Origin of the sequence: Shewanella sp. W3-18-1 (genome assembly GCF_000015185.1) — a bacterium.
GTDB classification, from domain to species: domain Bacteria; phylum Pseudomonadota; class Gammaproteobacteria; order Enterobacterales; family Shewanellaceae; genus Shewanella; species Shewanella putrefaciens.
The window spans coordinates 461,374-519,044 of the sequence record NC_008750.1 but is presented as its reverse complement, the minus strand read 5'-3'; the positions used below and the strand labels follow the sequence as shown (position 1 = coordinate 519,044).

General features: G+C 46.2%; 57 protein-coding genes and 1 pseudogene (2 of these 58 only partly in view). 33 read left to right on the top strand and 25 right to left on the bottom strand.

Translation table 11 applies throughout. From position 1 onward, the window contains the following. The 7 genes in view from flgH to flgB are tightly spaced (at most 21 nt apart) and all read right to left on the bottom strand, a layout consistent with a single transcriptional unit that may run on beyond the window. Positions 1–439: the 5' portion of a flagellar basal body L-ring protein FlgH gene (gene flgH / locus SPUTW3181_RS02490; protein ID WP_011787865.1), read on the bottom strand. The gene continues 224 nt to the left of window position 1, outside the view; only the first 439 of its 663 coding nucleotides appear in the window; its start codon is at positions 437–439; its stop codon lies off the left edge, out of view. Between the two features lie 10 nt (positions 440–449). Then, a complete protein-coding gene (flgG, locus tag SPUTW3181_RS02485) occupies positions 450–1,235 on the bottom strand; it encodes a flagellar basal-body rod protein FlgG (protein WP_011787864.1) in 786 nt (261 codons plus the stop codon). 11 nt (positions 1,236–1,246) lie between these two features. Next, positions 1,247–1,981: a flagellar basal body rod protein FlgF gene (locus tag SPUTW3181_RS02480; protein WP_011787863.1), complete on the bottom strand. Its 735-nt coding sequence runs from the start codon at positions 1,979–1,981 to the stop codon at positions 1,247–1,249. Positions 1,982–1,995: 14 nt separating this feature from the next. Continuing rightward, entirely contained in the window at positions 1,996–3,183 is a 1,188-nt protein-coding gene (flgE, locus tag SPUTW3181_RS02475; RefSeq protein ID WP_011787862.1) for a flagellar hook protein FlgE, read from the bottom strand. 21 nt (positions 3,184–3,204) lie between these two features. Beyond that, on the bottom strand, positions 3,205–3,867 hold the full coding sequence (locus tag SPUTW3181_RS02470; RefSeq protein WP_011787861.1) for a flagellar hook assembly protein FlgD: 663 nt from the start codon (positions 3,865–3,867) through the stop codon (positions 3,205–3,207). 1 nt (position 3,868) lies between these two features. Continuing rightward, on the bottom strand, positions 3,869–4,285 hold the full coding sequence (gene flgC / locus SPUTW3181_RS02465) for a flagellar basal body rod protein FlgC (protein WP_011787860.1): 417 nt from the start codon (positions 4,283–4,285) through the stop codon (positions 3,869–3,871). Positions 4,286–4,293: 8 nt separating this feature from the next. Then, positions 4,294–4,644 carry a flagellar basal body rod protein FlgB gene (gene flgB / locus SPUTW3181_RS02460; RefSeq protein WP_011787859.1) on the bottom strand — a complete coding sequence of 117 codons (351 nt, stop codon included), beginning with the start codon at positions 4,642–4,644 and terminating at the stop codon, positions 4,294–4,296. A 97-nt stretch (positions 4,645–4,741) separates the two neighbouring features. Here flgB and flgA point away from each other — a divergent pair, with 97 nt between their 5' ends. The 3 genes from flgA (at position 4,742) to SPUTW3181_RS02445 (ending at position 6,308) form a co-directional block, all read left to right on the top strand. Next, positions 4,742–5,479 (top strand): flagellar basal body P-ring formation chaperone FlgA, encoded by a 738-nt coding sequence (flgA, locus tag SPUTW3181_RS02455; protein ID WP_011787858.1) that lies wholly within the window; start codon positions 4,742–4,744, stop codon positions 5,477–5,479. Positions 5,480–5,578: 99 nt separating this feature from the next. Further along, entirely contained in the window at positions 5,579–5,863 is a 285-nt protein-coding gene (flgM, locus tag SPUTW3181_RS02450; RefSeq protein ID WP_011787857.1) for a flagellar biosynthesis anti-sigma factor FlgM, read from the top strand. Then, positions 5,853–6,308, top strand: coding sequence for a flagellar protein FlgN (locus tag SPUTW3181_RS02445; protein ID WP_011787856.1), 456 nt, complete (start codon positions 5,853–5,855; stop codon positions 6,306–6,308). Before flgM ends, SPUTW3181_RS02445 begins: the two co-directional genes overlap by 11 nt. Before the next feature lie 76 nt (positions 6,309–6,384). Here SPUTW3181_RS02445 and SPUTW3181_RS02440 read toward each other — a convergent pair whose 3' ends face one another. Genes SPUTW3181_RS02440 through SPUTW3181_RS02410 form a run of 7 tightly spaced genes read right to left on the bottom strand, consistent with a single transcriptional unit; the run spans position 6,385 to position 13,186 of the window. Then, a complete protein-coding gene (locus SPUTW3181_RS02440) occupies positions 6,385–6,807 on the bottom strand; it encodes a hypothetical protein (RefSeq protein ID WP_011787855.1) in 423 nt (140 codons plus the stop codon). Then, positions 6,785–8,134, bottom strand: a complete 1,350-nt coding sequence (locus SPUTW3181_RS02435) for a FliI/YscN family ATPase (protein ID WP_011787854.1) — start codon at positions 8,132–8,134, stop codon at positions 6,785–6,787. Before SPUTW3181_RS02435 ends, SPUTW3181_RS02440 begins: the two co-directional genes overlap by 23 nt. Continuing rightward, complete coding sequence (gene fliH / locus SPUTW3181_RS02430; protein WP_011787853.1) at positions 8,112–8,819, bottom strand: flagellar assembly protein FliH; 708 nt, start codon at positions 8,817–8,819, stop codon at positions 8,112–8,114. The genes SPUTW3181_RS02435 and fliH overlap by 23 nt, the downstream gene beginning before the upstream one ends. Continuing rightward, a complete protein-coding gene (locus SPUTW3181_RS02425; RefSeq protein ID WP_011787852.1) occupies positions 8,819–9,805 on the bottom strand; it encodes a flagellar motor switch protein FliG in 987 nt (328 codons plus the stop codon). The genes fliH and SPUTW3181_RS02425 overlap by 1 nt, the downstream gene beginning before the upstream one ends. 16 nt (positions 9,806–9,821) lie before the next feature. Further along, positions 9,822–11,498 (bottom strand): flagellar basal-body MS-ring/collar protein FliF, encoded by a 1,677-nt coding sequence (gene fliF / locus SPUTW3181_RS02420; protein ID WP_011787851.1) that lies wholly within the window; start codon positions 11,496–11,498, stop codon positions 9,822–9,824. Positions 11,499–11,510: 12 nt separating this feature from the next. Next, positions 11,511–11,849, bottom strand: coding sequence for a flagellar hook-basal body complex protein FliE (fliE, locus tag SPUTW3181_RS02415; protein ID WP_011787850.1), 339 nt, complete (start codon positions 11,847–11,849; stop codon positions 11,511–11,513). 26 nt (positions 11,850–11,875) lie between these two features. After that, a complete protein-coding gene (locus tag SPUTW3181_RS02410; protein ID WP_011787849.1) occupies positions 11,876–13,186 on the bottom strand; it encodes a sigma-54 dependent transcriptional regulator in 1,311 nt (436 codons plus the stop codon). Between the two features lie 1,075 nt (positions 13,187–14,261). On the opposite strand from SPUTW3181_RS02410, the gene SPUTW3181_RS02405 reads away from it, so the two are divergent. From SPUTW3181_RS02405 to SPUTW3181_RS02345, 13 genes are all read left to right on the top strand, one after another. Continuing rightward, positions 14,262–15,143: a FliM/FliN family flagellar motor switch protein gene (locus tag SPUTW3181_RS02405; protein ID WP_011787848.1), complete on the top strand. Its 882-nt coding sequence runs from the start codon at positions 14,262–14,264 to the stop codon at positions 15,141–15,143. Continuing rightward, entirely contained in the window at positions 15,136–15,495 is a 360-nt protein-coding gene (locus tag SPUTW3181_RS02400; protein ID WP_025008807.1) for a FliM/FliN family flagellar motor switch protein, read from the top strand. Before SPUTW3181_RS02405 ends, SPUTW3181_RS02400 begins: the two co-directional genes overlap by 8 nt. After that, the gene (gene fliP / locus SPUTW3181_RS02395) at positions 15,492–16,226 is read left to right on the top strand and encodes a flagellar type III secretion system pore protein FliP (RefSeq protein ID WP_011787846.1); all 735 of its coding nucleotides are present in this window, start codon (positions 15,492–15,494) and stop codon (positions 16,224–16,226) included. Before SPUTW3181_RS02400 ends, fliP begins: the two co-directional genes overlap by 4 nt. 4 nt (positions 16,227–16,230) lie before the next feature. Next, positions 16,231–16,500 (top strand): flagellar biosynthetic protein FliQ, encoded by a 270-nt coding sequence (locus SPUTW3181_RS02390; RefSeq protein WP_011787845.1) that lies wholly within the window; start codon positions 16,231–16,233, stop codon positions 16,498–16,500. A 1-nt stretch (position 16,501) separates the two neighbouring features. After that, the gene (gene fliR, locus SPUTW3181_RS02385; protein WP_011920057.1) at positions 16,502–17,281 is read left to right on the top strand and encodes a flagellar biosynthetic protein FliR; all 780 of its coding nucleotides are present in this window, start codon (positions 16,502–16,504) and stop codon (positions 17,279–17,281) included. Continuing rightward, positions 17,278–18,408: a flagellar biosynthesis protein FlhB gene (gene flhB / locus SPUTW3181_RS02380; RefSeq protein WP_011787843.1), complete on the top strand. Its 1,131-nt coding sequence runs from the start codon at positions 17,278–17,280 to the stop codon at positions 18,406–18,408. Before fliR ends, flhB begins: the two co-directional genes overlap by 4 nt. A 15-nt stretch (positions 18,409–18,423) precedes the next feature. Beyond that, on the top strand, positions 18,424–20,505 hold the full coding sequence (flhA, locus tag SPUTW3181_RS02375) for a flagellar biosynthesis protein FlhA (RefSeq protein WP_011787842.1): 2,082 nt from the start codon (positions 18,424–18,426) through the stop codon (positions 20,503–20,505). 387 nt (positions 20,506–20,892) lie between these two features. Beyond that, positions 20,893–21,444 carry an NAD(P)H-dependent oxidoreductase gene (locus SPUTW3181_RS02370; RefSeq protein WP_011787841.1) on the top strand — a complete coding sequence of 184 codons (552 nt, stop codon included), beginning with the start codon at positions 20,893–20,895 and terminating at the stop codon, positions 21,442–21,444. Continuing rightward, a complete protein-coding gene (locus tag SPUTW3181_RS02365) occupies positions 21,441–22,646 on the top strand; it encodes a NupC/NupG family nucleoside CNT transporter (RefSeq protein ID WP_011787840.1) in 1,206 nt (401 codons plus the stop codon). The genes SPUTW3181_RS02370 and SPUTW3181_RS02365 overlap by 4 nt, the downstream gene beginning before the upstream one ends. A gap of 70 nt (positions 22,647–22,716) precedes the next feature. Further along, the gene (locus tag SPUTW3181_RS02360; RefSeq protein WP_011787839.1) at positions 22,717–23,442 is read left to right on the top strand and encodes a nucleoside phosphorylase; all 726 of its coding nucleotides are present in this window, start codon (positions 22,717–22,719) and stop codon (positions 23,440–23,442) included. A gap of 303 nt (positions 23,443–23,745) precedes the next feature. Next, a complete protein-coding gene (locus SPUTW3181_RS02355; protein ID WP_011787838.1) occupies positions 23,746–24,420 on the top strand; it encodes a Crp/Fnr family transcriptional regulator in 675 nt (224 codons plus the stop codon). Positions 24,421–25,897: 1,477 nt separating this feature from the next. After that, positions 25,898–27,229 (top strand): M16 family metallopeptidase, encoded by a 1,332-nt coding sequence (locus SPUTW3181_RS02350; protein WP_011787837.1) that lies wholly within the window; start codon positions 25,898–25,900, stop codon positions 27,227–27,229. After that, entirely contained in the window at positions 27,226–28,659 is a 1,434-nt protein-coding gene (locus SPUTW3181_RS02345) for a M16 family metallopeptidase (protein ID WP_011787836.1), read from the top strand. The genes SPUTW3181_RS02350 and SPUTW3181_RS02345 overlap by 4 nt, the downstream gene beginning before the upstream one ends. An 82-nt stretch (positions 28,660–28,741) precedes the next feature. Here SPUTW3181_RS02345 and SPUTW3181_RS02340 read toward each other — a convergent pair whose 3' ends face one another. Beyond that, positions 28,742–30,769, bottom strand: coding sequence for an alpha/beta hydrolase family protein (locus SPUTW3181_RS02340; RefSeq protein WP_011787835.1), 2,028 nt, complete (start codon positions 30,767–30,769; stop codon positions 28,742–28,744). A 330-nt stretch (positions 30,770–31,099) separates the two neighbouring features. On the opposite strand from SPUTW3181_RS02340, the gene SPUTW3181_RS02330 reads away from it, so the two are divergent. Beyond that, entirely contained in the window at positions 31,100–31,651 is a 552-nt protein-coding gene (locus tag SPUTW3181_RS02330; protein ID WP_011787834.1) for a hypothetical protein, read from the top strand. 713 nt (positions 31,652–32,364) lie between these two features. Here SPUTW3181_RS02330 and SPUTW3181_RS02325 read toward each other — a convergent pair. The 8 genes from SPUTW3181_RS02325 to SPUTW3181_RS02290 form a co-directional block, all read right to left on the bottom strand. Then, positions 32,365–32,796 (bottom strand): hypothetical protein, encoded by a 432-nt coding sequence (locus SPUTW3181_RS02325; RefSeq protein WP_011787833.1) that lies wholly within the window; start codon positions 32,794–32,796, stop codon positions 32,365–32,367. 137 nt (positions 32,797–32,933) lie between these two features. Beyond that, positions 32,934–33,431, bottom strand: coding sequence for an SMI1/KNR4 family protein (locus tag SPUTW3181_RS02320; RefSeq protein ID WP_227498137.1), 498 nt, complete (start codon positions 33,429–33,431; stop codon positions 32,934–32,936). A 710-nt stretch (positions 33,432–34,141) separates the two neighbouring features. Beyond that, positions 34,142–34,606, bottom strand: a complete 465-nt coding sequence (trmL, locus tag SPUTW3181_RS02315) for a tRNA (uridine(34)/cytosine(34)/5-carboxymethylaminomethyluridine(34)-2'-O)-methyltransferase TrmL (protein WP_011787831.1) — start codon at positions 34,604–34,606, stop codon at positions 34,142–34,144. Positions 34,607–34,928: 322 nt separating this feature from the next. Further along, on the bottom strand, positions 34,929–38,009 hold the full coding sequence (locus SPUTW3181_RS02310) for a Tn3 family transposase (RefSeq protein ID WP_011787830.1): 3,081 nt from the start codon (positions 38,007–38,009) through the stop codon (positions 34,929–34,931). Between the two features lie 23 nt (positions 38,010–38,032). Then, positions 38,033–38,260 (bottom strand): type II toxin-antitoxin system RelE/ParE family toxin, encoded by a 228-nt coding sequence (locus SPUTW3181_RS02305; RefSeq protein ID WP_264637405.1) that lies wholly within the window; start codon positions 38,258–38,260, stop codon positions 38,033–38,035. A gap of 41 nt (positions 38,261–38,301) precedes the next feature. Beyond that, entirely contained in the window at positions 38,302–39,591 is a 1,290-nt protein-coding gene (locus tag SPUTW3181_RS02300) for an ISL3-like element ISPpu12 family transposase (RefSeq protein WP_011918377.1), read from the bottom strand. Between the two features lie 21 nt (positions 39,592–39,612). Continuing rightward, entirely contained in the window at positions 39,613–40,125 is a 513-nt protein-coding gene (lspA, locus tag SPUTW3181_RS02295) for a signal peptidase II (RefSeq protein ID WP_011787807.1), read from the bottom strand. A 3-nt stretch (positions 40,126–40,128) separates the two neighbouring features. Then, positions 40,129–41,025: a cation transporter gene (locus SPUTW3181_RS02290; RefSeq protein ID WP_011787806.1), complete on the bottom strand. Its 897-nt coding sequence runs from the start codon at positions 41,023–41,025 to the stop codon at positions 40,129–40,131. A 95-nt stretch (positions 41,026–41,120) separates the two neighbouring features. Here SPUTW3181_RS02290 and cadR point away from each other — a divergent pair, with 95 nt between their 5' ends. Beyond that, positions 41,121–41,528, top strand: a complete 408-nt coding sequence (gene cadR, locus SPUTW3181_RS02285; protein WP_004364961.1) for a Cd(II)/Pb(II)-responsive transcriptional regulator — start codon at positions 41,121–41,123, stop codon at positions 41,526–41,528. Between the two features lie 248 nt (positions 41,529–41,776). After that, positions 41,777–42,658: a PocR ligand-binding domain-containing protein gene (locus SPUTW3181_RS02280; RefSeq protein ID WP_011787829.1), complete on the top strand. Its 882-nt coding sequence runs from the start codon at positions 41,777–41,779 to the stop codon at positions 42,656–42,658. 526 nt (positions 42,659–43,184) lie between these two features. Here the strand turns inward: SPUTW3181_RS02280 and SPUTW3181_RS02275 are convergent. Then, positions 43,185–44,216, bottom strand: a complete 1,032-nt coding sequence (locus tag SPUTW3181_RS02275) for an IS630-like element ISSpu2 family transposase (RefSeq protein ID WP_011787828.1) — start codon at positions 44,214–44,216, stop codon at positions 43,185–43,187. 242 nt (positions 44,217–44,458) lie between these two features. Next, positions 44,459–45,061, bottom strand: a complete 603-nt coding sequence (locus SPUTW3181_RS02270) for a site-specific integrase (RefSeq protein ID WP_011787827.1) — start codon at positions 45,059–45,061, stop codon at positions 44,459–44,461. A 151-nt stretch (positions 45,062–45,212) separates the two neighbouring features. Here SPUTW3181_RS02270 and SPUTW3181_RS21430 point away from each other — a divergent pair. From SPUTW3181_RS21430 to pduM, 14 genes and pseudogenes are all read left to right on the top strand, one after another. Next, positions 45,213–45,733: pseudogene (locus tag SPUTW3181_RS21430) on the top strand (IS1 family transposase); the annotation flags it as partial. Positions 45,734–45,810: 77 nt separating this feature from the next. After that, positions 45,811–46,734 (top strand): IS5-like element IS903B family transposase, encoded by a 924-nt coding sequence (locus SPUTW3181_RS02255; RefSeq protein WP_011787825.1) that lies wholly within the window; start codon positions 45,811–45,813, stop codon positions 46,732–46,734. Further along, positions 46,731–47,114 (top strand): PTS system mannose/fructose/N-acetylgalactosamine-transporter subunit IIB, encoded by a 384-nt coding sequence (locus SPUTW3181_RS02250; protein ID WP_227498154.1) that lies wholly within the window; start codon positions 46,731–46,733, stop codon positions 47,112–47,114. The genes SPUTW3181_RS02255 and SPUTW3181_RS02250 overlap by 4 nt, the downstream gene beginning before the upstream one ends. Before the next feature lie 15 nt (positions 47,115–47,129). After that, positions 47,130–47,927, top strand: coding sequence for a PTS mannose/fructose/sorbose transporter subunit IIC (locus SPUTW3181_RS02245; RefSeq protein WP_011787823.1), 798 nt, complete (start codon positions 47,130–47,132; stop codon positions 47,925–47,927). 10 nt (positions 47,928–47,937) lie between these two features. Next, positions 47,938–48,798: a mannose/fructose/sorbose PTS transporter subunit IID gene (locus tag SPUTW3181_RS02240; RefSeq protein ID WP_011787822.1), complete on the top strand. Its 861-nt coding sequence runs from the start codon at positions 47,938–47,940 to the stop codon at positions 48,796–48,798. A 1,012-nt stretch (positions 48,799–49,810) separates the two neighbouring features. Beyond that, positions 49,811–50,113 carry a propanediol utilization microcompartment protein PduA gene (gene pduA / locus SPUTW3181_RS02235; RefSeq protein ID WP_011787821.1) on the top strand — a complete coding sequence of 101 codons (303 nt, stop codon included), beginning with the start codon at positions 49,811–49,813 and terminating at the stop codon, positions 50,111–50,113. Further along, a complete protein-coding gene (gene pduB / locus SPUTW3181_RS02230) occupies positions 50,110–50,925 on the top strand; it encodes a propanediol utilization microcompartment protein PduB (protein WP_011787820.1) in 816 nt (271 codons plus the stop codon). The genes pduA and pduB overlap by 4 nt, the downstream gene beginning before the upstream one ends. Positions 50,926–50,949: 24 nt before the next feature. Further along, positions 50,950–53,493: a glycyl radical protein gene (locus SPUTW3181_RS02225; RefSeq protein WP_011787819.1), complete on the top strand. Its 2,544-nt coding sequence runs from the start codon at positions 50,950–50,952 to the stop codon at positions 53,491–53,493. A 96-nt stretch (positions 53,494–53,589) separates the two neighbouring features. Further along, positions 53,590–54,552, top strand: a complete 963-nt coding sequence (locus tag SPUTW3181_RS02220; RefSeq protein ID WP_023165776.1) for a glycyl-radical enzyme activating protein — start codon at positions 53,590–53,592, stop codon at positions 54,550–54,552. A gap of 34 nt (positions 54,553–54,586) precedes the next feature. Next, positions 54,587–55,414, top strand: coding sequence for an MIP/aquaporin family protein (locus SPUTW3181_RS02215; RefSeq protein WP_011787817.1), 828 nt, complete (start codon positions 54,587–54,589; stop codon positions 55,412–55,414). A gap of 71 nt (positions 55,415–55,485) precedes the next feature. Then, positions 55,486–55,776 (top strand): BMC domain-containing protein, encoded by a 291-nt coding sequence (locus tag SPUTW3181_RS02210; RefSeq protein ID WP_011787816.1) that lies wholly within the window; start codon positions 55,486–55,488, stop codon positions 55,774–55,776. Positions 55,777–55,803: 27 nt separating this feature from the next. Next, positions 55,804–56,670: a BMC domain-containing protein gene (locus SPUTW3181_RS02205; protein WP_011787815.1), complete on the top strand. Its 867-nt coding sequence runs from the start codon at positions 55,804–55,806 to the stop codon at positions 56,668–56,670. Between the two features lie 4 nt (positions 56,671–56,674). Next, complete coding sequence (locus SPUTW3181_RS02200) at positions 56,675–57,310, top strand: phosphate propanoyltransferase (protein WP_011787814.1); 636 nt, start codon at positions 56,675–56,677, stop codon at positions 57,308–57,310. Between the two features lie 13 nt (positions 57,311–57,323). Next, positions 57,324–57,671: the 5' portion of a microcompartment protein PduM gene (gene pduM, locus SPUTW3181_RS02195; protein WP_011918379.1), read on the top strand. The gene runs 132 nt beyond the window's last position; 348 of the gene's 480 nt are visible here — the first part of the coding sequence; its start codon is at positions 57,324–57,326; its stop codon lies off the right edge, out of view.

The following is a 57,671-nucleotide window of genomic DNA, read 5'->3' as shown; positions in this document are numbered from 1 at the left end:
TGCCATTAGGCAACACCTTAGAGACGGTAACGGTAATCGAACCTGATAATTGGTTTTGCTGTGTACTGGAACCTGCGCCATTAAACCCTCGAGAAAAGGAGGTTTTACCATCTGCATCGGCGGTTTTTTCGCCGATATTTCCCTTAAGTCCCATGCCAATATCTTGTTCTTTATTCGTTTTGGTATCCGCTTTTTTACTCGAATAAGTTTTTTCATCTAACGCAACAGTTAAAATATCGCCCTCACGGAAAGCACGTTTATCCTTAAATAGCGTCAACATGTAGCCGGGACGATAAAGACTGCCATCTTTTGCATCTGGCAAGCTGTAGTCAATTTCTGGTGGAGCCCACTCTTTGGTTCCAGGTTTGGTTTCCTGATCTGGAATATGTGACATACAACCCGACAGCAGTGCAAAACATAAAAGCCATAACCAGTGCATTACCGCCTCCCTAAACCGATTGATTGAGGAATTTGAGCATATCGTCTGAGGCTGAAACGACCTTGGCATTCATCTCATATGCTCTTTGGGTAGAAATCATTTCAACCATTTCTTCCACTACATTGACGTTTGCGCCCTCTAGTGCGCCCTGTCTTAAAGCACCTAAAGCTTGATCACCAGCGACACCTTCAACAGCCACACCCGATGCCGCAGTTTCACGGTAAAGGTTGTCACCACGTGCCTCTAATCCTGCTGGATTGGTAAAATTAACCAGTGTGATTTGACCTAAATCTTGTGGCTCAGCTTCGCCAGCCATTTGTGCAGTAACAACACCATCACTCGCAATAGTGACAGTTAATGCATCTTCAGGGATCACAATATTAGGCACTAAGGGTAGCCCTTGCGACGTGACCATCATGCCTTCACTGCTGCGATAAAACTGACCATCACGGGTATAAGCAAGATCGCCATTAGGTTCTTCAACTTGAAAAAAACCATGGCCTTGAATCGCCAAATCCAGTTGCTGACTGGTATTTTGCATATCCCCTGTCGTGAATATTTTTTGGGTACCCACGACCCTTGTACCAGCTCCGAGTTGTAATCCGGAGGGGAGGTTATTTAATGCATCGACCTGACCGCCCGGCTGACGCTGGACTTGATAAAAAAGATCATTAAAGGCGACACGATCACGCTTAAAGCCTGTGGTATTCACGTTTGCCAAGTTGTTGGCAATGGCGGTCATTTTCGTATCTTGTGCTGTTAGGCCAGTTTTACTTACCCATAACGCTGATTGCATACCACTAATCCTTAAACATTACCCAGCAAACGATTACCAGCCTCAGCTAGTTTTTCGGCACTTTTCATTAACTTAACTTGAATTTCAAACTGACGGCTCAGATCCATCGACGCAATAAGCTCCGACACGGCCTGCACGTTACTCGATTCAAGGAATCCACTATCGACCAGTACGCCATCATCCTGCGCCATCAACTGACCATCTCGGCCGTAAAGCAAACCATCTTGGCCTTTTTGCATTAAAGCTAAATCGGGATTGACTAGTTTTAATCGACCAACTTCTTCAATGATCCCACCTTCTGAAGGCAACACACTGACGGTACCATCTTCACCGATGAACAGATCTTTATGCTCAGGGAGTACGATAGGGCCATCGTTTCCTAATACTGGCCGGCCATCAATGGTTAACTCTCCCTCGGCATTAGCAATCAAAGCCCCTGAACGGGTATAAGCCTCGCCCCCCTCGACGGCAACCGTAAATAATCCACGGTCCCGAATCGCCAAATCCAAGGTTCGACCTGTAGGGTTGATCACCCCACTTTGGTGGCTAAAACCACTGTTTTCGGTCTGCGCCATTACCCGCGTATTTAAGCTATTACCTTGAGCAGCCAAAGCAACCGCATTCACCCGCTCTAGATCGGCTTTAAACCCTGCGGTTTCAGCGTTAGCCAAGTTATTCGCACGAATACTTTGCGCTTCAAGAATACGAACTGCACCGCTCGCCGCGGTATAAAGCATCTTCTCCATGTTAGCGTCTCGTATTAAATGGCATTAAGTAACGCTTGCTGCATTGTCGAGTTAACATCGAGCACTTTAGCGTTGGACTGATAATTACGCTGTGCCGACATAAGGTTAACCATTTCAGCAGTCGTATCGACATTCGAGCCCTCTAAATACCCGCCAGTTACGGTTCCCATAGTGCCCGTTGATGGCGCGCCAGTAATCGCTTGTCCCGCCGTATTAGTCGCGACCCAAGCATTGTTACTCACTGCGGACAAACCATTTGGATTGCTGAAGTTAGCAAGGATGACTTGTCCCTGTAACTGCTCTTGGCCGTTGGTATAAGTGCCATACAGCATACCGTTATCATCTAAGCGCACCCCTTTCAATTCACCCGAGGTATAACCGTCTTGAGATAAGCTGGAGTTGTTGTATTTGGCGGCATACTGAGTGCTTTTATCGAAATTGATTTCAAACTGGAGGTTGGATGCGCCATTAGGTAAGGTAAGATCGAAGGCTTGTTTGGTCGTTGTTGGGTCTAAAACACCTTTAGCGTCAAATGTTAATGTCGTTTGTTCGGTGAGTTGAACGCCATCCAGAGTGTAATTAACAGTCCATTCATTCGGTGCAGTTTTGACATAATACTGAGTCACAACATGCTCTGCACCCAAGGAATCATAAACGCTAGTCGTTCCAATTGAGTGATAGCTATTGATATCTTTAGGATCAAAAGCAACGGCTATAGGGTCTACTCTGGCATCTAAATTGGAAACAAGGCCAACTTGAGTTGTCGCTTTTGCTGCAAGTGATGCGGTTTGTACCTGTAAATCACCCACATTACCTTGCTGGATTTTTCCGGTGGCATTCACAGAATATCCCTGCAAACGACTGCCTACGGGGTCGGTAATGAAGCCTTGGCTATCCTTGTGGAACATCCCCGCTCTAGCATACATAGCGCCGCCATCGGTGCCCTTAAGCACAAAGAAGCCTTCTCCTTGAATGCCCATATCAAGTTGACGGCCTGTGTACGTTAAGCTGCCACCCTTAGAAAAGTTCTGCGTCGTGGACATCACACTAACACCACCCGCTTGGCCACCGTTATAGATAGATGCAAACTCGCTGCGTCCACCACGGAAACCATTGGTTGATGCGTTAGCGATGTTATTACTGATGGTATTGAGGTCTTGGGTCGTCGCCTGTAATCCACTTAAAGCTATGTTAAATGACATCTTAATTTCCTATAAAATGAGTTACGAAACTTCAGAAATATTGAGAACTGAAATCACACCGACACCATGGCCCATTTCAGCCATCATCATGCCCGATGCACTGGAAAAATGGATTCGCTCTATCGGTGCTTTTATATACGTAGGCGCGACTAAACTATTTTCACCCAGTGTCGCCTTCGCTTTGATTTCATATTGGCCTTTTTCTAATCCCAGCTCATCTGGATCGATAGCAAAACGAATATCACCGACAGCTTGCGCACCTAATTGCATAGTGTGGACAACTTGCCCTTCGGAATTCACAATCTCGATATCGAGTGCTTCAACCGCATTCTCCAAATACACTTTTCCCTCAACCGTTTCACCATCTAGCTTAAATTCAGACACAGGCACCATGGCATTCTTGCCGATCAAAGACGCCGATTGCACAATGCCTAAATTTTCCATCATGATCATTTGGTTGGATTGATTCTTCCGCATCCCTTCTAAACTTTCGACCTGCGAAAACTGCGCTAGCTGAGAGATATATTCAGCACTGTTAAGCGGTTTAGTCGGGTCTTGGTTTTTAATCTGCGCAATCATTAATGTCATAAATTCATTTTTTAATGATGCTGCATCATTCCCCGGTGCCGCCAATGCGCCAGCAGGATTCTGGACTGGGTTATTTGTTGCGCTAGCCACTTCCATGCTATTTATTTCCTAGTTGCAATAAGCCCTGCTGCATAGAGCGAGCACGATTCATCACCTCTACACTGGTCTCAAATGAACGGCTCGCTGCCATCATGTCAGCCATTTCTTCAATGGTGTTTACGTTAGAATAAGCGACATAACCTTGTTCATTGGCAAAGGGATGATTCGGCTCATAACGCATATCTAATGGCGCATCGGCCTGCACTATATCGCTCACCTCAATCGACGCTCCGATAGCCCCTTGTTGAGTTGAATCGTAAATAGTGGCAAATACTGGCTTTAAGGCACGATAGGCTGACTCAGGAGTTTCGGCAGCAGCCCCCGCATTAGCGAGGTTACTCGCCACCGTATTTAGACGTATGGTCTGGGCATTCATGCCAGCACCCGCTATCTGATAAATATCACCAAATGACATATAGGCTCCTAACGACCTTCAATGGCAGATTTTAGACCTGCTATTTTCATGTTCAAAAAAGTCAAACTCGTTTGATAATCCATCGCATTCTGTGAATATCTCGCCTGTTCTTTACCGAGTTCCACGGTATTATCATCGGCGGAGTTTTGATAAGGCATGCGATAAGCAAGACTGTACTGTTGATTCATTTGCATGCCAGCTTCAACCTGCTTCATGGCTGCCTTGAAATCTAAATCTCTTGCTTTATACCCTGGAGTTTCGGCATTGATTAAATTGCTCGCTAATACCTTGCTTCTCTCCACTCTAAAATCGAGTGTCTGAGGATGTATTCCTAATGCTTTATCAAGGTTGATAGCCATCTAAACTCCTAGTACTGTATGCCTAAATTAATATCGATGGCCAAGCAGCTTACAATTAGCATGCCAATATACTTATCAATATAAAACAGTTGGTTACATGAACGCGTTACGAATAGACGGAAAGTCTTTTTCCCTCATTTTGTTATTGAGCCTATTACTACTTCCGCTCAATGTGCAGGCGAAAGGGAAGCTTTCTGCAACTGAGCAAATATCTCAGCAAATGACAAATGCCGTGTCAGCCGAAATTGCACGCTGGCAAGAGTCGCAGGAGATCAAAAAGATCAGTAAAAAAATCTCACTACACATTCCATCGAGTACGGCAAAATTAAAAACGTGTAGTACAGCGCTGAATATTGAAGCGGCCAAAGGACTCCCTTTTGGTCGGCTCCAGCGCAAAGTCAGTTGCAGTTCTGAAGGTTGGTCACTGTATGTTCGCGCTAAGGTTGATCTCAGTGCTTACATTCCTGTCACGAGTAAAACCCTCGAACGGGATGAGGTTGTCACGGCAGAAAATTTACAATGGAAAATGCTGCCATTAACGGCATCAGATCAAGATATCATTACCGATGAAAAGCATATTTTAGATCAGGCTGTAGCTAGAAAAATAAGAAAAAACAAACCAATAAGAACGAATAACCTAAGCGCGCCATGGCTTGTGAGCATCGGAGAGGAAGTGATTATCGAGGCAGCCAGTGCCACCTTTTATGCCAATATGCTAGGGGTCGCGATGGATGCAGGTAAGCAGGGAGATGCCATTCGAGTGAGAAATACAAGTTCAGGCAAAATCATTACCGCTTACCCAGTAGCAAAAGGCAGAGTGCAAACCCGCTTTTAGGCTGTAGACCGGATCTAAATAAATCAAAATTTTATTTTAGAAAAACACCATTAGGGTCGCCTATATCTAGTATCAGACCATTTATGACGATGAACATCTATGGAAATTAATAAAATTAACAGTGCGTTAAGCACTGATTTCAACACAAGTAAAAGCGTTAATACGCCCAAAAAGCCTGTTGCATCAGAAAATTTACCAGCATCTGCGAAGCAAGATATTAGTGATGACTGGCAATTACTGGAACAAACCCATAAAGAGTTACACACTATCTCTGATGTTGATACGGATAAAGTCGCCGCCATTCGTCAAGCATTAAGTAACGGTAGCTTTGAACTGAGCTTAGATAAAATTGCAGAAAAGATACTGATACAACATGGAAAATAGCCAAGTAAATAAGCGTGAACTCGTTCAAAGCTTAATACGGGACATTCGTCAAGATCTTGATGGATATAGCCAACTAAAAGCGATGCTTAAGCATCAACGTGAATTAATGCAGCGCAGAGATAATGATGCACTCCTTGCCCACAACGAGCGTCAAACGGCACTTTGCAATAAACTCGCGTTAAGAGCTAAACAACGTAGTGAAAATCTCGCAATTCTCGGTTTTAATGGTGACAACACGGGTATGAAGCGTTTAATTACCGCCCTACCCGATCACTTAAGACCACAAATTAAAATGTCATGGGACAACTTACAACTGTTAGTCAAAGATAGCCAAACTGCCAATGAAACCAACGGACGGTTACTTGTGATGCAACAAGAAACCATTAACCGAATTTTGAATCGCGATGGCCAACACCAAGAAATTGATTACGGCGCCAAACGTTAAGTAAACTCTATGAGCGGGAGTGTCCAAAGCACTCTATCATAGGCAAGAGTGGTATTGTGGTGACTCCCTGAACTGATTAACTTTTCTTCTTATAATAGATACCTGCCATATCATCAACTATGGCCTGCTCATTGCGAGCCACTCGCGCCTTTTCCTGAAGATGTGTTTGTTTTTCAAGCCACTTTAAACTTTGTTGACGCCCTAACTGTTTACGCCAAAGCCGATCAATACGTTGTTGCTCCTGTTGAAGAAACATGTCTTTTTGAACTAACTTTACCCGCATGGGTTCAAGGGCTTGCGCCATACTTGCCGAATTTTGCCAAAGTAAAACATTGCCGCCTTCTTTAGCACCACGGTAAGTAAAAATCATCTGCGACAGGGCTTGATGCTGTTGTTGGTTCAGTTGGACATTCTGGCTGGAATCTTCGCGCTTTTGACCAAGCTGGGCTAACTTTTTTTCAGCTTGTATACATAACTTAGAGAGATGACGCTGGCTCATATCCCATGACTCCCATCAATTGCTCTAACTGCACTAAACTCTCGGCGAGATTGATTTTAGTTTGCGTGGTTTGACGTAAAAATTTTGCCATCTCTGGGTATACACGTACTGCCAGATCCATTTCAGGATCTTGGCCCGCTTGATACCCTCCTAAAGGCAATAAATCTCTCACTTCATTATAACGGCTTAGAATATGCCTAAATATCTGACTCTGCTCGATACTGCTCGCCGTAGCTATCTGCATCGCAAGACGGCTAACCGAGGCATTAATATCAATGGCAGGAAAATGCCCTTGTTCTGCAAGTTTACGGCTCAGTACGATATGACCATCTAAAATAGCCCGTGCAGCATCAGCAACCGGATCCTGCTGATCATCCCCTTCCACTAGAACGGTATAAAAAGCCGTCAGAGTGCCCGTTGGATGCTCACCATTTCCCGCCATTTCAACTAATCTGGGTAACTGTGCAAACGCCGATGGAGGATAACCTTTTGTTGCTGGCGGCTCGCCTAAACTCAGGGCGATTTCACGCTGTGCCTGTGCATAACGCGTCAATGAATCAACCAATAACAACACTTGCTTGCCCTGATCCCGAAAGGCACAGGCAATAGAATGGGATAAGCGCATAGCACGCAAGCGCATGAGTGGGGTAGTATCTGCAGGTGCTGCAATAATCACCGCGCGCTTACGACCCTCTTCGCCGAGCGTTTCCTCAATAAACTCACGCACCTCACGGCCACGCTCACCAATTAAACCCACCACCACAACATCCGCATCGGTAAAGCGCGTCATCATGCCGAGTAATACACTTTTACCTACACCAGAGCCCGCAAATAACCCCAGTCGTTGCCCTCTACCTATAGGCAGTAAGCTATTGATGGCACGGATCCCAACGTCAAGCGGTTGCCTGATAGGTTGTCGTAATAATGGGTTATAGCTGGTATGTGATTGCTGAACCTGTGAAACATCGGTGAGATCGCCGAACAAATCGAGTGGCTGGCCGAGCCCATCAAGCACCCTGCCGAGTAATCCATCACCAATCGCAATCGTTTGCTCATGGGTAATAGGCAATACTCTCGCCCCCGGCATCAACCCCTGAGTAGGTTCGATAGGCATAAGGCAAAGTACATCTCGGTGAAAACCAACGACCTCAGCCTCAATTAAACGACCATGACGTCCTTCTATCTGACAACGATCGCCCATGCCAAGCTGACAACCAACGGCTTCCAGCAATAAACCATTGACTCGGATAAGACGTCCATAAACTCGAGCAACCGGTACCCGTGGCCAATCGTCTTGGAAAAAATCAGCCTCCAATATCGGCCTCATGTAACTTGGCTTCAACTAACTTCATGCAGGTATCAAGTCTTGTTTCAACCGAGGCATCTGCATCGGATTTATTACTGACAATACGACAACTGCCCGCCGAAATATTGCTATCTGCAATCAGATTCCAGCCGCGGATTTTATCCTCAGCCAGTTCTTTTAATTTAATCACAGCATTAGGCTCTAAATGGATCTTCATGTCCGATTGATCATCGGGCAAGGCACTCAGCGTTTCTTCCACGAGTTTGAGGATCTGTTGTGGCTGAAGGGTTAGCTCACAGCGTATCACTTGCTGTGAAACCCGACGGACCAAATCAAGGATCAAGTTTTGTTGCTCACGTACCTGTTTAGCATGCCCATCTTCAAGTAATTCCCGCAAGGCACCAAGCGGCACAAGCAGACTATTAAGCTGTTCATTAATAGAGGTTTTACCTGCGGCAACACCTTCCAGTTTACCTTGATGAAAACCTGCCGCATGTCCTGCAATGCGCCCCTCTTCTATCCCCGCCTCATAGCCCGCATTCTTGCCTTGGAGCACGCCTTCCTCATACCCCTCATCAAATGCCTGCTGATAGCTTTGAAAATCACTACCTGTATCTGAGGAATCAACAGCATCATGCAACGCTGGGAAACGATAGCGACGTGCAAGATTCGGATTTAGACGCCAACGTGAATGCTTGTTTTCCATTAGACAACGACCTGCTCTTCAAATAGCTGCAATTCAATTTCACCCTCTTGCATCAATTGTTTAGCAAGCTCCATGATCTCTTTTCGTGCACCGCTCGCTCGGCTAACAGGTACACCCCCTAATGCTTCTATTTGGGTTTCAATCGCCGATGACATCCGCTTAGGTAGCGCATTGAGCAAGGCATCTTTTAATTCAAAATCAATGCCTTTTAATGCGAGTGATAAAGTTTCTGAGGGGACTTGCCCTAGCAGCGTTTGTAGTGTCTCTTGTTTTTGACGACCTAAAATAATGAAGTCAAACATGTTATCGGTTACGTCAATCGCCATTTGTTTATCATGGAGTTTGATCATTTCCATTAACTGTTCACGATCGCCCTCAAAGCGATTGAGTATATCTGCAACCTGTTTTACACCTGCCACTTGTGTATGACTTTTCTCCATTGCCATCAACATACAACGCTCGACAAGCTCACGTAATTCATCGACAACATTACGATCCAACTCACCCAGTTGTGCAATACGGACAAGCACCTCATCTTGGCTATCGCTCGGTAACATTTTCAATATCTTAGCAGCACTCTCTGCGGGCAAAAGCCCTAACAATACCGCTTGTAATTGACAATGTTCATGGGTGATTTCCCGTGCAAGTAATTGAGGATCAACCCACTCAAGCCGCTTCACCAGCACTTTGATTTCATCACCGTAAATACTGTCAATTAAACTTTTTGACAGTCTATCCCCGAGCGCAATGTCGAGTGTCTTCTGTAAATAGGAGCGTGAGGCTCTTGCAATACCCGATTGCTCTTTGTAACGCTGGAAAAAACGACTAAGAACAGCTTCTGCTTCTTGCTGAGTAATACTGGATAACCGCGCCATTTTGTGGCTTAAGTGCTGTACGTCGTTACGGTCTAAATGCGCCATCACCCTAGCTGCACCTTCTTCTCCCATACTCAGCAATAACATGGCTGCTTGGGCGTAATTATCCATCTTAATTTCGATTGAGTTATTCACCGTCTTTATCGCCTATCCAATGAGCTATCACTTCTGCAACACGTGCGGGTTCTTTATTTGCCAATAATGCTAAATGTTCCATCTTCACCGTTAAAGGTGATCCTGGTTCAGGCAAACCTTGGCTGCCTAGCCAATCAGCACTCGGTAATTGATGGGCTTGATTAGGTGCATAATCAACCGTTGGCCCATCAAGGGCATTGGCTGATGCCGCACTTAATGCTGCTGGTTCTATACTAGGGGCAGTGATTTGTGCCGTACGAGTTAAGTGTTTAACCAAAGGACGTAAGACAAACAAAATAAGCCCAAAACCGAGGATCCCACCTATGATATAGCGTAAATAGGATTGATAATTTTCGGATTGCCACCAAGGAGAAGTCGGTATTTCAGCCACCACTGTCGGCGTAAATTCAAAAGCATTGATGGTAAAACTGTCACCTCTTGCCGCTGAAAAACCAATGGCATCTTTCACCATGTTGCCAAACTTAACAAGCTGAGCCTCATTATTAAATACCCCTTGACCCGCCGCGCTATTGATGAGTACTGAGACAGAGAGGTTTTCAAGCTGCATTTGTTGGTAACGCACATGACGCACAGAACGTCCAACATCATATTGACGACTTTCCTCTTGCTTCAGATTACGTGTTTTGTCATCCGTTGCCGCGGTCCCGACCTGAGGAGGCTTATTGCTTAAAGCACCAGGGATCCCTGCCGCAATACTATTACTCGAGTCATCAATACTGGTGCGCTCTTGGGTTACGACATTTTGTGGATCGAGTGACTCCTTGGTTTCTTCAACCTGATTGAAGTTAACTTTTGCCGTCACTCGTACTTGGAAATTATCGTGTCCAAGCACAGGCTCCAGCATAGAGGCAGCATTGGCGACTAAACTATGTTCCAACTCACGAGTGTATTGTAATTGCTTATTCCTAGACTGGCTAAGATCTTGATTACCCGAAATGTTTTCACTTAAATACCGACCATCTTGATCAACGACTTTAATATTACTTGCGGTGAGTCCAGTTACACTGCCAGCCACTAAGTTAACAATGGCCTCAACCTGTGATTCAGATAAACGTGTATTGGGGTCAAGCTGCAACATCACAGAGGCCGTGGGTAATTCCGGCTCCTGACGAATAAATAGACTCTGTTTAGGTATGGCTAAATGAACTCTGGCCGCTCTCACTAACTTTAATGACATAATAGTGCGGGCTAACTCACCTTCTAAACTATGGCGATATTTGGCTTGCTCCATAAATTGGCTCGTACCAAGCGCATTATTATCGAGCGCCTCCATACCTGAAGGTACTTTCGCTTTCACGCCTTTCGCCGCCAAGAGCATACGTGCATTACCGACTTGCTCCTCAGCCACCAGCACTGCCCCTGTATTTGCCTCAAGACGGTAATGAATCCCTTCAGCTTCTAATACATTAAGCACTTGAGAGGTATCGACATTTTCTTGGCTACCGTATAAAGGTCGATACCCCGCCGTTGCCGTCCAGAGCATTAACACTATTACGCTGGCAACAACCACAGCGAGTAGCGCTAAGGCAATGACCTGACGATCTCCACGGTTAAACTTATGCCATTTCTGGGTCATATCAGCAATGAGGCCTGACGAACGCTCAGTTCCCGTAATATCCTGACCTGATTGAACAAAAGTGGTAGACATTCACACAATTCCTTAAATAGGCATCTTCATTACATCGTCAAATGCTTGCACAAGACGATTACGAATTTGAAGCATAGTCGCAAAGGACAAACTGGCTTTTTGCGAAGCCACCATAGCACCGACAAGATCATCACTCTTTCCACTATCAACCGCAGTCATCGCCATAGAGGATTGATTCTGATCTTGGTTAACGGCAGCCACCTTACTCTTTATCAAGTCCGTAAATGAGCCATAAGCCTGACCATTATCGGCGGGGTTAGGGGAGATATTGATCGCTCCTTTAGCCACTTCCCGATGAATACTTAAGGTGTCCATTAGCATATTCGAGCTAACTATCGCTCCAGAAGACATATTTTTTCCTATTACTTTGTATCACGCTAAGCAGCGCGGCCCGCTTGTTCTAATAACATTTCAATATCAATCCCTGCTTCCCGCATTTGTACGAGTCGATATCTTAACGCTCTCGTCGTCATCCCTAACGCCTGTGCACTTAAGGTACGTTGCCCATTGAAACGCTTAAGTACGTCGATAATATATTGGAACTCCGCCTGCTGCTTTGAAGCCCTAAGTCCATCAGTCACTTCTGGATGCTCAACCGCCTGCACTTCTAGCTGAATGTTTAAGCCAAGATCGGCAGCTTGTATTGCAAGCCCACGACGCATCACCAATGCCCGCTGGATACAATTTTCTAATTCCCTTACGTTTCCGGGCCAATCATAGGACACAAGGGCTTGCTTTGCGTGCTCACTAAAATAACAAGTACTGGTGGTATCTGGCTGGTGATATAAGTCCAAGAAGTGCTCAGCAAGAGGCAAAATATCTGCCTTTCGATCTCTTAAAGGAGAAATTTTCAACGGTAAAACATCTAAACGATAAAATAAGTCTTCTCTGAAATGGCCGAGCTCTACTGCCTGCCTTAAGTCACGATTAGTAGACGCAATTATCCTGATATCTAACGCTATTGCATGCTGCCCACCCAGCCTTTCCACTTCTCTTTCCTGCAAAACTCGCAGTAATTTCGCCTGCAACGTCAAAGGCATTTCACCAATTTCATCGAGCAATAACGTACCGCCATTGGCTTGCTCAAATTTCCCGGCCTTATCACAAATTGCACCTGTAAAGGCGCCTTTTACGTGCCCAAACAATACGGACTCAAGGATACTTTCTGGAATTGCAGCACAATTAATCGCAATAAAAGGTTTATGTGAACGCGAAGAATGACGGTGAATATAACGAGCGAGAGGTTCTTTGCCTGTACCACTTTCGCCCAGTAATAGAACGCTGGCTTCAGTGGTTGCTGCGCGATGGGCGAGCATCAACAACTGCCGACTGACAGATGCCGATACCACCAAACTAGAGTCAGGTAACTCTAACCGTCGTAATCGATGAATAGACGCGAGCAATTGCTCACTTTCTACGGGAATTAATAAATAGTCTTGAACGCCAGCACGCATCGCTGCGGCGGCTAACTCACCTTGTTCTGGCGCCAACAAAGCAAGCTGGTTACGACTAGGGAAACGAGCGAGATAATCCTTTACGTCACTAGGACTACAATCAGAAAGATTGACGATTGTGAGCCAAGGCAAGTCCATTTTATCATTCCAAAGGCAAAAATTTTCATGCATTATTTTGCATATAAGATCCGCCGATAGATTTAGCCCTTCAATCCGTATACTTAGGCTTCTCACTCGCCAACACCCTCTTGTTTACCGCACATGAAATAACACCTTAGTTAATGGACTAATTTTTTGTGTAATTGAGTTTAAATAAAATTTATTACAACTAACCAAATAGATAATATATTAACCATTTATACTGGCTGGCATATTGAAAAATAAACACTCAATGCGGAAATAAAACTTCCCATTCAGCATAAATCAAAAGAGGAAGCATTGCTTCCCTTGTATAGTGATAACCATATGCTTATTCACTGCATCAAAACTATTACCAAACAAAAAGCATAAAGATCAAAAAACATCCACCACGAACAAAAGTGTGATCCACTTCAAAATTAACCAGTTCTTTAGATATCTATAACAACTGAAGTAAAAATATAAAAGTACAGATAAAAATAGACGCTATGAACCTCTGAATCACTACACCAGATACCACAATTAATCGTGACATCCTGATACATATAACTTAAGACTGACTTATACCAAATATACTTGTAAATTAATATATCAGAATGATAAAAATATTATCATTGCAATAAAATAGTAAACTCAACTTAACTGATTAAATTTACATCAGCAAAACATTATAAACTGCGGTAAAAAGTAAAACCAATATAAAACAATAACTAAGATGGACCGAAGTTATGTTTACAGTATGAAATGACAAAAAATCATTAAAACGTCAAAAAAAACACCATTGCCAAAATAAAGTTTTCACGACAATTTATTGACACAACAAATAAAGAAGTCATTTAATCTAAATAAAAGATTGTACAGTTATCCGTAGCACATTCTCTTTACAAATCACTTTAAATATCATTTCATTCACATTTATTTCTATTTTATCAATAATTATTATTGAATACCTTAGCCGGATTACCTTATTATCAGCCTCGTTTAAAACGGAACGCTTCCTGCATATCTATTCCACACTCCGTTTGACCCTATTGAATATCTATAGATGATTGACTGAGATAAGTAAAAACCTTTAGCACTCGATTTAAGTACGCTTTTTATACAGAAATGAGCATTGTAAGTTACAGACTAAATTCTCGCGGTACTGAAACTGCATTTAATAGGAAGTAAAATGAAGATAACCGCAAAAGCTCGGCTTATTAAAGCGAGTTCGGATGAGATGATCCGGCCTATTATGTTAGTCCAAGAGAAACTCGCTAGAACCCGTTTATTACAACAACTGGTTCAGTTGCATCGCCCACTTATTGATGCCATCAATAACATTTTATCTCCCCTTCTAAGACAGGGGCATTCGGCTGTCTCTAGTTCTCATTTAACTGAACCTAGAAAACCCATTATCCCTGAGCATTACTACGCTTGGTTCATATTGAAGCACCAGCAGAATATTCTGGGTTATTGGAGGATAGATCGTTGTACGCTCGATCAATTAGCAAGTAATTACTATGGCAGTATGTCAACGCCATTAAACTCCCCCTTAAGGGATCCTAGCCAGTCTGAATTTAGATTGGCCAGAAAGTTATTGCTGTCAGTGGTTGATAAGCTGCCAAATAACACAATAGATACCAGTGCTCTTGAAGTTGAATTGATTAAAGGTCAAATGGAGCTTGCTGTGTCGGCGGTATGGTCGTTCAATTTTAGCCAAGAGTCACAAACACCACCGATGCTTTTTTGCTTAACCGAACATTTACTTGGACATTTAGCAGAACAACCTAAAAAATCAGAAGTAAGTGCAGATTTACCTGCAAAATTAGCCATTTGGCTAAAGAATCTTCCAGTAAAAATTCAAGTGACACTTGGGCAACATAACATCCCAGTACACTCCCTTGGTCAGTTAAACACTGGTGATATTTTACCCATTAATTTATATCCAAAAACCTTGTTATCCATCGGAAGTACCCCTCTATTTCATGCAACTGTGCATAGTCATGAAGGGCTGATGGTAGCGAAATTGACTCAAGATGTTTACCAGTATGAGGAGAACGACATTGGCTGAACAACCTATTTTATCGGATGATGATTTTCTATTAGATGACGATATTTTCTCCGAAAAAAGCCTGTCAAAACAGGACACCCAAAGCCGAAAATTGAAGAATAACAATTTTTTTCAACAGCTTCCGGTACAAGTTACTCTCGAACTTGCCAGTGCAGAAATGTCATTAGGTGAGCTAAACCGTATGGGAGAAGGTGATGTTATCGCACTCGATCGTATGGTAGGTGAGCCTCTGGATATCAGAGTCAATGGCGCACTACTCGGTCGAGGTGAAGTCGTAGAAGTCGCAGGTCGATACGGTGTACGTCTGTTAGAAATAGAAAGTATCGCGCTGGATGGGACAATTAACGAATGATAGTTCGGCTGCTTTTACTCTCTACTTTTTTGTTCGTTCCCCACGCTATAGCATCCGAAGGGCTGACCTTATTTACATTGGACAGTGGAGAAAGTAGTCAAGCAGTTAACATTAAACTCGAAATTTTAGCACTCATGACAGCCATTAGCTTTTTGCCTGTCATGTTAATGATGCTTACCAGTTTTACTCGAATTATCATTGTATTAGCCATCCTAAGGCAGGCTCTAGGATTACAACAAAGCCCGCCCAATAGGGTGCTGGTAGGAATAGCGCTAATACTCACTATCTTTATTATGCGTCCCGTGGGAGACAAGATTTATAAAGAGGCTTACCTGCCCTATGATCAGGGTAAGATCGAGTTAATGGAAGCCATTTCGATTGCAAAGGTCCCCTTAACTCGGTTTATGTTGGCACAGACGAGAGAGACAGATCTCGAACAAATGCTAAAAATCGCCAATGAACCTACACATATGAAAACGGCAGAGGAAGTGCCATTTTTTGTTCTGATGCCTGCGTTTGTATTGAGTGAACTCAAAACCGCCTTTCAAATTGGTTTCTTAATCTTCTTGCCTTTCTTGGTTATCGATTTAGTGGTCGCAAGTGTGCTTATGTCGATGGGGATGATGATGCTATCGCCCTTAATTATCTCACTCCCATTTAAGTTAATGATTTTTGTATTGGTCGATGGTTGGGCTATGACAGTCAGCACCTTAACTGCCAGTTTTGGATAGCTAAATGGACATCAATGAACTGACTGCTCTTTTTGCAGATTCCATGTTTCTTGTCATTATGATGGTTTCGGCACTGGTCACGCCAGGGCTGATCTTGGGCTTAATTGTGGCGGTATTTCAAGCCGCAACGCAAGTCAATGAGCAAACCCTCAGTTTTTTGCCGAGACTTATCATTACCTTGCTGATGGTGCTATTTTCAGGCCATTGGCTCATACAACAGCTAAGTGATTTATTTGACAGGTTGTTTATGAATATCCCCCATATTATCGGTTGATATGCTGTCACTGACCTCAACAGAAATCAGTATGCTCATCGGCGGCTTTTGGTGGCCATTTTGCCGGATCATGGGTGCTTTTATGATAATGCCACTCTTGGGTAATGCTTATGTACCCGTGATGGTAAGAATTTTTCTTGCGCTCAGTATCGCTGCATTGCTCGCACCTATGCTCCCACCCGTTCCACCTGTCGACGCAATCTCACTCGCGTCACTTTTTTTAGCCATTGAACAGCTACTCATTGGGTTTATGCTCGCATTATTTTTAACGCTGCTAATCCATGTAATGACCATGCTTGGCAATATTATGTCCATGCAGATGGGACTCGCAATGGCAGTTATGAACGATCCTGCCAATGGTGACTCAAGCCCGATCATCAGCGAATGGTTTCAAATTTTTGGCACTTTGATTTTTCTTGCACTCAATGGCCACTTAGTTGCCATCAATATCATTGTGGATAGTTTCCGTTTATGGCCGATTGGTCATGGCATTTTTGAATTACCACTCATGGGGTTAGTGAGCCGATTGGCTTGGCTGTTTGCGGCATCACTTATGCTCGCCATACCAGCAGTACTTGCCATGCTAATGGTCAATATTACTTTCGGAGTGCTAAGTCGCTCTGCGCCCTCATTAAATATCTTCTCACTCGGATTTCCCATGACGATGTTAATGGGGTTGCTCTGTGTTTTTCTGTCACTGAGTGGCATACCTAGTCGTTACAGCGATCTCTGTTTAGATGCCTTGACCGCCATGTATCAATTTATAGGTGGGATCACATGAGCCAAACGCAGCAACAAGACAAAACAGAAGAAGCCACACCGCAAAAGCTACGCAAAGCAAGAAAAGAGGGGCAAGTACCCCGTTCTAAAGATCTTGCCTCAGCCGCTCTTGTCCTTGGCTGCTCCGTTATGCTCACCAGTAATGCGAACTGGTTCGCGACAAAAGTCAGTGGATTAACCAAATACAATATGTTGCTCACGCGTGCTGAGTTAGATCAACCTGACATGATGGTACGTCACCTTGGTACTAGCCTAGTTGAAATGTTAACTATCTTGAGCCCACTTTTTATTATGGTCGCACTGCTCGCCGCCATTGCAGGGGCATTGCCTGGTGGCCCTATATTTAATGTTGGAAACGCTAATTTTAAATACAGCCGAATTGATCCTATCGCAGGAGTAGGAAGAATATTTTCCACTCAATCCCTTGTTGAGTTGCTTAAATCCTGTTTAAAAATCGTGCTTCTGATCAGTATCATGCTGGTTTTTTTGAATGGTCACTTACAGAGTTTACTCAGTTATAGTCATCGCCCAATTGACGAAGCCGTCCGTGATGGCATAAATCTTTTATCCCAAGGAATGCTTTACCTCGGAGTAGGACTACTCGTCATCGCTTTTATCGATGTGCCATACCAATACTGGCATCACAAAAAACAATTGCGAATGTCGCGCCAAGAGGTAAAAGACGAGCATACCCAGCAAGAAGGTAAACCTGAGATCAAGGCGAAGATCCGTCAGTTACAACAACGCATGGCTAGATCCCGTGCTGATACGACTATACCGAAAGCAGATGTCCTTTTAGTCAATCCGACTCACTATGCAGTAGCATTAAAATACAATCCTGACTTAGCCGATGCACCTTATGTATTAACAAAAGGTACCGAAGAACTGGCTCTCTATATGCGAGAACTGGCCAAAAAACATGGTGTCGAAATTATTGATATCCCACCTCTCACTCGGGCTATCTACCATTCAACACAAGTCGATCAACAGATCCCCAGTGCATTGTTTATCGCCATCGCGCACGTATTAAGTTATGTCATGCAAATAAAAGCCTCTCGTAAGGGTTTACAACAAAAACCTGAACCTTTGCCACACTTTTTTATTCCACCCCATTTACGTCACGATTGAAGGATTGCTTAACCTATGAATTGGCTACGACGCACCTTTTCAGGAAATTACAGCTATATTGGTATTCCAGTTATGCTGCTCGCTATTCTCGCTATGGTGATTCTGCCGCTACCGGCATGGCTACTAGACATTTTATTTACGTTTAACATCGTTCTTGCCGTGATGGTGCTACTGGTGAGTGTGTCTATCAGGCGGCCGCTCGAGTTTTCCGTATTTCCCACCTTGTTACTACTTGCCACCTTAATGCGTTTAACCTTAAACGTCGCATCAACGCGCGTGGTGCTGATTGAGGGCCACGAAGGTGGCGATTCGGCGGGTAAGGTCATTCAAGCCTTCGGTGAAGTCGTTATTGGTGGAAACTATGTTGTCGGTGCCGTTATCTTCCTCATTTTAATGATAATTAACTTTGTTGTTATCACTAAAGGTGGCGAACGGATCTCCGAGGTCTCGGCACGGTTTACGTTAGATGCCTTACCCGGTAAACAGATGGCTATCGATGCCGATCTCAATGCTGGCACGCTAACCCACGAACAAGCACGCGTACGTCGTCAAGATGTTGCTAGGGAAGCCGACTTTTACGGTTCCATGGATGGGGCATCAAAATTTGTTAGAGGTGATGCCATTGCGGGGCTATTAATCTTAGCCATCAACATTATTGGCGGGATCTGCATAGGTATCTTTATGCATGATCTCAGCGCCGCTGAAGCCTTTAAAACCTATGCCTTATTAACCATTGGTGACGGCCTTGTCGCACAAATTCCATCGTTACTGCTCGCCACCGCTGCCGCCATTATTGTCACACGTGTTTCCGATGCGGAAGAAATGCCGACTCAGTTAAGTCGACAATTATTAGCCAATCCAAAAACCTTAGCTACCGCGGCCATTGTGATGGGAATTCTTGGGATAACTCCGGGAATGCCAGCATTAGTCTTCCTATCTTTTGCGATATTGCTTGGTTTCGCCGCATGGAAGCAAAACCAAAATAGGGCTGCTTTTACCGAAGAAAAAACCGAAGAACTGATAGAAACGAGCCTAACAGAACCTTCAGCGCCTAGCTGGGAATCACTTCCCTTTATCGATATTATCGAAGTGCGATTAGGCTATAGACTGGTCCATTTAGTTGAAAAAACGAAAGGTGCAGAGTTACAGAAGCGCCTTACAGGGATCAGACGCACGCTATCAGAACAAATCGGATTTTTACTCTCAGAAGTCAGAGTGCGTGATAACTTAGCCTTAGCGCCACATGCGTATCAAATCAACTTTATGGGAACACAGGTGGCCATTGCAGAACTCGAACCCGATTTGCTGTTAGCCATAAAAAGTGGCCCCGTCTATGGCAAGATTGATGGGATCTTAACCAAAGAACCCGCCTATCAAATGGATGCCATCTGGATCCAACCAGATTTAAAGGCTAAAGCACTCAACTTGGGTTACTCAGTGGTCGATAACGCAACCATTATTGCCACTCATGTGAGTAAATTATTGCGTGAGTCACTGCCTGAGTTATTGCAACATGATGATATTATGCAATTAACTGACAGACTCAGTAAGCAAGCACCAAAACTCGCTGAATCACTCAGTACGAGCTTAACCCCCATTCAGTTACTCAAAGTTTTTCGCTTGTTACTCAAAGAACAAGTGCCGCTTAAAGATATACGCACCATAGCGACAACCTTGCTGGAATGTAGCGAACAAACTAAAGATCCGGTATTACTTGCAGCGGATGTGCGCTGCGCCTTACGCAATAGCATATTGCACCAAATTGCTGGCAGCAGTGCGCAGTTAAATGTACTCACACTTACCGCTGAGTTAGAACAAACATTAATGACCGCATTAAATCAATCACAACAGCAAGGGCGTGTATCGCTTGATAGCTTCCCAATAGAACCGAACCTACTTGCACAGCTGCAACAAAAAATGCCGCAATTACTCGCTGATACAAAAGAGAAAGGCTACAACCCCATTCTACTTGTATCACCACAACTTAGGCCCTTCCTCGCCCGTTACGCATTAGCATTCGCAAGAGGGTTGCATGTTTTATCCTACAATGAAGTCCCTGAAACAAAAGAGCTGATGATTGCAGGACAACTTGGGTAATTAGAGACATAGATCCCTCTCGCGTTATCAAATTTTTATCGTACAACAAGCATCAATGGCAGAACGCTAAGCTAACTAGCGTTCAACATTGATGCCATGTGCACTGAGCACGATTTAGCACTCAGGATTAAAAAGTTGAATGCTGAGCGCTGAATAAACGTTAGCATTCCGGTATGACCAGAGATTGCGCTTATCACTTCATTCATTTTTATATCGACGTTTTAATCAAACTTTCACAATAGTATGAGCTGCATCAGGTGCTAGGAGACAAATGTCCTCTGGCATTCCCTCTTATCTCCCTATAATCCACGCCATGACTTCGTAACTCGGTGCTTGGCCTCTGGTTTTAACTACACGGCGGCACCGTTTCCTCTCAGGAGCTAGCTAATGAACATACTCGTGCTAAACGGGCACCCCAACTTAACCCTGTCTGTGGCCAATGCCAGCATACTTGCCCTTGAGGCAGAGCAACTGGGCTGGCATATCAATTCAGTGGCTCAGTTTGATGGAGATACCGCCACGGAGCAGCAACAGTTGCTCGATGCCGATGTGATTGTGGTGCAATTCCCGCTCTATTGGAGCACCTACCCCGCCGTGCTCAAACATTGGATTGATGAGGTATTTACCTATGGTTTTGCCTTTGGCCCCAATGGTAGCCAGCTCCAAGGTAAACCGGTCCTGTTTTCTATTACTGCAGGGGCGACTGAAGAATCTTACAGCGAGACTGGCTTTAACTTTTTACCCTTTAACGCATACCAGCAAGCTTACGAACACCCATTTCGCGCTGCCGCTGTCGATATTATCGATACCATTATTAGCTTTGAGATGAACTCCACTGCTGCCGAAGGTGGCAACAAGTCCAACACCCTTTCCCTTGCAAAGGCCCACGCTGAGCGTGTGATTGCAGCCGTTAATTCATATAAGGACCACTCAGTATGATCCAGTCCATCCTTGGTATTTTAGTGCTCTTAGGCGTAGGTTTGCTGTTTTCTGATAACCGCCGTCTGATCAGCTGGCGCGCTGTTATCGGTGCATTTGGCATTATCATCGCGCTCGCTTTTTTTGTGCTGGCAACCGAGATCGGTGCCGATGTCCTGCTGGCCGTATCGAATACCGTAGGTAAAGTCTTTGGTTATGGTACTGAAGGGATTAAATTTGCCTTTGGCAGCTTAGTCAATTTCAGCGTTGAAGGCATTGGTTTTGTCTGGGCATTACAGGTATTACCGCAAATCATCTTTACTGCCGCACTCACTTCTTTGTTGTACTACTTAGGGATTATGCAGTGGTTTGTGTTAATCATTGGCGGCAGCTTGCAAAAGGTACTAGGCACGTCACGGGCGGAGTCAATGAATGCGGCAGGCAATATAATTCTCGGCCAAACCGAAGCACCGTTACTGATCAAGCCCTACCACCGCGTTCTCACCCGCGCGCAAATTTTTGCGGTGATGGTCGGCGGATTGTCTTCGATTGCTGGATCCATTTTAGCGGGCCTCGCGGGCATGGGCGTTGCGCTTAACTATCTGATCATGGCTTGCTTTATGTCAGCGCCTGCGGGGTTGATGTTCGCTAAGTTACTCATCCCAGAAACCGAGCCAACCGTTAACGAAGTGCCAGAATTACCCGATGATGAAAAGCCCAGTAGCTTTATTGATGCCATAGCCAAAGGCGCTATTGCTGGCATGGGAATCGCTGCCATCGTCGGCGCAGTCATTATTGCCTGTATTGGCCTCATGGCCTTGTTGAACGGCGGATTGGGCGCAATTGGTGAACTGTTTGGCATGCCAACCTTAACCGTAGATATGATCCTCGGCACCTTGTTTGCGCCAGTAGCTTGGTTGATTGGTATTCCATGGGCTGAAGCAAACACAGCAGGCGCCTTCCTAGGCCAAAAAATCGCCATGAATGAGTTTGTTGCCTTCGCCAATATGGGCAATGTGGAGCTGTCTGCACGTAGCAATGCCATTATGACCATTGCCCTTTGCGGCTTTGCCAATATCGGCTCAGTGGCCATGGTGTGTGGCGCCCTGAGTCAAATGATACCGCAACGCGCGGGGCTGATTGGTCAGCTCGGGATGAAAGTGCTGCTAGCGGCGACGTTAGCAAACTTGATGAATGCTGCAATTGTCAGTTTGTTTATCTAAGTTTTTCCTTCGCGGTAGCCCGATACAATTCGGGGCTACCGCCAAGCTAAGTAATTGATAAAGGTCAACAATGAGTATTCAACCCCATATTCTCGTCGCGCCCCATCAAGTCAGTGAAAAAGCCGTCGTCTGCGGCGAACCCAATCGAGTCAACCGCATCGCGGCGCATCTAACGGATGTTGAATCCTTGGCGGATAACCGCGAGTTTCGACTGATACGTGGCCGTTATGGCGACACTATAATCACCGTTTGCAGCACTGGCATTGGCGCGCCCTCGGCGATCATTGCCCTTGAAGAAATGTATCAATGCGGTGTTAAACAACTTATCCGCATCGGCTCCGCTGGTGCGCTACAACCGCAAATAGCCATAGGCGATGTAATTATTGCCGAGGCCGCAGTGCGTGATGATGGCGGCTCTGCCAGCTATGTAAAGCTCAGCTTTCCGGCCTGCGCCAATCATCGTTTGGTCGGCAAACTGCAAGCATACTGCGCGCAGCATCATATATGTGCCCATAGCGGCGTAGTGCGCTCCCACGACAGTTTTTATACCGATCAAGAACAGGAGCTCTGCCACTATTGGCATCGCCAAGGCGTGCTCGGGGCCGATATGGAAACCGCTGCGTTATTCACCATCGGCCGACTGCGCCAGCTTGAAGTGGCGGCAATACTCACCAACGTAGTGCTATTTGAGCAGGATGTTAAAGCAGGAGTTAATGACTATGTTGCATCGTCCAAGGCAAGCGCCCAAGGTGAGCAACACGCCATTTTAGCTGCGCTCAACGCACTGTGTGATTAGGGCGAGTGAGGTTAATTAGCAGTAAGCCTTACCGATAAATGCATCCAGATAACGACCAAGTCATCCTCTTAATGGCGCAGCCAATGCGCCATCATTCTCACTAAAGCTCACACTCACACCTAACCGTTCTAAATACGCTTTTGCAGATCCACAACAACGGCGACACACAATGCGCCACCCATCCACCGCCGCCAAAGTGCCAGCCCTCACGCAGGGATTTACATATTTTATGATCGAATGAGTATCAATCTTGCAGCGAAATGCGTACCTTAATCGCATTAATAATCTGCAACTGTCATCAACATGCAGTTACATCCTGAACTCTCTAGCCGCTTTGGCGACACATTAAGTGAGCAGCGCGAACTCTTTAAGCAGACCTTATTTCAGTGCCAAACGGCCAGCCGCCAATTTGCCCCCGGTGATATCATATTGCAACAGGGGCAAAATGTGCGTGAGCTTTACGTGGTGTCAGTGGGGAAAGTCGCCATGTATACCAGCGCCCACAATGGTCGGCGCTTTCAGTTAGGTGAGCTAAATTGTGATCAGCATATTTTTGGCGAAATTGAGTTTTTTACCAAACTGCCCTGCCAGTGGACAGTGATGGCCGAAGATCAGATGGAAGCCGAGGTAATTTGTGCCGCCAAACTGCAGCAATGCATAGTCACTCAACCGCAATTAGCGCTCTTTTTTGCCTCCGCTCTGGCATGGGATTATCAAGACTCAATGGCAATCTACACCAACCGCCTATTGCACCCCATCGCCGTCAATATCGCCCTCGATCTGCTACAACGCAGTCAAAACAATATCGCCCTCGGAGCCTTTAACAAAGTCGAGCAAGAAGCCGAACGCTTTGGCACCAGCAGTCGCGTCTACCGCCGCGCACTCAACTCCCTCATTGAACTCGGCCTTGTCGAAAAACGCGATCAGCAGCTGCATATTATCGACCCAAAAGCGCTAGTAACTTTTATTGCGGAGTAAATCAAAAGAATGCTGCATCAAGCATAAGGCTATGCAGGGGATTCACAGGCAAACCACCCAATTTGCATCAGCTTTGCCATCGACACACTGCATCAATCAGCGCATTTATCGTTAAGGGCGATAAATCCAATCCTAAATATGGAGAGCCATTATCCGAGCGGGTGGAGCTAAAAAGTGTTAGATTTTGATAATAAATAAATCAGACTTGCCTAATCTGGTTCACGCATACAATCCTGCCATTTTACGCGGGCTTTGGACTAACGCGCTTTCGTCGGGTGGACGACACTTGTTACCAAGTGCAGTCTCCCTAAGAACCACACGTGCAACTTTCACTGTATACGGCTCAAGCCTCCACAAAAGCATTGTTTGATACCCAGCAACTTATAAAGCAGTCAGAGCAGGATCGTTCCAAGAGTTGCGAGCGAGCCTTTTGGACTTTCTCTTCGTCAAGTATTCTTGGTATTGAGGGTAAAATGGTGTTGCTGAACTTCGGATTTTGACATGTCTCTCGATAGGCACTTTGGCTATTTGGAAGATATTGAACAGGCAATCCATACCCAAGAACTTCTGCCAACCGTGAAAAGCCACTGGCCTTTTCGATTATATCCGAACACCTGCTTCGCGACACAGTATCGATGCCCGCTATGGTGCGAAAAGTGCAATTATCACGAAAGAGCACGGTGCAATCTCTTTCCGACTCTCGTGCCTTTTGGCTACAGGGTGTTAACCAGTTTCGCTGCTTCATCACATAACGCACCTTACGCGGATTCACTTACATTCATCATACTGACTACCTAGCACTCACCCAATTTGTGGTTATCAGGAGGATCATCCCCTCGCGGTTCATATCCCGATTGGTCAAAGACCAATCTTCGTTACATTGTCAGAGCCGCTACTTAATTTAGGCTCCTAGGTTCATCTGGTGATACAGATAGTTCACTCGTTAAGCGGTGAACAGCGCTTCATATAACTTCACGTCGCACGCCCCAAAGTGAGTTATGACGAGAGCTTGACTACATTAAGAGATACTGGTGTTGCCATATGTTATTTTATGTAAAAGCTTCTGTTTAGTTGGCTAAATTCAGTATGCCACTACATGAATAATGGCGAACGGAGCATTGAGGGAATGGCGGTTTAAGATGACCTCCAATAGAACATCATTAGGATTTGGCTCTTTAACTGGACTATTTACTTTAATCATTCAATTTATTAACAATTACTCAGTGTCCATGTAGGTTAGATACCATCATTCACCGGCATTTTATGTGGATGAAAGTGCGCTAAAAGTGGGTGTTGAAGCCATGACCAAAGTGGCGTTAACGGCGCTCAAAGCCCAATAAGTGGCTAACGTATTATTCCGTAAGCACTGCGGTATAACTTGAGCTTACAAAAAATCGGCGCGGGATACGCTTGCTGCGCTTGATTTGTTAAACAATTTACCTTCATATGTGATTTTTTACAGCAAGGAGCGAACAAGATGAAGCGCACGCTATCGGCTCTGGTGTTGGCTATGGGACTTTTGAATCCCCTAAGCCAAGCACAGGCCACCACGGCAGAAGACATTAAGAGTTTCACGCTAGATAACGGCATGAAAATCATGGTGCTAGAAGATGCCTCAATTCCCAATGCCAACATGTATTTATTTTGGAAGGTCGGTTCACGTAACGAAGTGCCCGGCATTACCGGTATTTCGCACTTTTTCGAACACATGATGTTCAACGGTTCGAAAAAGTACGGCCCAAAAATGTTCGACCGCACTATGGAAGCCGCTGGTGGCGCGAACAATGCGTATACCACTGAAGATATGACGGTTTATACCGATTGGTTCCCCGCCAATGCACTCGAAACTATGTTCGATCTCGAGGCTGACCGTATCGCTAACTTAGATATCAATCCCGAAATGGTAGAAAGCGAGCGTGGTGTAGTGCAGTCAGAGCGTTCCACTGGCTTAGAGAACTCTAACTGGAATGCCCTTGAAGGCGAAATCAAAGGTGTGGCATTTTTAGCCCACCCTTATTCTTGGTCGGTGATCGGTCACGAGTCGGATATCGCCGCTTGGTCGTTGGAAGATTTAGTTCAGTACCATAAAACCTATTACGCGCCGAACAATGCCGTGGTCGTAATTGCCGGTGATGTAAAGCTTGCCCAAGTAAAAGCCTTGGCCGACAAGTACTTTGCCCCTATTCCGGCACAGACTCCGCCTAAAGCGATTCGCACCGTAGAGCCTGAACAAAAGGGTGAACGTCGCACCTTTGTGCAAAAGGCCTCGGTCAGCACACCCAACGTAATGCTGGCGTACCATATTCCGGCGGCAACCCATGCGGATTTTTATGCGCTGGACTTATTAAGCTCGATTCTAAGCCAGGGTAATAGTTCGCGTTTATATCAATCATTGGTTGATAAACAAGTGGCCTTAGAAGCACAAACCTATATGCCGATGTCGGTCGATCCTAACCTCTTCTATGTAATGGGCGTGGCGACACCTGAAGTGAATGCCTCAACCTTAGAGCGCGCGCTGATCGAGCAAATCAATAGCATTGCGAGCCAAGGTGTTACCCAGCAAGAATTGGATAAAGTTAAAAATATCAAGTTGATGGATTTTTATCGCTCAATGGAAACCATTAATGGCAAGGCCAATACCATAGGCACCTATGAGATGTATTTTGGTAGTTACGACAAGCTATTTAATGCGCCAGAAGCCTATAACAAGGTGACACCAGCAGATATTCAGCGTGTTGCCCAAACCTACTTACGTAAATCGAATCGCACTGTGGCTGTGCTGGCAGCATCCGAGGAGTCTGATCAATGAAATCATTTGGAAAACCCTCTACGTTAATGGCGGCTTTAGCTTTAGGAACAAGTTTGGCCTTAGCAGGCTGTGCGGCGATATCAGCCCCAAAACTCGTTGATACTGGCAGCTTTGCCATGCCAAGTTACGATAAGTTTGTGTTAGATAATGGCCTTACTGTGTATTTAATGCCCCAGCGCGAAGTGCCCTTAATTACCTTAAATGCCGTGGTGCGCGCAGGTGCCGTCAATGACACCACTGCAGGCGTGGCACAAATGACGGCAGAAGGTTTATTGTTAGGTGCAGCGGGTAAATCTAAGGCCGATATCGAGCAGCAAGTGGATTTTCTTGGTGCCAGTTTAGGCGCTGATGCAGATAAAGAAGGCAGTTATCTGAGTGCTGACTTTATGGCGAAGGATATTGACCTCATGCTGGGCCTATTTAGCGCCGCCATATTAACCCCTGATTTTGATGCGGCCGAATTTGATAAACTCAAACAACGCGCCATTGCCGGGCTGCAGCAAGATAAAGAAAGCCCACGGGCGGTGATTGGTCGCTACTTCGATAAACTCGTATTTGGCGATCATCCCTATGGTAATGCGGCTTCAGGTAACAGTGATTCGCTAGAGCAAATCACTGTATCGCAGCTACGCGCTTTCCATAAGAGTTACTATCAGCCTGCCAATACCGCGATAACCGTTGTGGGTGACTTTGATGTGACTGCTATGAAAGCCAAACTGACACAAACATTCGGCCAATGGAAAGACAGCGAAAAACTGGTACAGCCTAATTTAAACCAAGGTTTGCCTCAGTTAACCGAGGCCAAAGTTTTGTTGGTGGATAAACCCGATGCAATCGAAACCACCTTTTTGATCGGCGGTTTAGGCATTAGCCGTAATAACCCTGACTATGTGGGTTTAACGGTAGTAAACACGATTTTAGGCGGCCGCTTTACCTCTTGGCTGAATGATGAGCTAAGGGTAAACGCAGGCTTAACCTATGGTGCACGCTCAGGTTTTACACCGTATACCGACTCAGGCGTGTTTACTATCAGCACTTTCACTAAGACAGAGACGACTCAAGAAGCGATAGATTTAGCCTTAAAAACCTATGCACGTTTATGGGAAAAAGGTATAGATCAGGCGACGTTAGATTCAGCAAAAGCCTATGTGAAGGGGCAGTTCCCACCTAAGTTTGAAACCTCAGGCCAGTTGGCTGGGTTATTGTCTGGCATGTATTTGTACGGCTTCGATGACAAGTTTATCAATGAGTTCCAAGCTAAGGTGGACGGTTTAACCTTAGAAGAAACCCAAAGACTCGTGAAAGCTTACTTCCCACAGAAGGACTTACAATTTGTACTAATTGGTAACGCGAGCAAGATTGCGCCTGTTGCAGCTAAATATGGCAAAGTGCAAACTGTCGATATTAACGCCACAGGATTTGGTCAATAAGTTATCGTTGCTCGGTTTGATTCAATAAAGAAAAGGTCTGCATAGTGCAGACCTTTTGCTTTTCTGTGCTAGGTTCTAGATTCTATTGTCCACCCGGCTTGGCGTAGTGGGTCATCCAATCTTTGACTTGGTTATACCAATAGATAGAGTTATTAGGCTTCATCACCCAATGGTTTTCATCGGGGAAGTAAATCATCCGCGATTCCACATTGCGAGTTTGCAGGGTGCGGAACAGCTCAAACCCTTGCCCTACTGGTACACGGTAGTCGAGCTGACCGTGGCTAACCAACGTTGGAGTGTTAAAGTTAGCCGCAAAATAATGTGGCGAAATCGCTTTATATAACTCAGGATTATCCCAGTAATTACCAAAGCGCGTGCTGTGCACCGCAAAGTCGGCCGCCATTTGTGAATACATGTCATAAACCGCGGCATGGATCAGTAGGGCTTTAAAGGGATGTGGTTGACCTAAAATAATCGAGGTCAGATATCCACCGTAACTTGCGCCACCCGCGACCATACGATCGCTATCAATCCAGCTTTGCTGTTTAAACCAGTCAGCAGCTTTGAGCACATCTTCGAGGGATTTATTCTTCCAATCTGGGTTAATTGCATCGGCAAAGTCTTGTCCAAAGCCGCTAGAACCATGGAAGTTTGGCCACGCAGTAACATATCCCCAAGAGGCGAAGGTTTGCGCGTTCCAACGGTAATGGAAACCATCGGAGATGGCGTTATGTGGCCCGCCGTGAACCAACATAAAGAGGGGGTATTTTTTACTGCGATCGAACCCTGGTGGATAATGTACCCACATTTGAATATCTTGATTTTGATATCCCTTGTAAGTCACTGACTCATAAGTGCCTAAATCAACGTCTTTAAGAATATCGTCATTAAAGTTCTCTAGGCGTACCGTCTTGCCATTGCGGGGATTAATGCTGACCAAGCGCGCTGGGTGCAAGAAACTCTCGTTGGTGGCAATCAATTCACCATCTTTGCCTATGGCAGGTTGACCAAAGTCAGTCGCCTCTGTAATGGCTTTGACTTTACCGTTTTTGGCATCGATATGATAAATGCGACTCGTCGCAGCATCATCAATAGCGGCATAAAAACCTTTGCTATCGGGTGTCCAATTAAATTGGCTGACTGAACGATCCCACTCAGGCGTTAGCGTATTGAGTTTGCGGCTATCAATATCCAGTAGCATCAACCTTGCGGTATCGGCATAAAATCCGGGGATTTTTTGGCGGGTAAAGGCCAGCGTTTTGCCATTAGGACTAAAGTTTGGATTAACATCTGCGGCTTGATTTTCTGGCGTAATATTTTCAGCTTTACCGCTACCAATCGTGGCGAGGAAAATATCCAGTTTAGGATCAACACGATTGTCTGAGCCATAAGCACTGAAAGCAATCAAGCGTTCATTAGGCGAAATATCATAACTTGAACTGCTTTGGCTCGAACGCGGTAACTCATATCCAAGCGGTTGAGTGACGGCTTCAACTTCGCCGCCCAAAGCGGGGATCCTAAAGACATGGGCTTGACGACGTTCATCCAGCCAATGATCAAACTGGGCATAGGGCAACGCATTCCACTGGCGCGCGGATACCTTATTGTCCTTGTCGGTTTTTAGTTGGGTTTTCATCTCATCCCATTTTTGATTTGGGAAGATATTGCTGATGAAATACAGATGCTTGCCAACCCATTTAATACCATTAACGCCAGTAGGAATATCGGTTAAGCGTTGCGCTTCACCCGGACCATCCATAGGCAACAGATAAATTTGGCCTGCATCGTCTTCATTTCGCTCACTGACAAAGGCTAATGTCTTGCCATCAGGTGAAAACACTGGCTCACGAACCTTTAGCCCCTTCGCTGTGATGGCACGATTATTTTTCCCTTCGCCATCAAAACGCCACAACTGGGTCGAACCTTTATCTTCTTTTAAATCATATTCTGTCACTGGCGCAATAATATGTTCACCAGAGGGGGATACCACAGGGCTACCAATACGCTTAAGTTGCCAAAGCAACTCCACCGAGAGTGGCTTGCCCTGCTCCGCCAATGCTGAGCCAAATGGCATCAACAGACAGAGCAATAAAATTCCTGCCTTCTTCACTGTGAGTCTCCTTAATATATACCTACGCTATCTGGAGAGACGCATGCCAGCATCTTCAGATTGTTTGGGTATAAATATCGTTATAATGATTATATTTGGTTGTACAAACCCGAGAGTATAGAAACTCAGCATGAAAGCAAACTGAGTAATGATGAGCAATAAACGTGCTTTGTGTAACCATCTGTAAATTTTGCTCGTCAACCTCGACTGCCATTGTGATAATTTGTCCGCGAGTAGCACTTCAGCATCAATCAACATAAAGACGGCTAAGTATTTGTTTATGATTAAATTTAACGCTAATCTAATCCGACATTGCAGATAGGTGAAAATATGCAGAATAAAATAAACCTATTAAAACGGTATTGTCTGTGGGGCATTACGCTCAGCGTATTAACGCCTTTTTCGGCCGTAGCGACTAAAATCAGCTTTAATGAATTTTGCGCTCAATTTGTTGGTCAGTGGACTGGCGATGCGGCTAAAGTGGGTGAAATACCACGAAAAGTCACCACGACAGGTTTATGCTCCCACGATCAGCGGCAGTTGATCCTATCCGTCAGTGTCGGAACAAGGGCCCCTTACAGTGAAACGTGGTGGTTTAGAGAGCAAGGCGAACAAGTACTTCTGACATACTACGATGGTATATCACAGGAAAAGCAGCAAGTTTTTAGTTTATATCGTAAAAATGGGGATTATTCCTTACTGGGGGAAGGCGTAGTAAATGCCCGTTCTGCATTGATCCAGTTGTACTTTCAAACCCAGCCCTCCTCTAGCCAACATAATGCTTGGCAATGGACACAGAATATTCAATATCTAGATGATGATGTTGATCGCTATCAGCTTTTTCGTGGGATAGAGATGACGCCTGTGACGCCATCTCAATAAGTGTACTCACTCATACACGAACTGGCAGTTTTGATTATGTAGTACGACTTAATCGTACAATCTCTACTTGACACCACACAACTCACTTCGGGACAAAAAAGCGTTAGATTTTATGCACTAAAGGTGGGTAATAGCATTAGGTAAGTTATGGCGACCAGATTCGTTTACACTGACCCCGTGTATTCGTTGACTGATATCGACTAACGCAGACTTGCCATGGTGTTCACTCACCGACATGCAGCAAGTACTTCACAAAAGGTGTCCATCCCATCATCCGTGGATGCAGGGCCGCCCCATCTGATGTGAAAGGATTCACAAATGCCGCGATGGCATGGACGCCAAAGAGCGGCCATGGTGCGGACGGTCGTCTCGCCAATCACCATGGCTCACCTATTTAATATCGGTGTAACCTGTTTGCTTTAAAGTAGATATGTGACTCGTTTGTGGACATAAATGAGCTAGATTGTTAGTCCTAATTTGAGGTTTTCGGATAAGAATTTCTATGTCTTAACCTACGCTCTAGCCCATTCCTGTGAGCAACGCGAGCTATTTGAACCACTAGTTAGTAGCTTTCATAGATTTGATTCGTGACGGCAACTCAAAAAGAGTAATGAGTTTTAGAAGGTCACTGGTGCAACAATGCTTGATTTGGTATAGCTATTGATCATCGAGTTATTTCTGTCTTAACTTATATTTTATTGTCTTCATTGCTTTTATAGGATAACCAATTCCCCAGTTTGGGTTATACCACATGGCCACACACCGGTATGATATAATGCTAAGATTGCTACCCACTTTCCTGGCTGATTAGAAAGGACCTCTTTGGCTGCATGTCTACAAGCGAACAGCGCGCTACCTTTCATTGCCTCTGTGTAGTTATGAGGGCCATCGACAAGTTTAGGATGAGTCTTCCCAACGCTTCGCAACGATTTCAACGCAGCTTTATAAACCACTTTCTCAGCCTCTTTGTCGTAGAGCTGTTCGTCTGGTTTAGTTGGATATGTTCCTTCGAAAGGATCGGATTGATCTCTGCTGCTCGGCAACCAATCCCATTCAATTTGTAATTGAGAAATCGCTAAGATGTGCTCAGCTTGGCTTAGCCAGTCAGTATTCTCTATTTGTTCAATCAATGCTTCGATGTTCATTAGCAGTTACGCCTGAGTCGATTCTTGGTTTGTCCTAACGCTGCCAGCAACTGCCGGAGTGAATTAAAAACTTTTTTACGTCTTTTTGCAAAAAAGGCAGTTTACGGAGGTCAGATTGACTGGCCTTGTTAAACATTTTAGAACTTGAGTGAATAACCACTGGAAACCCACTCATTGAAATTTGCCGCCAACAATACCATAGACTCTTTAGTTAAATCGCCGAAAGGTACCCTATAAACTGGCCAGTCTTCTGAGCTTATATTATGTGTGGTATCGAAGACAATTGACTCTCCCCCACCATCTGAACCAATAGCAACCAACCCAGGCAAGTATTGCTCGTAGCAATAGGCTTCTGTTAATTCGGAAATCTCTTTAGCGCTCCAGAGCACAACTGAGTCATCTGGTTCTTGCACGCCAATCGGAGTTTCGGCCCCATTAGTTTCAAGCAAGAACTTCTTATGCTCACTAGGAAGATCTGTTCCTAACCATTTCTCAAGAGCCTGAATTTCTTCAGTACTTGCTGGATTTTCCGGATATTCGAATTTATCTCGATATTTGCTCATGATGCGTAACATCTTAGTAATTATGCGCTGTTTGCAGGGCATAAATCGCTTGTTGGACTTGGCAACTGCCACATACAGGTCAATTGGTACAAATGATGCTATAGGAATTTGCATTTTTGCGGTAGCGGTTTTTTATACTGTTTCATGGTTAATCACTTGATATTGTTTTAGCTTTCTCATTCTTTTACGCTCACGTCTGACTCATTATTTACCTTGATTGACAGCATTTTGGCCTCGTATTCAGGCTAACACTCATACCACATTTTCTCATCTGCTAATGTAATTGCGGTTGGATAATACTGATTAGACCAGAGCCCTGTAGCATTACTAAAATTGAGTCAACATACTGATGTTGAAGTGAGCTAGATGCCACTTTGCTAACAAGGAATGGGCAATACCTTTTTAGCTAAACGAACAGTATAAGGGGGTAGTTAAGATTGCTACTGTTGCAACAGTGACCGTTGGCTGCATGGCCGCTCTTTCACATCTGACCCATAGGGATATGGGAAATGCCACTATGATGTCGGGAACATCATCGGCCATGTGATCGCGACATTCGCACTTCCATATGCAGCAGATGCCGCCGCCGAGCCTCAGGGATACTTATTTTGAAAGAAATGGGCGGCGTGTCACTGGGGAAACAGTGGCAATGCACAATATACGATTCAGCTGCCTTGCTTTGGGGGCGAATGGAATTAAAGTAACCTGTCGAATCTAATTGCATCGTGATTTGAATATTGACAGGTTAACTCTAGATTAATCCAAATAAGTATCCCTAAGCATTAAATTGCACCTTCAAAACCGAGTTGGCGCCATGCTTCGTAGCTGATAATGGCCACCGCATTAGAAAGGTTCAAACTACGACTCGTTGCCGCCATGGGAATACGCAATCTTTGCTCGGTCGGAATTGACTCGATAATCGCCATCGGCAAACCACGGGTCTCAGGGCCAAATAACAGCACATCATCCTTGGCAAAACTCAGCTCAGTATGCGGGCGACTCCCCTTAGTGGTACAGGCCATAATGCGCTTGCCTGTCATCGCTTCAAGAAAGGCATCGAAATCTTTATGGCGAGTCACATTGGTTAAGTCTGCATAGTCCAAACCCGCGCGGCGTAGCTTTTTCTCTTCTAGATCAAAACCTAATGGCTCAATCAAATGGAGCTGGCAGCCATTGTTTGCGCAAAGGCGAATGATATTACCTGTGTTAGGTGCGATTTCTGGCTCATAGAGTGCGATATGGAACATACTGGCTCGCCTGTAAAAAATGACGCCCGATTATACGGCAAACGGCGCACAAACGCAGTGTCTGTTGTGAGTGGATTTGGCTCAGGTCATACAATAGAGGTTGTAAATAGGTGGAATTGTTATCTCAAGGCTTGCCTGCTTTATTATCTCAAAGTAATATATCTCAACATCAAGATACTTTTTAAGAAGCCATTATGCCCTTTGTGATTGCGTTACTCGCTCCTGTATTTTGGGGGACTACCTATGCGTTAGTGAGTCTCTACTTACATGGCTAAATTTGCCCAACGCGCCAAAAATGTAAAGTTAGCTTTAAATTCTAAAATCACTCACTTGAATTCTCGTTCTCAATCAGCGCTTGCTTCCAATATTCTGGTTCAGCATATCGAGCAACCAATGCATCGATATCTATTTTTGAGGTTGATGGACTAAACTCAAAATTGCCATACATATTGATGTGCTGCCATGCAACGGGCGAAATACTGTGAAGCTGAGCCAGTGCATTTTGATCTCCTACTGTTTGCTTCTGTTCATAGACACGAGATAGCAGCACTGTGTTGTAGTAAATGACCGCGTTGGTGATGAGCCGAGAGCATTCATTCCATATTTGCTGCTCCTCTTCTGTTTTTACTCTGAATTTTCCACCGTTAACAAATGCAACTGCTCGTCTAAGACGATGATAGGCTTCGCCACGATTTAATGCTTTTTGTACACATTGACGTAAGCCAACATCGTCGACAAAGTCGAGAATGTATAGCGTTCGGCATATGTTTTCCAACTCCCATAATGCTTTCTTGGTCTGATTCTGACGCGAATAGCTCGAGAGTTTGCGAACAATCGTGGCTTGAGTAACATCTTTTTGAGCTAGCGATGCCATGATCCGTTGAATATTGGGCCATTCACGTTCAATCAATTCATCGTTGGTTTTTCGGGCAGGCTTTATTAGCCAGTCACCACACTCATTGGGATGTTGTGAGCCGACTAACGTATCCATTTTCTTATGCAAATCACGATAACGAGGTGCAAAATGATATCCAAATGCATGCAAAATCCAAAAATTAACCTGATTGGTGCCATGGGTGTCAGTGGAATGCCGTTCTGGCTTTATATCAGAGGTATTGTTATGCAATAAATCGAAAACGTAATGGCTTTCATGTTCGTGAGTCCCAATAATCTTTGCATTTATAGGAACATGATTTGCAACCAACGTGTAGGCGCTGACACCTTTCTGTAAACCAAAATACTTGGGAGAATATCGAGCGTTAAGGGTGTTAATTTGCGTTTCTATCCGCTGACCATCGCTACTTGAATGAAGTGTGTCCTGAATATCATAGAGATGAAATGCGGGTAGCTGGCTGGTCGCATTACTAATCGCATCATTAGCCGCTCGTAATGTCTCCAAGCGTAGATAATTTCTTGATGTCCCCGCCATTGATGCTGAGCTAAGGCCTGAAACCTCAGCCATTTTTGCTAACCCCATGTTTGTTCCCATCGCAACAATACAGGCGAAAATTTCACGGGGATCAGCTTCATGCTTTACATAACGATCTAATACATGGGTAAATGCATTTAAAAATCCAGTATTACCCGCAACAAACCACAGTAGATCCGCAATACCAATTCCTGGTAACTGGCTGTAAAAATCGCTATTAACGGATTCATCACTGCTCGGATAAAGCAGCTTCCAACGACGCTTTTCGGCAGCCCCAATTACTTTAATATGTTTGTTGACCCCATCAGAAATATGTTGGTTAATCGCACTATAACGTGCTGCTAGCATAGTATGAAATACAGCCAGAGTATCTTGGATAGGGGCCAATAAAATGGGTGCACCAATATCTTGCAATACTCGTTCTTTATCCTGCCATCTAAGATCGCTTATTAAGTCATCTTCAAAGCGGCGAAATTCATTACTATGTTTAACGTACACATCACCCGCTTCCAGTGAGTTGCGTAGTAGGCGATAGACCAAAAACTCATAGCGATCTACATCAAGCGTTTTAAATGTTTTGCCCTCTTTACTAAACAAATATCGGCGTAAACCTTTAGGAATAATCTCAGTCGGAAATGAATTAGGGTCAGTTTGCCTTGGTGATTTTTCTGTGCGCAATAAGTTTTGTAAAAACGCGATAGCTTCAAGCAAAGGAGAGTCTTCTACACGTCCGGCAAAATCCAGATCAGTAAAAAGTTGCCTTAAGTTACGTTTGAATGTGGCGGATAATTTTGTGTAATGTGACCATTCAAATGCCGTTTTGTCGAAAGCAATATTGCGTAAGTAATCAGCAACTAATGGGAATCTCTCTTGTTCAAGCAATGCATAGGCTTTTTCTTTAATAATGGAAAAAGGTGTGTCATCGGTGATGGTGTCATCCGTAAACAGGCTCAATACATGACCCGCAGCCTGTAAATTTTTCGCTGCATTGGTAACCGCATTATTCATTGCTTCTTCAGCGGCACGCTTGGCCTGTTTCTCGTATTGATCGACCCAATGGAGCAATGCTTCAATTAAGTTGTCATTAATTTGCTGAAACCGATGAAAAGCAAAAAACAGCAGATATAACTGTGCAGTCTCTTTTTTCATGCGTTGAAGTTTATAAGTGGTATAAAACTTAACCATAGAAGCATAATACTTGCCGCTTTCATTGGAGATCCCCGCTGTTATGAGGAACTGCTTGGCAAACTCATGTAGAGGCTGGAAAAACTGCCGCCGTGCGACTTCATGTCGCAATTCTTTATAACTGAAATCTTTAGCTTCATGTTTTAATGCGCTGACGCGAAATACTCCTGACTCAGCCCGAAGCAAAGCCGCTAATTGCTGATCGATAAGTGAAGTCATGCAAGTGCTAAGTAATCGAGCAATACGGGTGCGTTCATAAGCCACCACTCTACCAATCATCTCTTGCATATACCGATAACTGGGCATGACAATACGGTGTAATGCTAAGTATTGGGTTAATTCACGAAAGATAAAGATAGGTTGTGTCGATAACATCGCAACCCGCTGTGCTTTATCTTCCAAATCAACTTTTACCTCATTATCACATTGTTTATACTGGAATAAATCAAGAATTGCTCGTTGTTGTTCAGCCCTAATCGGTCTTGAGGGACTTTTCAGTCTTGAAAGCGTTTTGGTGGGAAAGTACAGCGCGGCAATGTAATCCAAGTCATTTAGTACTGACGATTCTTGTTCATAACTGAAAAACTGCCGTTTGGCTTTGAAATAGCCCAGTTGCAATACTAAATGGGCTGCCACAGAAAACGTTCGGGTATTGTCGAATAGCTCGCGCTCTTTAGCACTTAAGTCAAAATATAATCGACGATCATCATCTGAGAAATGAGGTAATCCAAACAGTTCATCTATTTCATCAGTTGACAAAATAGATAGCCGCCGAACATCATTTTTCATGGTGCCCTCCCTATTTCACTACATCAAATAATTTCCCGCTCCGCGAGATGTGCAAGTGGAACCATACTTTTATGTAAGATCCCAAATACAACGAATTGATGCTCATGTTGGATGTAATAGATGACATGACTTGAATAAGGGAAGCTAAACACATTCATGCGTACCTCGGGTCTATTTTTCCCAAGGGTGGGTGTTTCAGCCAGCAGTTGAATCGTTTGTCTAAGTCCTGATAAAGGGTATACGGATTTAATGGTTGATGGGGCACCTTCACCCCATCAATCTGATACCACCCTCAGATGGTTGATAGATCGACTCCGTAGTTGAGTTCCTCTGCGAAGTCCGGCAGTCCGTAACCGATGGTTTTCTTGTAGAAAGGAGAGACCTTCGCAGTCGGTGCCTTCTTCTTGTGCTTCGTGGTGTAGAGCATTCGTGCCCGCATCACCTCGAAGGAGTAACCGCGCCCTTCACGGTTCTTGTCCTTGGCCAGTCGGTTGATGGACTCCGTGTAAGCGTTGGTGACGGGCATGTCCGTCTCGAAGTAGGTCATGGTCTCTTCGCGCCAGTTTCCCACTGCCCTGACCAGATCGCTCCAGACTTCCTTTTGGCCCTTCGGGATGGTGGCTATCCACTCGTCCAGGGCGGCTTCTGCCTGGAGCCGTGTGGTGGCGTCCCAGATGCCGTAGAAGCGCTCCTTGTGCTCGTAGGCGGCCAGCAGTTGCGGGAACGCGCCTGTCCAGGTCTCCATGATGAGGCGCTCCCGGTCTGAGACTTCGTGAGCGCGTTTCAGCAGGATTTTCCGGTCTCCCTTGAGAGTCCGGCTCTGGGACGGTTTCAGCTCCTTTCTGAGGCCCTTGCGCACTCTCTCTAGGGCATCGTTGGCCATGCGCACCACATGGAACTTATCGACCACGATACGGGCCTGGGGCAGCACAGCCTTGACCGCTGCCCGGTAGGGGTTCCACATGTCCATGCTGACGATCTCGACCTTCTGCCGGTCTTTCAGCTTCATCAGGTAGTTGGTCACCACGTTCTGGCGGCGGGTGGCCAGCAGGTCGAGCAGGGTTCGCTCCTCAATGTTGGTCAGAATGCAGCGGTAGCGCTTGTTCAGGTATAGCTCGTCAATGCCCAGGATGCGGGGCGTCTCGAAGCGGTGCCAGCGCCCCAGGAACTCGGCGCGGGCGTTGAAGATGTCGCGCACCGTCTTCTCGTCCAGGCCGGTCTGTGCCGCCACAAAGGTGTAGGGGTGGTTGAAGGATTCCTTCTCCACGTACTCATGCAGCCGCAGTGTCATACGGAATCCGTCCACCATCTCCGGTAGCTGGGGCCTGAATGTTGTCTTGCAGGCCCGGCAGGTGTATCGGCGGCGGACCACCCAGAGAGTGACCCGCTTGCCGTGGATGGGCAGATCACGATAGGGAACGTCACGCTTGCCGAACCGTACGAACTCACCCTGCACGCCGCATTCCTCGCAGGCGATGGGATCGGGCACGTCCACCTGGAAGTGCATTTCGTCGTCGGTTGATTTGCAGCCCAGTACTTGGTATTGCGGCAGGTGAAGGATGTTGTCGGGAAGTTCGGTCATGGTGTTGTATAGGCGTAGGTGTCAGTCAGATCCATCCGGCTCGGCATTGGTGTTTGCTTTTTTACCCAACAAGCTGCTGGAAACTAAAAGTAAGGCACCGAGGACAATTGCAATATCAGCCAGGTTGAAGGCCGGCCAATGCCAGTCTCGCCAATAGAAATCAAAGGAATCCACAACATAGCCGCGAAAGACCCGGTCAATCAGGTTGCCCATGGCGCCACCGAGGATAAGACTGCAAGCGATGGCTTCTCCTTTATGACGATTTTCAAGGATCAGCTTGATCAGAAAAATCGAGACCACTACCGCGATTCCGATAAAAAAGTAGCGCTGCCAGCCTCCACCATTCGCAAAAAGACTGAATGCGGCACCGGTATTCCATACGTGTACCCAGTTAAAGAATGAGGTCACTGAAATAGACTCGCCATATGCCATTGATTGTTGCACCAGCCATTTTACGGCCTGATCAGACGCTGCCAGCAGGCCGGAGATGGACAACAGAGCGTACGGTGACAGATGTTTGCCAAAAATGGACATTGCTTAATCCTTGAGCGCCAGAATGCGTCTAGCACCGTTAAGTACAATTACCCCCGCGATGGTGCCGATAATCAGATCCGGATAATTGGACCCGGTCCACGCGACCAGAGCGCCGGAGGTGATGACCCCCAGGTTGATCACCACGTCGTTGGCCGAGAATATCCAGCTTGCCTTCATGTGCGCCCCGCCCTCCCGATGTTTGGATATGAGCAGCAGACAACTGGTATTGGCAATCAATGCGACGAATGCGATAGCCATCATCACCAGCGATTCAGGCTCACTACCGAATACAAAGCGTCTCACCACCTCTACGAGCACGCCCACAGCCAAGATCAGTTGCAGTACACCAGCAAGATGCGCGGCACGTACCTGCATTTTCACGCTATGTCCAACCGCATAAAGGGCAAGCCCGTACACCGCCGCATCGGCAAAATTGTCCAGGGATTCTCCAATCAGGCCGGTGGACTGGGCGATCAGACCGGCAGTCATTTCCACCACGAACAGAAGTGCATTGATGCCGAGCAACCAGCGCAGGGTCCCGGATTCTTGCTTAGCAGAAGCTGCCGAAAACTCGGCGGCCTTGATGGTCTCCGGATTTGCAGCGACGGTTTCCTGAAGCGAGGCGCCTAGCCCCAAGGTCTTCAGTTTCGAGGTGACGGGCTCGACCTCGCCGTCATGCACGACCTTCAGCCGGCGGTTCGACAAGTCGAAGGACAGCGCCCGAATCTCCTCAAAGCCGTTCAGGGCTAGGCGAATCATTCGTTCTTCTGATGGACAGTCCATCTTCGGCACGGCATAAACACTGACCCATCTCCCTGGCGCCTCGGAGGAGGCCTGTATATCGGTATCCGCTGCGGACGTTGCATCACCGCCACAGGCGCCACCACAGGATTTGCTCATGATACGACTCCACTTGAACAATGTTGTGGTACCATTTAAAACTATAAAGTCACTATAAGGTCAATAGAGTAAAGAATCCGTTGGGGAGGAGGCTGATGCGCATTGGTCAGTTGGCGCAGTTGGTAGGGGTCGAAACACAGACGATCCGCTTCTATGAACAGCAGGGCTTGTTGCCGCCGCCTGATCGGCAGGACAACGGTTACCGTGTCTATACCGAGAAGCATGGTGAGGGGCTGGCCTTCATCCGTCGCTGCAGAATCCTGGGCCTGTCACTGGCTGAGATTCACGAACTACAGAGCTATCAGGACGACCCTCATCAGCCTTGTACCGCCGTCAACGCCTTGCTCGATGATCACATCTCTCATGTGCGGTCGCAGATAACCGCTCTGCAAGCGCTTGAGAAACAACTCGTTTCACTGAGAGCGAGTTGCAACGATGACCGGGAAGTTGAGGCGTGTGGGGTTCTTGCTGGAATTAGCGAAGGAAACATGCACCAGCAGTAGGTGAAGCATCAACCAGATAATCCGATGAGATGCCGGTCTGTCTCACTCTCATGCAAAGGTAAGATCAACCATTTAATCCGCTTACCCATACTTTAAAGCTCAGGCAAGAAAATGTGATGTAGCACAATTTACAACGATTTTAAAAAGAGTATAATTTTCATATGATATAGTCACGAATGTAATGGATTTATCTTTGTGAAAAACCAAGAATAACTAACGGATTACAACTTTTATTGCCAGGTAAAAAAATGAGAAACGCCCACGATATACTTGACAATATTGTATATGATTTTGCCAATGCCACAGGTCTGGGTTCTGTTGCCGTAGATCTGAATGGCAAAGAGATATCCCCATGGTATAATTTTACTTCTTTCTGCCAGCAGGTCAGGCAAATCGCAGCTTACCATCCCTATTGCCAACAATGCGATCGCTGTGGTGGTTTTGAAAGTACGAAAGCAAAACAGATTCAATGTTATCGCTGTCACGCAGGACTCGTAGATTTTTCCATTCCTATTTTCATTAACGGTAATCTGACAGGGTTTGTTTCTTGTGGACAAGCACGTGTTGCAGAAAACTTACCATTACCAAAAATAGTGGAAAACGATAAAAACTTACCAACAGAATCAAAACTTATCGAACTATATCATGAGGTGCCTGAACTGAGCCTGATGAAAATAAAGTCTGCTGCACAGCTCCTGAACCTTATTATAGAGAACTACCTTAGTAAGGAATATAATTTACGTATAGTAAAAAATGTCAGTCCTGTTAAAAATCAGAAACTGGAGACATTGGGTCGACATCAGGCAACAATGGAAATGATACTCAATCACATAAATCAGAATTTCTCTGACAATCTCAATCTTGAACAAATGGCCAGCAAAGCCAACCTGAGTATGTTTTATTTTTCCAGAACGTTTAAGGAGTTGACAGGCACAGGCTTCACTGCTTATTTAATAAATAAAAGAATGACGGAAGCTCATTGTCTCCTTGAACAAACAAACTGGAGCATTGAAAAAATAGCACGAAGTGTCGGTTATAATGATGTCCATTATTTTTCCCGTCTCTTTAAGAAAACGTTCAATAGGTCTCCATCAGAATTCCGAAATCATTCTTCAGGCTTTTCCATGTAAATATCTCGCTTAATCTGTCCATTCACTTTTGAGATCTTCCAACATGTTAATTATGTCTCCTGAGGATATGATTCACCGAATATCAGCTCAGCCCCTCCACCTACCCTAAGTACTTCACTCCCAGTACACCGCATTTCCGTTCAGTTACTTTTGGAAGTTCAAAAGCAACAGGGATGTGAGGAACTCATCCATAACATTCTTAACTCCGATGAAACGATACTTCAGAACCAGAAAAAGACTCAGAAACATGCTGATACTGAATAGACAGTACGACCATGCTTGCGCTTGCGAATCTGCCCACCTACTGCCTGTTCCATTACTTAACATCCCCAGATGGAAGATGTTACTATCGAAACCAGCCGGACGGGGCATTCCTGTCAACCGGGGGCGGTTTGTTTTTGATGTCCCGTTTCGGCTCTGTCAGTTTCAATTTATCGGGTTCCTGTGTTGATCATCCACTATCAGAAGAAATGATTAATCTGTAGCAAGTATCGTGGCTTGTCCTAAATAACTGATCCTAATACCGCTACACTTTAGCCAGCCCGTGTTTTCCACCGGGGAATGGGCTGACGGTATCCATAAAGTGATGAACCTTTTTCAACAGTTGCCACATTGAACGGCACTGGTGATTTCGGGTTATTGTCTCATGAAGCGCCTGCCACAACCGTTCGACATGATTGACCCATGGCGAGTAAACCGGCTGATAAATGACCCTGAACTTCTGGTTTGCTTTCAGCCAGCGCAACGTTTCACGGCTTTTGTGGATAATGTAGTTATCGACAATGAGCGTAATCGTTTTTGCCCGCCGGTATGTCGCCTTAAGATGTTTTAACAGTCTGATAAATAAAGATGAACCTTTACTGTTTCCACCTACGTAGCTGACTTTTCCCGTACCGCTGTGCAGCGCACCGGCAAGATAGTACTTTTCATTCTGGCCCGGTGTGACAACACGTTTTTGCTGCCCGCGTAACTGCCAGTCAGCACCGATTTTCGGGTTGAGATGAATATCCACTTCATCTTCGGAAAACACGGGATTTTCCGCACTGCATTTCGCCAGTGCTTCATGGATAGCGACCATTTTTTCTTCTTTGTGTGGGTCACGGATACGCAGTGTCGGCGCTGCTCTGCGCCATACCAGCCCGGCAGCAGGTAACCATCTCCGGATGGTTGAGGCATGTAGCGGACAACCGGTGACATCACGGATTTTTATCGCCAGCAGTTCGGTACTCCAGCGGGAACGCTGATAACCGAAATCGCCGGGAGAATGCTTCACAAGCTCACGCAGCAATGCGCAAATATGTTCGAACGGCCAGCGCCTGCCACGTCCTGACGGTAATGACTTCAGGCCTTCAGCACCAGACAGAGTGAACCAGTTAATCCAGCGACCAATCGATGAGCGGGCACAGCAGAGTGTTCTGGCCACATGACTGACGCGCTCGCCCCGGTGCAACATCAGCATGGCGGTCAGTCTGCGGGCATAATTTTTATCACGCGTTTTATGGATAGCTTTCTGCATCAGGCGTCGTTCGTCACGGGGAATTGGTGCTATGATCGGCATCGCTCAGTCCGGTTGGTGATTTGGGATATTCAGCGATTGATCAGATCGCACAATTCGGGCTGAGTTCCCTCAAAGTGATCTACTATTCCGAACAGTTATTTAGAAAAAAGCACGGGTAATCTGAAGGTTGGATATGATCGTTAGACAGCATAACCATTGCGTATAACAACAGACGAGTTGAAGGAAAAAAACTGCTAAACCTCCGCTCTTGGCACAGGGCCGCTGTCGCAGCCCTGACAACCTTAGACTTCGATCGATTCAGATATCTCCAGCGCATCATCGACTTCAATGCCCAAGTATCGAACTGTACTTTCCAGTTTCTTGTAGCCCAGAAGGAGTTGGATCACTCTGAGATTCTTAGTTTTTTTGTAGATCAGGTAAGGTTTTGTTCTTCGCATAGAATGCGTGCTGTAAAGTGAATTTTCGAGACCAAGCTTTGCTATCCACCCATGAAAAATTCGGTTGTATTGCCGGGTTGATATGTGTTGGCAAGTACCAACCCGAGACCGGAACAAGAAGTCTTTACTATGCAAATTACCAAGCTTTATCAATGCAGCAACAGCTTCTCTTGTTCCTTTGGTTATCTCAAATTGGACAGGACTACCGGTTTTCTGTTGCAACACCGTTGCTCTGCTTGAAACAGAACTGCCATATGCAACATCTGATACTTTGAGTTTGACCAGGTCACAGCCTCGTAGCTTACTGTCCAAAGCCATGTTGAACAGTGCAAGATCGCGTGTTTTACCTTCCAGCTCAAGTCGAATCCGGATCCCCCAGATATGAGATATCTGAAGCGGCCTTTTTTGACCGATGATACAGTCTTTGTTCCACGGTGACGTTTTCATACTCAAATCTCCTGCAATATGGGAGATTTGAGTATGGTTGTCCCTTAAGAGCGAAGAGCGAAGAGCGGAAGCTAGCTTTATGGGTAATCTATTCCAGGTGATGCTACCAACTTACTGATGTAGTGTATGATGGTGTTTTTGAGGTGCTCCTGTGGCTTCCGTCTCCGTCTGTTGTCCCTCCTGTTCAGCTACTGACGGGGTGGTGCGTAACGGCAAAAGTACTGCCGGGCATCAGCGCTATCTCTGCTCTCACTGCCGTAAAACATGGCAGCTCACCTTCACTTACACCGCATCTCAGCCCGGAACACACCAGAAAATCATTGATATGGCCATGAATGGTGTCGGTTGCCGCGCCACCGCACGCATTATGGGCATTGGTCTCAACCCCATTTTCCGCCATTTAAAAAACTCAGGCCGCAGTCAGTAACCTCCCGGATACAGCCGGGCAGTGATGTCATTGTCTGTGCGGAGATGGACGAGCAATGGGGCTACGTCGGGGCAAAATCACGGCAGCGCTGGCTGTTTTACGCGTATGACAGGATACGCAGAACGGTGGTGGCGCATGTCTTTGGTGAACGCACCATGGCTACGCTGGAACGTCTTCTTGGCCTGCTGTCGGCCTTTGAGGTGGTGGTATGGATGACGGACGGATGGCCGCTGTATGAGTCACGCGGCTTTGTTGAATAAATCGAACTTTTGCTGAGTTGAAGGATCAGATCACGTATCTTCCCGACAACGCAGACCGTTCCGTGGCAAAGCAAAAGTTCAAAATCACCAACTGGCCCACCTACAATAAAGCCCTCATCAACCGTGGCTCCATAACTTTCTGGCTGGATGATGAAGCTATTCAGGCCTGGTATGAGTCAGCAACACCTTCTTCACGAGGCAGACCTCAGCGCTATTCTGACCTTGCCATCACGACTGTGCTGGTCATTAAACGCGTATTCAGGCTGACCCTGCGCGCTGCGCAGGGTTTTATTGATTCCATTTTTACACTGATGAATGTTCCGTTGCGCTGCCCGGATTACACCAGTGTCAGCAGGCGCGCAAAGTCGGTTAATGTCAGTTTCAAAACGTTCACCCGAGGTGAAATCGCGCATCTGGTGATTGATTCCACCGGGCTGAAGGTCTTTGGTGAAGGCGAATGGAAAGTCAAAAAACATGGCCAGGAACGCCGTCGTATATGGCGAAAGTTGCATCTGGCAGTTGACAGCAACACACATGAAATCATCTGTGCAGACCTGTCGCTGAACAATGTGACGGACTCAGAAGCCTTCCCGGGTCTTATCCGGCAGACTCACAGAAAAATCAGGGCAGCAGCGGCAGACGGCGCTTACGACACCCGGCTCTGTCACGATGAACTGCGGCGTAAGAAAATCAGCGCGCTTATCCCTCCCCGAAAAGGTGCAGGTTACTGGCCCGGTGAATATGCAGACCGTAACCGTGCAGTGGCTAATCAGCGAATGACCGGGAGTAATGCGCGGTGGAAATGGACAACAGATTACAACCGTCGCTCGATAGCGGAAACGGCGATGTACCGGGTAAAACAGCTGTTCGGGGGTTCACTGACGCTGCGTGACTACGATGGTCAGGTTGCGGAGGCTATGGCCCTGGTACGAGCGCTGAACAAAATGACGAAAGCAGGTATGCCTGAAAGCGTGCGTATTGCCTGAAAACACAACCCGCTACGGGGGAGACTTACCCGAAATCTGATTTATTCAACAAAGCCCCCAGCCACATGAAGGCCAGCGTGGTCACCGTTGAAAAGATGATAAAAGCATATCACAGTGAACGTTATGAAGGTGTTACCGCTTTTCTTTTATTTGGTAATCCAACAGATGTTCTTCATCTTGTTGAGGGCGGAGTTAAAATTCCTTCAGTAAATATTGGAGGAATGATTTATGAAGAGGGTCGTAAACAACTCACGAAATCCGTCAGCGCAACTCCTGAAGACATCGCGTCGTTTAAAAAACTGCATGAGAAAGGTGTTCAGCTTGAACTACGGCAATTACCCTCTGATTCCGCGGTTGATTTTTATTCTAAAATTGAATAATGAAGGTTAAATGACATGGAAACATATCAAATTATTGCACTGGTCATGGTAGCTGCTTTAGCGGGGATAGGGAGTGTGCTGGACGAAGCTCAGACCCACCGCCCACTTGTGGTTTGTACGCTGGTCGGGATCGTTCTGGGTGATATTAAAACCGGTATTATCTTAGGCGGTACACTTGAAATGATGGCCCTGGGCTGGATGAACGTCGGGCTTGCAATGGCGCCAGATACCGCCATTGCTTCCGTCATTTCAACTATCCTCGTCATTACGACCCATCAGGGCATTGGGCAAGGTATTGCCATCGCAGTCGCCCTGGCAGCAGCAGGTCAGGTCTTAACTATTTTTATCAGAACGATAGCGGTATTCTTTGTCCACAAGGCAGATACCTATGCCGAGTCCGGCAATATTCGAGGTATCGAGTTCATGCATATCAGTGCGCTGTCATTACAGGCATTACGCGTTGCACTCCCCACGCTGGCCGTACTGATGCTTGATGTTACCACCGTTCAGAACGTTCTCAACAGTATCCCGGAAGTCGTCACAAAAGGTCTCCAGATCGGAGGTGGCATTGTTGTCGTTGTGGGTTATGCAATGGTTGTCAATATGATGAATGTCAGACATTTGATGCCATTCCTGTTTGCGGGTTTTCTGATTGCGGCTTTCACCAATTTCAATCTGGTTGGACTTGGAGGGATGGGGTTAGTTGCCGCCATTATTTACCTTCAGGTAAATCCAAGATTTTCTGCGGCCAGTAAAGCGGTAAGTAGCCCATCGAAAGCAACCTTGTCTGATGAAGACGATCTCGATTCCTGAGGAGCCAATCATGTCAATCGATAATACCAATAAAGACACTACTGTTACCGAAAATAAACGCCTTACCTCTGGCGACCTTAGAAGTATGTTTTTAAGATCAAACGTCCTTCTGGCTTCAGCAAACTTTGAACGTGTACAGAATCTGGGTATTTGCTATATCATGATTCCTGCCATAAAACGGTTGTATGCGCCGGGTCCGGAAAGAATAGAAGCTCTTAAAAGACATCTGGAGTGGTTTAATACTCAGCCCTACTGCGCCTCCCCCATATTGGGTGTTGCGGCGGCGATGGAAGAGGAAAAAGCAAACGGTGCACAGATTGAAGGGAATAGTATCAGTGGTGTAAAAATCGGTTTGATGGGTCCCTTCGCAGGTGTTGGAGATCCTATTTTTTGGGGGACTATCAGACCCGTTCTTGCTGCCCTGGGAGCCTCTCTTGCGTTAACCGGAAATATCCTTGGCCCAATCATTTTTTTTGTATTGTTCAACGCAATCCGTTTAGCACTGAAATACTATGGTTTAAATTACGGATACCAGAAAGGAAGAGAAATTCTTAAGGATTTGGGTGGGGATCGCCTTCAGAAACTGACAGAAGGTGCATCAATTCTGGGACTGTTCGTTATTGGCGCCCTGGTTTGTAAGTGGACGACAATTAATGTACCGATTGTTGTATCCCGTGTCACACAGGCAGATGGCCATGTCACAGTAACAACGCTGCAGAACATCTTCGATCAGTTACTTCCGGGAATGCTTCCTTTGGCTCTTACATTGTTAGTTGCAAGATTGCTCAGGAAGAAACTGAGTCCCCTACTATTGATTATGCTTATTTTTGCATTCGGTATTCTGGGTTACTGGGCTGGAATATTGGCTTAATAATAAAACACAAAAACTTGGAGCTCCCCTGTCATCGGGGGAGCCTCCATCATTTCTTCATAAAAAATTCAACTCCATAAACAACACCTGTTTTATTAAATTGTTACTTACTCTCAATATGAAATTCATTAAAGATTTATCCCCAATGAAAATCATACGTGTGACGAGAAGGGTTTAAGTTTTGTGACGCTAGCACAACCTTTTGTAACTCCGATGTACCGCAAAACATAAAAAAGCATGAATTGGAATTCCAGACTGAATTCAGACCTACCCACAGACGATTTTTATATAATACCAAAAAGTATTTCTATTTCTTAGAAAACCCCCATCACCTTAATATACACACATCCTCAGCAGCAGTATTTTGACACGCGGCCATTATTATATTTTATTTAACATTAAACACTCATGAAAATTAAATATTGAGAAACGATCCTGGGGGTACATTTATTTAATAAGAATAAATTTTGACGCTGCTATAAAATTAAATCATTAGATATCAATGGAATACCGCGCATATCACGCATCCATTATCTTGTCTCATGACTTTACCTAAATTTGGTATTACCTCTAAGATTATATATATTCATTTTTTGATATTTGTATCCTCCTGTCGCCTCACTATTCGCAAGTAAGGTTGGTCATAATACAATCATGAAAAAGAGAAGGTCTGGCAATATCACCATCTACGAAATAATCAGAGACCTCTTTTCTATGCTAAACCGCGGACATACAAGCTCTGCCTCGTGGGCAGAAGCAACCACACTCGACAACATAATGCAACAAATAAATTAAAATTATTTTCTTCGCCAACGCAAGAACACACCATCAGTTAAATATTATTTAATTTAAAAAACAATCACATACATTAAAAAATGGCAAATCAACACCTGAAAACGCAATAATGATGCTTCAAAAAAAAAGATCCCCGCAATTATTTTAAAATCCAATCCCTTACCCTTTCCGGGTGAATTATCCCCCACAGACGATTTCCTCCCGGAAGGAGAACAATATGCAACAAGAAGCGTTAGGTATGGTCGAGACCAAAGGTCTGACTGCAGCAATAGAAGCTGCTGATGCGATGGTCAAATCAGCCAATGTCGTGCTCATTGGTTACGAAAAAATTGGTTCTGGTCTGATAACAGTGCTCGTACGCGGAGATGTGGGTGCAGTCAAAGCCGCCACCGATGCCGGTTGTGCCTCTGCTCGTCAGATCGGCGATGTCATCGCTACCCATGTCATTCCACGTCCGCATTCTGATATTGAAAAACTCCTGCCAGCAGGCCTTAAACCATCTGAAGGAGTTAAACAATGAGTAGCGATAACCTCGTAGAAAATATTATCGCCGAGGTGCTCGGAAAAGTCGGGGATTTGAAAACCCCGTCCGCCGCATCCCAGCCGGGGATATCTCAGCAGGAGCCCGCTATCCCAAGAAAACTTTGCGGTTTAACCGAGTTCGTCGGGACGGCAACGGGCGACAGTATCGGCCTTGTAATTGCCAACGTTGACAGCGCCTTGCTGGATGCCATGCATCTGGAGAAGAAATACCGTTCAATAGGCATCCTTGGTGCACGTACTGGTGCGGGCCCACAGATCATGGCGGCTGATGAAGCTGTCAAAGCCACAAATACTGAAGTCGTTGCAATTGAACTGGCCCGCGACACTAAAGGCGGCGCAGGACACGGTTCACTGGTGCTGTTCGGTGGTCAGGATGTTTCCGATGTGAAACGGGCTGTGGAAGTGGCGCTAGGCGAACTTGAGCGTACTTTCGGTGACATTTACGCCAACGCAGCAGGTCATGTGGAACTCCAGTACACCGCACGCGCCAGCTACGCTCTGGAAAAAGCATTTGGCGCCCCCCTTGGACGCGCCTGTGGCGTGATTGTCGGTGCCCCGGCAGCGATTGGTGTGCTGATGGCAGACACGGCGATCAAATCTGCCAATGTGGATGTGGTGGCTTACAACTCCCCGGCAAAAGGCACCAGCTTTACTAACGAAGTTATTCTGATTGTTTCCGGTGACTCCGGTGCTGTGCGCCAGGCGGTGCGTTCTGCACGTGATGTAGGTCTGACTCTGCTGGAAACAATGGGTGGCAAAGCGCCTTCAGCCACAACCCCCTATATCTGATTTCCATGTAGTGGAGAACAAGAAATGAGCCAATTATCACAGGCTTTTGGTGAACCAACTGACCGAATTCGTGCCTTACGGGAACAAATCCTTGATACGACCCCCTGCATTGAGACGGATCGTGCCCGCCTGATCACCGAGTCCTATAAGGAAACGGAATCCCTGCCCATGATCATCCGTCGCGCCAAAGCGCTTGAGAAGATCCTTGCGGAATTGCCGGTCACCATCCGGGCAGGTGAACTAATCGTTGGTAGTCTGACAGTCACTCCTCATTCCACACAAATTTACCCGGAGTACTCAAATCGCTGGCTTCAGGATGAATTCGATCGTCTGAATCTGCGTAAAGGCGACCGTTTTACCATAACCGATGAAGCGAAACAGCAGCTGGATAGCGTATTTGGCTACTGGGAAGGGAAAACAACGAATGAACTGGCTACATCCTATATGTTGCCTGAAACGCTTGATTGCATGGCAGAAAATGTCTTCACTGTCGGCAACTATTACTTTAATGGCGTCGGTCATATAGCCGTGGACTACGCGCGTGTTCTCGCTCGTGGATACAAAGGCATCATCCAGGATGTTGTTGCAGCAATGGCCAGCGCTGATAAAAAAGACCCCGCTTTTCTGAAAAAAGAATCGTTCTACAAGGCGGTCATTATTTCTTGTAACGCAGCAATCAATTTTGCTCATCGTTACGCGGTTAAAGCTCGTACTCTCGCGGAACAGGCCTCACCAGTCCGTAAAAAAGAGCTGCTGAAAATTGCTGAAATCTGTGACAAAGTACCTGAAAATGGTGCAAGTAATTTCTATGAAGCCTGCCAGTCATTCTGGTTTGCCCATGCCATTATTCAACTTGAATCCAACGGGCATTCTATCTCCCCGGCGCGTTTCGATCAGTACATGTACCCTTACCTGGAAAAGGACAGCTCCCTGAGCGAGGAACAGGCGCAGGAATTGCTGGATTGTCTGTGGCTCAAGTTCAACGACGTTAACAAGGTTCGTGATGAAGGCTCGACCAAAGGTTTTGGTGGCTATCCGATGTTCCAGAACCTGATCGTTGGCGGTCAAACCAGCGGCGGACAGGACGCCACTAACAGACTGTCCTTTATGGCCATGACGGCTACCGCCCATGTTCGTCTGCATGAACCTTCACTGTCAGTACGTGTCTGGTCAAAATCTCCGGACGATTTGTTACTGAAAGCCTGTGAAGTCAGTCGTCTTGGTATGGGGATCCCGGCCTATTACAACGATGAAGTTGTTATCCCTGCATTGATTAACCGCGGCCTGACCCTGGAAGATGCGCGGGAATACGGCATCATCGGCTGCGTCGAACCTCAACGTCCGGGAAAAACAGAAGGCTGGCACGACGCCGCGTTCTATAACATGAGTAAGGTACTGGAAATAACCCTGAACAACGGACGCTGCGGGGATAAACAACTCGGCCCCAAAACTGGTGAGCTGGATTCATTCCAGAGTATTGAAGACATCATTGAAGCTTATCGTAAACAGAACGAATATTTTGTCTATCATCTGGCAATGGCCGATAACAGTGTTGACCTTGCTCATATGGAACGGGCCCCCCTGCCGTTCCTGTCCTGTATGGTGGATGACTGTATCAGTCGCGGTAAAAGCGTTCAGGAAGGCGGTGCCCATTATAACTTCACGGGTCCGCAAGGTGTCGGCGTTGCCAATGTGGGCGACTCGCTGATGGCTATCAAACGTCTGGTATTTGAAGAAGGCCAATTATCGCTGGGTCATCTGAAAGAAGCACTGGATGCCAATTTCGGTGTATCTGGCGGGATAGAGAAACCTGACACTATAGCCACTGAAAGTACGCCGAAACAGGATGCAACCTATGAACTAGTCCTTGAGGCCGTGAAGAAAGTGCTGGGCGAAAGCGGCGCACTTGCACTCACCTCACTCAATAGCAACCCACCGGAGCCTGTCAAAGGGGCTAATGCCGGGCTGACAGCAGTGCGTCAGTTACTCATTAATGGCGCCCCCAAGTTCGGTAATGACATTGACGAAGTGGATATGCTGGCCCGTACCGGTGCTGAAATTTACTGTCGCGAGGTAGAAAAATACACCAACCCACGTGGCGGTTTATTCCAGGCTGGCTTATATCCGGTATCCGCTAATGTGGCTCTCGGTGAGAGCGTCGGGGCAACTCCAGATGGACGTCTGGCCGGCCAGCCGCTTCCCGATGGGGTGTCGCCCAGCAGGGGCATGGATACAAAAGGTCCAACCGCTGCCGCCAACTCAGTAGCCAAGCTGGATCACTTCCTGGCCTCAAATGGCACGCTGTTTAATCAGAAATTCCATCCGGCAGCTCTGAAAGGCGATGAGGGATTATACCATCTGGCGGCCTTACTGCGTGGTTATTTCGATCAGAAAGGCATGCATGTTCAGTTCAATGTGATCGACCGTAATACACTGCTGGCAGCACAAAAAGAACCAGAAAAATATCGTGATCTGGTTGTGCGTGTGGCGGGTTACAGTGCGCAATTTGTCTCACTGGATAAAAGCGTACAGGACGATATTATCCTGCGAACCGAACATGTCTTTTAATTGACAGTCGGCCGGATTTCTCAACATAAGGATATTATCTTCTGATGATTGTTTTCCTTGTTTTTACAGACAAGGAAAACACATCCGGCCAATAACATGCTGAATATCAGCATGAAGAAAAGAAATAAAGGTATTGACATGGCGGAAATTGATTACGCGCAGACTGGCACCGTATTTAATATACAAAAATTCTCCTTACATGATGGCCCGGGAATACGCACCATTGTATTCCTGAAAGGCTGTTATCTGGCATGTAAATGGTGCAGTAATCCGGAATCACAGCACACTGAACCGGAAATATTTTACTACGATCGCAATTGTATCCATTGCGGACGCTGCGTATCCGCCTGCCCCGTTGGGGCTATCGATGCCTCACGTCAAGGGCTTATTGACCGGAATGCCTGTATTCATTGTGGAGCTTGCGCTGAGGTCTGCCCGGCTGGCGCGATGGTTCAGTCAGGTAAGAGAATGTCGGTGGTGGAGGTTATAGACGAACTGCGTAAAGATGAGACGCATTATCGCCGCTCCGGTGGAGGTATTACATTGTCCGGTGGCGAAGCACTGGCTCAGCCTGCATTTGCAGCAGCATTGCTGGCCGCCTGCAAAGCCAGAGGATGGCATACAGCGATGGAAACCACCGGAATAGCCTCCCGGGCCGTGCTGGAAAAGGTTATCCCATTGCTTGATATCGTATTGCTCGACATCAAAACCTTTTATAGTGAACGGCATAAGGAATTTACGGGACATCCGAATGAGACGGTTTTACGTAATGCACTGACAATTTCAGAACTGGCAAAGAATGTCGCCGTTCGGATCCCGGTAATTCCTGGATTTAATGATGATGAACAAAGTATCGAAGCTATTGCCAGATTTGTTACGCACATGAAAAATGTATCGCGATTACATTTATTGCCCTATCACAACTATGGCCAGAATAAATATAACCTGCTTGGCAGAACGTACGACATGATTGAAATAAAACCACCGGAAGAAAGTCGTATGCATAAATATAAAGATATTGTGACATCCCTTGGAATCGACTGCGTCATCGGTGGGTAACCGGTAGTTTTTTAAACTTTTGCAGGAAACGATTATGAACACAACCTTACCGACATTAAAGCAGGAGTGCCTTGCCGAATTTCTGGGCACCGGACTCTTTCTGTTTCTTGGTATCAGTTGCCTCGCAGCGATGAAACTGGCTGCCGCCAGTTTCGGTTTGTGGGAGATCTGTATTGTCTGGGGACTGAGTGTCGCACTCGGTGTTTACCTCACTGCGGGAATATCCGGAGGGCATCTTAATCCGGCAGTCACTATCGCATTGTGGCTTTTCGGCAATTTCAGTGCCCATAAGGTCTTACCTTACATCCTGTGCCAGATTATGGGCGCTTTTGGCGGCGCCATGGTGGTCTACCTGCTTTACCACAATCTGTTTATTGATTATGAGCTGGCACACCATATTCAACGCGGCAGCATGGACAGCCTTGCACAGGCGGGTATTTTCACGACGTTTCCCCATCCGGAAATTAATCTGCTTCAGGCTTTTGCCAGTGAAACCATCGGAACGCTGACGCTGATGTGCCTGATCATGGCGCTGACCGACGACGGCAACGGTGTTCCTCGCGGTCCGCTGGCGCCGCTACTGATTGGGATTTCCGTGGCCCTGATTGGGGTTGCCATCGGTGCACTGACGGGTTTTGCGCTGAATCCGGCAAGGGATTTAGGTCCCCGTCTGTTCAGCTATCTGGCTGGCTGGGGTAGTAATGCTTTAACAGGCGGACGTGCATTCCCCTACTTCATTATACCACTCGTCGCACCGATCTTCGGAGCCTGCCTTGGCGCCGCGCTGTATCGCGGTCTGACCAGGTTACCACTTCTGCCGGGCAAGGGGGGCCAGGGAAAAAGTCTGTCGCTGCCGGAATAATTATCTCCCGTCCCGTCAGGGACAGGAGCTGAAGATGAACTTTACACAAGAAACTCAGGAGTAAAAGAGAAATGAACAATGCGCTTGGAATGATCGAAACCTATGGACTGATTGGCGCCATCGTAGGTGCAGATGCCATGGTCAAATCGGCAAACGTCCAGTTGGTGGGTTACGAAAAAATTGGTTCCGGCCTGGTTACCGTCATGGTACGAGGTGATGTCGGTGCGGTAAAAGCTTCGGTGGAGGCGGGCTCCGCAGCTGCAGCCGGTGTGGGCCAGGTGAAATCAACTCACGTCATCCCACGTCCTCATAATGAGGTGGAAACGCTGTTGCCGGTTTATCAGACCGCAACAGCCGAGTGAAAAATTAACAAGGAAAAGGGGGAGCTTGTGCAACATTCTCTTGGCCTTATCGAAGTCTCGGGTATGTCTCTGGCGATAACTGTTGCTGATGTGATGGCGAAAACCGCCCAGATCAGACTGATCGGCGTGGAAAGAACCATCGGGTCTGGCTGGATGCTGGTGAAAATTGCAGGCGATGTTGCTGCAGTGCGTACGGCTCTATCGGCCGGAGAAGAAACAGCCAGAGCACACCAGGGATTTGTTGCCTGCACCACAATCGCCCGGCCAGCGAAAGGAACCGGTGAACTGGTTTCAACAACTAAACCGCCCCGAGCTGAGCCTGTTCAGAAGATAACCGTTCTCCCGGCCGTTGCCCTCACGGCATCCGCCGCCCATACCACAACCGGACCTGAATCCGTTCAGGAGGATCCGGACGCAGAAAAGGCAGTCCCCCCGATCAGGGAGGCTGTCGAGGGAAGCACAGGCAATATCATTCAGGTCGATGCTATCAATGATCCTGTGGAAACGGCCAGGGAAATCAGTAAACCAAACGCTTCAGCAAAGTCTCCTCCTGCTGAATATGGTGAAAAACAATCTGTGGCGACGGTCAAAGCATTTCCGGTCATGGGAGATATCGCTACTGACCTCGATATTCCGACAGCGTCAGCGAGATCCGTTGCCGTTGCGCAGCAGGTTAAACCCGGAATATCTCTGCATCAGTTTCATTATCAGGAAAAACCTGATGATGAAACTGCAGATGCGGGTAGCCAACAGACAGGTGAAACAAAACAGGCTGTCGCCATATCAGCAAAATTACTGGTGACATGCAAAATCTGTGGAGATCCTTCATGTCCGCGACATAAGGGCCAGCCACGCAGTAGATGTATTCACAATCAGAAATCGGTATTGAGGTAAATCAATGGATCACGATCTGATCACAAAACTGACCGGTCAGGTAATTGCGCAGATGCGGCAACGAACGATTCCGCTGGGTATATCAAACCGGCATGTTCATTTGTCGGCAAAAGATTACCAGAGTCTGTTTCCCGGACAGACTCTGAAAATTAAAAAGCCCCTTGGTCAGCCCGGGCAATTTGCGGCAGAGCAGACCGTTTCCTTAATCGGTCCAAGAGGTCAGTTGAAAAACGTACGGATACTGGGGCCGTTGCGGGGACAAACACAGGTGGAAATCTCGTACACCGATGCCAGGCAAATTGGCCTGACGGCGCCACTCCGCCTGTCAGGTGATCTGACCGGAAGTGTCTCTGTCACACTCAAAAGCGAGGCCGGAGAAATTAATCTCACCGAGGGAGTAATCATCGCTCGCAGACATATTCACATGTCGCCACTGGACGCTGCGATATTTGGCGTAACACAAGGAGAAACGGTGAAAGTCGGGATTGAGGGCACCGATCGAAAACTGATTTTTGATGATGTCTGTATCCGGGTTGCTGAGGATATGCGTCTTGAAATGCATATTGATACTGATGAAGCGAATGCTGCCGGTATTGATGGAGGCCAGGCAGTGGCAAGACTTCTCCTGACAAAACGCTAATGCAGGTGTGCCTATGCTGGACATGATCGTCTCAAGGGTCATTACACTTTTACAGGGAAGGGAAAGCCGGAGTTTACGGGTGACCCAGGCCGAGCTGGCGGCAGGCTTATCAAAAACGGTTTATTTGCATAATGCACAACTGATATTGCCCTTACCTGATCTGGCTTTTATTCAGAGTCTGGTTGCCTATGATCACCACCACCCGGCAGTGTCGACTGTCCTGGAAGCATGGGCATATGGCGTAAGGTTACACCTTCAGATCCACCAGCAATTACTGACCGCACTGCCACTGCGAGAGTTACGCCGCCTTCCGGTCACACTCACTGACCATATGAGTACACCGGTGAAACTGGCAGCTGCA

Bases quoted from the DNA above. Each gene is read 5' to 3' on its own strand.
- flgG (WP_011787864.1), bottom strand. From the start codon at position 1,235: ATGCAATCAGCGTTATGGGTAAGTAAAACTGGCCTAACAGCACAAGAT.
- SPUTW3181_RS02480 (WP_011787863.1), bottom strand. From the start codon at position 1,981: ATGGAGAAGATGCTTTATACCGCGGCGAGCGGTGCAGTTCGTATTCTT.
- flgE (WP_011787862.1), bottom strand. From the start codon at position 3,183: ATGTCATTTAACATAGCTTTAAGTGGATTACAGGCGACGACCCAAGAC.
- SPUTW3181_RS02470 (WP_011787861.1), bottom strand. From the start codon at position 3,867: ATGGAAGTGGCTAGCGCAACAAATAACCCAGTCCAGAATCCTGCTGGC.
- flgC (WP_011787860.1), bottom strand. From the start codon at position 4,285: ATGTCATTTGGTGATATTTATCAGATAGCGGGTGCTGGCATGAATGCC.
- flgB (WP_011787859.1), bottom strand. From the start codon at position 4,644: ATGGCTATCAACCTTGATAAAGCATTAGGAATACATCCTCAGACACTC.
- flgA (WP_011787858.1), top strand. From the start codon at position 4,742: ATGAACGCGTTACGAATAGACGGAAAGTCTTTTTCCCTCATTTTGTTA.
- flgM (WP_011787857.1), top strand. From the start codon at position 5,579: ATGGAAATTAATAAAATTAACAGTGCGTTAAGCACTGATTTCAACACA.
- SPUTW3181_RS02445 (WP_011787856.1), top strand. From the start codon at position 5,853: ATGGAAAATAGCCAAGTAAATAAGCGTGAACTCGTTCAAAGCTTAATA.
- SPUTW3181_RS02440 (WP_011787855.1), bottom strand. From the start codon at position 6,807: ATGAGCCAGCGTCATCTCTCTAAGTTATGTATACAAGCTGAAAAAAAG.
- SPUTW3181_RS02435 (WP_011787854.1), bottom strand. From the start codon at position 8,134: ATGAGGCCGATATTGGAGGCTGATTTTTTCCAAGACGATTGGCCACGG.
- fliH (WP_011787853.1), bottom strand. From the start codon at position 8,819: ATGGAAAACAAGCATTCACGTTGGCGTCTAAATCCGAATCTTGCACGT.
- SPUTW3181_RS02425 (WP_011787852.1), bottom strand. From the start codon at position 9,805: ATGGATAATTACGCCCAAGCAGCCATGTTATTGCTGAGTATGGGAGAA.
- fliF (WP_011787851.1), bottom strand. From the start codon at position 11,498: ATGTCTACCACTTTTGTTCAATCAGGTCAGGATATTACGGGAACTGAG.
- fliE (WP_011787850.1), bottom strand. From the start codon at position 11,849: ATGTCTTCTGGAGCGATAGTTAGCTCGAATATGCTAATGGACACCTTA.
- SPUTW3181_RS02405 (WP_011787848.1), top strand. From the start codon at position 14,262: ATGAAGATAACCGCAAAAGCTCGGCTTATTAAAGCGAGTTCGGATGAG.
- fliP (WP_011787846.1), top strand. From the start codon at position 15,492: ATGATAGTTCGGCTGCTTTTACTCTCTACTTTTTTGTTCGTTCCCCAC.
- SPUTW3181_RS02390 (WP_011787845.1), top strand. From the start codon at position 16,231: ATGGACATCAATGAACTGACTGCTCTTTTTGCAGATTCCATGTTTCTT.
- fliR (WP_011920057.1), top strand. From the start codon at position 16,502: ATGCTGTCACTGACCTCAACAGAAATCAGTATGCTCATCGGCGGCTTT.
- flhB (WP_011787843.1), top strand. From the start codon at position 17,278: ATGAGCCAAACGCAGCAACAAGACAAAACAGAAGAAGCCACACCGCAA.
- flhA (WP_011787842.1), top strand. From the start codon at position 18,424: ATGAATTGGCTACGACGCACCTTTTCAGGAAATTACAGCTATATTGGT.
- SPUTW3181_RS02370 (WP_011787841.1), top strand. From the start codon at position 20,893: ATGAACATACTCGTGCTAAACGGGCACCCCAACTTAACCCTGTCTGTG.
- SPUTW3181_RS02365 (WP_011787840.1), top strand. From the start codon at position 21,441: ATGATCCAGTCCATCCTTGGTATTTTAGTGCTCTTAGGCGTAGGTTTG.
- SPUTW3181_RS02360 (WP_011787839.1), top strand. From the start codon at position 22,717: ATGAGTATTCAACCCCATATTCTCGTCGCGCCCCATCAAGTCAGTGAA.
- SPUTW3181_RS02355 (WP_011787838.1), top strand. From the start codon at position 23,746: ATGCAGTTACATCCTGAACTCTCTAGCCGCTTTGGCGACACATTAAGT.
- SPUTW3181_RS02350 (WP_011787837.1), top strand. From the start codon at position 25,898: ATGAAGCGCACGCTATCGGCTCTGGTGTTGGCTATGGGACTTTTGAAT.
- SPUTW3181_RS02345 (WP_011787836.1), top strand. From the start codon at position 27,226: ATGAAATCATTTGGAAAACCCTCTACGTTAATGGCGGCTTTAGCTTTA.
- SPUTW3181_RS02330 (WP_011787834.1), top strand. From the start codon at position 31,100: ATGCAGAATAAAATAAACCTATTAAAACGGTATTGTCTGTGGGGCATT.
- SPUTW3181_RS02325 (WP_011787833.1), bottom strand. From the start codon at position 32,796: ATGAACATCGAAGCATTGATTGAACAAATAGAGAATACTGACTGGCTA.
- trmL (WP_011787831.1), bottom strand. From the start codon at position 34,606: ATGTTCCATATCGCACTCTATGAGCCAGAAATCGCACCTAACACAGGT.
- SPUTW3181_RS02310 (WP_011787830.1), bottom strand. From the start codon at position 38,009: ATGAAAAATGATGTTCGGCGGCTATCTATTTTGTCAACTGATGAAATA.
- SPUTW3181_RS02300 (WP_011918377.1), bottom strand. From the start codon at position 39,591: ATGACCGAACTTCCCGACAACATCCTTCACCTGCCGCAATACCAAGTA.
- lspA (WP_011787807.1), bottom strand. From the start codon at position 40,125: ATGTCCATTTTTGGCAAACATCTGTCACCGTACGCTCTGTTGTCCATC.
- SPUTW3181_RS02290 (WP_011787806.1), bottom strand. From the start codon at position 41,025: ATGAGCAAATCCTGTGGTGGCGCCTGTGGCGGTGATGCAACGTCCGCA.
- cadR (WP_004364961.1), top strand. From the start codon at position 41,121: ATGCGCATTGGTCAGTTGGCGCAGTTGGTAGGGGTCGAAACACAGACG.
- SPUTW3181_RS02280 (WP_011787829.1), top strand. From the start codon at position 41,777: ATGAGAAACGCCCACGATATACTTGACAATATTGTATATGATTTTGCC.
- SPUTW3181_RS02275 (WP_011787828.1), bottom strand. From the start codon at position 44,216: ATGCCGATCATAGCACCAATTCCCCGTGACGAACGACGCCTGATGCAG.
- SPUTW3181_RS02270 (WP_011787827.1), bottom strand. From the start codon at position 45,061: ATGAAAACGTCACCGTGGAACAAAGACTGTATCATCGGTCAAAAAAGG.
- SPUTW3181_RS02245 (WP_011787823.1), top strand. From the start codon at position 47,130: ATGGAAACATATCAAATTATTGCACTGGTCATGGTAGCTGCTTTAGCG.
- SPUTW3181_RS02240 (WP_011787822.1), top strand. From the start codon at position 47,938: ATGTCAATCGATAATACCAATAAAGACACTACTGTTACCGAAAATAAA.
- pduA (WP_011787821.1), top strand. From the start codon at position 49,811: ATGCAACAAGAAGCGTTAGGTATGGTCGAGACCAAAGGTCTGACTGCA.
- pduB (WP_011787820.1), top strand. From the start codon at position 50,110: ATGAGTAGCGATAACCTCGTAGAAAATATTATCGCCGAGGTGCTCGGA.
- SPUTW3181_RS02225 (WP_011787819.1), top strand. From the start codon at position 50,950: ATGAGCCAATTATCACAGGCTTTTGGTGAACCAACTGACCGAATTCGT.
- SPUTW3181_RS02220 (WP_023165776.1), top strand. From the start codon at position 53,590: ATGCTGAATATCAGCATGAAGAAAAGAAATAAAGGTATTGACATGGCG.
- SPUTW3181_RS02215 (WP_011787817.1), top strand. From the start codon at position 54,587: ATGAACACAACCTTACCGACATTAAAGCAGGAGTGCCTTGCCGAATTT.
- SPUTW3181_RS02210 (WP_011787816.1), top strand. From the start codon at position 55,486: ATGAACAATGCGCTTGGAATGATCGAAACCTATGGACTGATTGGCGCC.
- SPUTW3181_RS02200 (WP_011787814.1), top strand. From the start codon at position 56,675: ATGGATCACGATCTGATCACAAAACTGACCGGTCAGGTAATTGCGCAG.